The sequence below is a fragment of the Actinomadura rudentiformis genome (genome assembly GCF_008923185.1).
GTDB lineage: Bacteria > Actinomycetota > Actinomycetes > Streptosporangiales > Streptosporangiaceae > Spirillospora > Spirillospora rudentiformis.
Genome location: NZ_WBMT01000009.1, coordinates 159,443 through 216,552, shown reverse-complemented (window position 1 = coordinate 216,552; position 57,110 = coordinate 159,443). Strand labels below are relative to the sequence as shown.

Annotated in this window: 53 protein-coding genes and 2 riboswitches (2 of these 55 running past the window's edge); of the genes, 22 read left to right on the top strand and 31 right to left on the bottom strand. The window is 70.9% G+C overall.

What is annotated here, in order from left to right; translation table 11 throughout:
• The 3 genes in view from F8566_RS20705 to F8566_RS20700 are tightly spaced (at most 1 nt apart) and all read right to left on the bottom strand, a layout consistent with a single transcriptional unit that may run on beyond the window.
• Positions 1-255, bottom strand: partial view of a cobyrinate a,c-diamide synthase gene (locus F8566_RS20705; RefSeq protein WP_225993356.1) — the 5' portion only. It extends 1,116 nt beyond the left edge of the window; the window shows 255 of its 1,371 coding nt (coding positions 1-255); its start codon is at positions 253-255; its stop codon lies beyond the left edge, outside the window.
• A complete protein-coding gene (cobO, locus tag F8566_RS51390) occupies positions 252-854 on the bottom strand; it encodes a cob(I)yrinic acid a,c-diamide adenosyltransferase (RefSeq protein ID WP_225993355.1) in 603 nt (200 codons plus the stop codon). The genes F8566_RS20705 and cobO overlap by 4 nt, the downstream gene beginning before the upstream one ends.
• Before the next feature lies 1 nt (position 855).
• A complete protein-coding gene (locus F8566_RS20700; protein ID WP_151562256.1) occupies positions 856-2,904 on the bottom strand; it encodes a putative cobaltochelatase in 2,049 nt (682 codons plus the stop codon).
• A gap of 79 nt (positions 2,905-2,983) precedes the next feature.
• Positions 2,984-3,144: riboswitch (cobalamin riboswitch) on the bottom strand.
• 104 nt (positions 3,145-3,248) lie between these two features.
• On the opposite strand from F8566_RS20700, the gene F8566_RS20695 reads away from it, so the two are divergent.
• On the top strand, positions 3,249-4,085 hold the full coding sequence (locus F8566_RS20695; RefSeq protein ID WP_151562254.1) for an oxygenase MpaB family protein: 837 nt from the start codon (positions 3,249-3,251) through the stop codon (positions 4,083-4,085).
• Between the two features lie 9 nt (positions 4,086-4,094).
• The gene (locus tag F8566_RS20690) at positions 4,095-4,724 is read left to right on the top strand and encodes a TetR/AcrR family transcriptional regulator (RefSeq protein WP_151562252.1); all 630 of its coding nucleotides are present in this window, start codon (positions 4,095-4,097) and stop codon (positions 4,722-4,724) included.
• 25 nt (positions 4,725-4,749) lie between these two features.
• Here the strand turns inward: F8566_RS20690 and F8566_RS20685 are convergent, their stop codons facing one another.
• The gene (locus F8566_RS20685) at positions 4,750-5,220 is read right to left on the bottom strand and encodes an ATP-binding protein (RefSeq protein ID WP_151562250.1); all 471 of its coding nucleotides are present in this window, start codon (positions 5,218-5,220) and stop codon (positions 4,750-4,752) included.
• A gap of 287 nt (positions 5,221-5,507) precedes the next feature.
• Between F8566_RS20685 and F8566_RS20680 the strand changes: the two genes are divergently transcribed.
• The 3 genes from F8566_RS20680 to F8566_RS20670 all read left to right on the top strand — a co-directional run bounded on the left by F8566_RS20680 (position 5,508) and on the right by F8566_RS20670 (position 7,669).
• Positions 5,508-6,353 carry a helix-turn-helix domain-containing protein gene (locus F8566_RS20680; protein WP_151562248.1) on the top strand — a complete coding sequence of 282 codons (846 nt, stop codon included), beginning with the start codon at positions 5,508-5,510 and terminating at the stop codon, positions 6,351-6,353.
• On the top strand, positions 6,350-6,544 hold the full coding sequence (locus tag F8566_RS20675; protein ID WP_151562246.1) for a DUF397 domain-containing protein: 195 nt from the start codon (positions 6,350-6,352) through the stop codon (positions 6,542-6,544). Before F8566_RS20680 ends, F8566_RS20675 begins: the two co-directional genes overlap by 4 nt.
• A 105-nt stretch (positions 6,545-6,649) precedes the next feature.
• Entirely contained in the window at positions 6,650-7,669 is a 1,020-nt protein-coding gene (locus F8566_RS20670) for an LLM class F420-dependent oxidoreductase (RefSeq protein ID WP_151562244.1), read from the top strand.
• 32 nt (positions 7,670-7,701) lie between these two features.
• Here F8566_RS20670 and F8566_RS20665 read toward each other — a convergent pair whose 3' ends face one another.
• On the bottom strand, positions 7,702-9,159 hold the full coding sequence (locus F8566_RS20665; RefSeq protein WP_151562242.1) for a benzaldehyde dehydrogenase: 1,458 nt from the start codon (positions 9,157-9,159) through the stop codon (positions 7,702-7,704).
• Positions 9,160-9,374: 215 nt separating this feature from the next.
• Here F8566_RS20665 and F8566_RS20660 point away from each other — a divergent pair, with 215 nt between their 5' ends.
• Together F8566_RS20660 and F8566_RS50005 are read left to right on the top strand one after the other, a co-directional pair.
• Positions 9,375-11,033 (top strand): acetolactate synthase large subunit, encoded by a 1,659-nt coding sequence (locus F8566_RS20660; protein ID WP_151562240.1) that lies wholly within the window; start codon positions 9,375-9,377, stop codon positions 11,031-11,033.
• 80 nt (positions 11,034-11,113) lie between these two features.
• A complete protein-coding gene (locus F8566_RS50005) occupies positions 11,114-11,290 on the top strand; it encodes a hypothetical protein (protein ID WP_192809781.1) in 177 nt (58 codons plus the stop codon).
• Here F8566_RS50005 and F8566_RS20655 read toward each other — a convergent pair.
• Positions 11,285-11,914 (bottom strand): TetR/AcrR family transcriptional regulator, encoded by a 630-nt coding sequence (locus tag F8566_RS20655; protein ID WP_151562238.1) that lies wholly within the window; start codon positions 11,912-11,914, stop codon positions 11,285-11,287. The two genes, F8566_RS50005 and F8566_RS20655, sit on opposite strands and share 6 nt — an antisense overlap.
• A gap of 114 nt (positions 11,915-12,028) precedes the next feature.
• Here F8566_RS20655 and F8566_RS20650 point away from each other — a divergent pair, with 114 nt between their 5' ends.
• A complete protein-coding gene (locus tag F8566_RS20650) occupies positions 12,029-12,817 on the top strand; it encodes an SDR family NAD(P)-dependent oxidoreductase (RefSeq protein ID WP_151562236.1) in 789 nt (262 codons plus the stop codon).
• A 65-nt stretch (positions 12,818-12,882) separates the two neighbouring features.
• A complete protein-coding gene (locus F8566_RS20645; RefSeq protein WP_151562234.1) occupies positions 12,883-13,461 on the top strand; it encodes a TIGR03086 family metal-binding protein in 579 nt (192 codons plus the stop codon).
• Positions 13,462-13,470: 9 nt separating this feature from the next.
• On the opposite strand, the gene F8566_RS20640 is transcribed toward F8566_RS20645, so the two are convergent.
• Positions 13,471-14,277: a methyltransferase domain-containing protein gene (locus tag F8566_RS20640; RefSeq protein ID WP_151562232.1), complete on the bottom strand. Its 807-nt coding sequence runs from the start codon at positions 14,275-14,277 to the stop codon at positions 13,471-13,473.
• Between the two features lie 185 nt (positions 14,278-14,462).
• Here F8566_RS20640 and F8566_RS20635 point away from each other — a divergent pair, with 185 nt between their 5' ends.
• Positions 14,463-15,395: a serine hydrolase gene (locus F8566_RS20635; protein WP_151562230.1), complete on the top strand. Its 933-nt coding sequence runs from the start codon at positions 14,463-14,465 to the stop codon at positions 15,393-15,395.
• A gap of 3 nt (positions 15,396-15,398) precedes the next feature.
• Here the strand turns inward: F8566_RS20635 and F8566_RS20630 are convergent, their stop codons facing one another.
• From F8566_RS20630 to F8566_RS50000, 5 genes are all read right to left on the bottom strand, one after another.
• Complete coding sequence (locus F8566_RS20630; RefSeq protein ID WP_151562228.1) at positions 15,399-15,623, bottom strand: hypothetical protein; 225 nt, start codon at positions 15,621-15,623, stop codon at positions 15,399-15,401.
• 160 nt (positions 15,624-15,783) lie between these two features.
• Positions 15,784-16,272 (bottom strand): GNAT family N-acetyltransferase, encoded by a 489-nt coding sequence (locus F8566_RS20625; protein WP_151562226.1) that lies wholly within the window; start codon positions 16,270-16,272, stop codon positions 15,784-15,786.
• A 93-nt stretch (positions 16,273-16,365) separates the two neighbouring features.
• Entirely contained in the window at positions 16,366-18,357 is a 1,992-nt protein-coding gene (locus F8566_RS20620) for an ABC transporter permease family protein (RefSeq protein WP_151562223.1), read from the bottom strand.
• Positions 18,357-19,040, bottom strand: a complete 684-nt coding sequence (locus tag F8566_RS20615) for an ABC transporter ATP-binding protein (RefSeq protein ID WP_151562221.1) — start codon at positions 19,038-19,040, stop codon at positions 18,357-18,359. The genes F8566_RS20620 and F8566_RS20615 overlap by 1 nt, the downstream gene beginning before the upstream one ends.
• Positions 19,037-19,210 carry a hypothetical protein gene (locus tag F8566_RS50000; protein ID WP_192809780.1) on the bottom strand — a complete coding sequence of 58 codons (174 nt, stop codon included), beginning with the start codon at positions 19,208-19,210 and terminating at the stop codon, positions 19,037-19,039. Before F8566_RS50000 ends, F8566_RS20615 begins: the two co-directional genes overlap by 4 nt.
• A gap of 119 nt (positions 19,211-19,329) precedes the next feature.
• Here F8566_RS50000 and F8566_RS20610 point away from each other — a divergent pair, with 119 nt between their 5' ends.
• From F8566_RS20610 to F8566_RS20595, 4 genes are all read left to right on the top strand, one after another.
• Positions 19,330-20,550, top strand: a complete 1,221-nt coding sequence (locus F8566_RS20610; RefSeq protein ID WP_151562220.1) for a sensor histidine kinase — start codon at positions 19,330-19,332, stop codon at positions 20,548-20,550.
• Positions 20,547-21,200 carry a response regulator gene (locus F8566_RS20605; protein ID WP_151562218.1) on the top strand — a complete coding sequence of 218 codons (654 nt, stop codon included), beginning with the start codon at positions 20,547-20,549 and terminating at the stop codon, positions 21,198-21,200. Before F8566_RS20610 ends, F8566_RS20605 begins: the two co-directional genes overlap by 4 nt.
• A gap of 81 nt (positions 21,201-21,281) precedes the next feature.
• Positions 21,282-21,644, top strand: coding sequence for a hypothetical protein (locus F8566_RS20600; RefSeq protein WP_225993354.1), 363 nt, complete (start codon positions 21,282-21,284; stop codon positions 21,642-21,644).
• 104 nt (positions 21,645-21,748) lie between these two features.
• The gene (locus F8566_RS20595; protein WP_151562216.1) at positions 21,749-22,435 is read left to right on the top strand and encodes a DUF4328 domain-containing protein; all 687 of its coding nucleotides are present in this window, start codon (positions 21,749-21,751) and stop codon (positions 22,433-22,435) included.
• A gap of 19 nt (positions 22,436-22,454) precedes the next feature.
• Here F8566_RS20595 and F8566_RS20590 read toward each other — a convergent pair whose 3' ends face one another.
• From F8566_RS20590 to F8566_RS20580, 3 genes are all read right to left on the bottom strand, one after another.
• Positions 22,455-25,982: a DNA polymerase III subunit alpha gene (locus F8566_RS20590; protein ID WP_225993353.1), complete on the bottom strand. Its 3,528-nt coding sequence runs from the start codon at positions 25,980-25,982 to the stop codon at positions 22,455-22,457.
• Between the two features lie 7 nt (positions 25,983-25,989).
• Positions 25,990-26,265, bottom strand: coding sequence for a DUF6504 family protein (locus F8566_RS20585; RefSeq protein WP_151562212.1), 276 nt, complete (start codon positions 26,263-26,265; stop codon positions 25,990-25,992).
• Positions 26,266-26,464: 199 nt separating this feature from the next.
• Positions 26,465-26,737: a hypothetical protein gene (locus F8566_RS20580; RefSeq protein ID WP_225993352.1), complete on the bottom strand. Its 273-nt coding sequence runs from the start codon at positions 26,735-26,737 to the stop codon at positions 26,465-26,467.
• A gap of 384 nt (positions 26,738-27,121) precedes the next feature.
• On the opposite strand from F8566_RS20580, the gene F8566_RS20575 reads away from it, so the two are divergent.
• From F8566_RS20575 to F8566_RS20565, 3 genes are all read left to right on the top strand, one after another.
• Positions 27,122-27,775 (top strand): TetR family transcriptional regulator, encoded by a 654-nt coding sequence (locus tag F8566_RS20575; protein ID WP_151562210.1) that lies wholly within the window; start codon positions 27,122-27,124, stop codon positions 27,773-27,775.
• A 108-nt stretch (positions 27,776-27,883) separates the two neighbouring features.
• Positions 27,884-28,846, top strand: coding sequence for a quinone oxidoreductase family protein (locus F8566_RS20570; RefSeq protein WP_151562208.1), 963 nt, complete (start codon positions 27,884-27,886; stop codon positions 28,844-28,846).
• Between the two features lie 70 nt (positions 28,847-28,916).
• On the top strand, positions 28,917-30,671 hold the full coding sequence (locus F8566_RS20565; protein WP_151562206.1) for a serine/threonine protein kinase: 1,755 nt from the start codon (positions 28,917-28,919) through the stop codon (positions 30,669-30,671).
• Between the two features lie 40 nt (positions 30,672-30,711).
• Here the strand turns inward: F8566_RS20565 and F8566_RS20560 are convergent, their stop codons facing one another.
• On the bottom strand, positions 30,712-31,680 hold the full coding sequence (locus F8566_RS20560; protein WP_151562204.1) for an alpha/beta hydrolase: 969 nt from the start codon (positions 31,678-31,680) through the stop codon (positions 30,712-30,714).
• Between the two features lie 145 nt (positions 31,681-31,825).
• Here F8566_RS20560 and F8566_RS49995 point away from each other — a divergent pair, with 145 nt between their 5' ends.
• Positions 31,826-33,673 carry a serine/threonine-protein kinase gene (locus F8566_RS49995; protein WP_225993351.1) on the top strand — a complete coding sequence of 616 codons (1,848 nt, stop codon included), beginning with the start codon at positions 31,826-31,828 and terminating at the stop codon, positions 33,671-33,673.
• A gap of 107 nt (positions 33,674-33,780) precedes the next feature.
• Positions 33,781-35,544, top strand: a complete 1,764-nt coding sequence (locus F8566_RS20550; RefSeq protein ID WP_225993350.1) for a serine/threonine-protein kinase — start codon at positions 33,781-33,783, stop codon at positions 35,542-35,544.
• A 3-nt stretch (positions 35,545-35,547) separates the two neighbouring features.
• Here the strand turns inward: F8566_RS20550 and cobN are convergent, their stop codons facing one another.
• The 3 genes from cobN to F8566_RS51385 form a co-directional block, all read right to left on the bottom strand.
• Positions 35,548-39,189 (bottom strand): cobaltochelatase subunit CobN, encoded by a 3,642-nt coding sequence (gene cobN, locus F8566_RS20545; RefSeq protein WP_151562200.1) that lies wholly within the window; start codon positions 39,187-39,189, stop codon positions 35,548-35,550.
• A 38-nt stretch (positions 39,190-39,227) separates the two neighbouring features.
• A riboswitch (cobalamin riboswitch) is annotated at positions 39,228-39,410 on the bottom strand.
• A gap of 24 nt (positions 39,411-39,434) precedes the next feature.
• Complete coding sequence (locus tag F8566_RS49990) at positions 39,435-40,619, bottom strand: lanthionine synthetase C family protein (RefSeq protein ID WP_192809777.1); 1,185 nt, start codon at positions 40,617-40,619, stop codon at positions 39,435-39,437.
• Positions 40,616-41,893, bottom strand: a complete 1,278-nt coding sequence (locus F8566_RS51385; protein WP_225993375.1) for a class III lanthionine synthetase LanKC N-terminal domain-containing protein — start codon at positions 41,891-41,893, stop codon at positions 40,616-40,618. Before F8566_RS51385 ends, F8566_RS49990 begins: the two co-directional genes overlap by 4 nt.
• A 129-nt stretch (positions 41,894-42,022) precedes the next feature.
• Here F8566_RS51385 and F8566_RS51380 point away from each other — a divergent pair, with 129 nt between their 5' ends.
• Together F8566_RS51380 and F8566_RS20530 are read left to right on the top strand one after the other, a co-directional pair.
• Positions 42,023-42,754, top strand: a complete 732-nt coding sequence (locus F8566_RS51380) for an ABC transporter ATP-binding protein (protein WP_318836426.1) — start codon at positions 42,023-42,025, stop codon at positions 42,752-42,754.
• Positions 42,751-43,680, top strand: coding sequence for a MauE/DoxX family redox-associated membrane protein (locus F8566_RS20530; protein WP_151562198.1), 930 nt, complete (start codon positions 42,751-42,753; stop codon positions 43,678-43,680). The genes F8566_RS51380 and F8566_RS20530 overlap by 4 nt, the downstream gene beginning before the upstream one ends.
• Here the strand turns inward: F8566_RS20530 and F8566_RS20525 are convergent.
• The 4 genes from F8566_RS20525 to F8566_RS20510 all read right to left on the bottom strand — a co-directional run bounded on the left by F8566_RS20525 (position 43,637) and on the right by F8566_RS20510 (position 46,779).
• Complete coding sequence (locus tag F8566_RS20525; RefSeq protein ID WP_151562196.1) at positions 43,637-44,164, bottom strand: hypothetical protein; 528 nt, start codon at positions 44,162-44,164, stop codon at positions 43,637-43,639. The genes F8566_RS20530 and F8566_RS20525 overlap by 44 nt on opposite strands.
• 16 nt (positions 44,165-44,180) lie before the next feature.
• On the bottom strand, positions 44,181-44,753 hold the full coding sequence (locus F8566_RS20520; RefSeq protein ID WP_151562194.1) for a hypothetical protein: 573 nt from the start codon (positions 44,751-44,753) through the stop codon (positions 44,181-44,183).
• Positions 44,754-44,916: 163 nt separating this feature from the next.
• On the bottom strand, positions 44,917-45,561 hold the full coding sequence (locus tag F8566_RS20515) for a LysE family translocator (RefSeq protein WP_151562192.1): 645 nt from the start codon (positions 45,559-45,561) through the stop codon (positions 44,917-44,919).
• A 9-nt stretch (positions 45,562-45,570) separates the two neighbouring features.
• Positions 45,571-46,779, bottom strand: a complete 1,209-nt coding sequence (locus tag F8566_RS20510; protein ID WP_151562190.1) for an MFS transporter — start codon at positions 46,777-46,779, stop codon at positions 45,571-45,573.
• A gap of 158 nt (positions 46,780-46,937) precedes the next feature.
• Between F8566_RS20510 and F8566_RS20505 the strand changes: the two genes are divergently transcribed.
• Complete coding sequence (locus F8566_RS20505; RefSeq protein WP_151562188.1) at positions 46,938-47,399, top strand: MarR family winged helix-turn-helix transcriptional regulator; 462 nt, start codon at positions 46,938-46,940, stop codon at positions 47,397-47,399.
• A gap of 7 nt (positions 47,400-47,406) precedes the next feature.
• Here F8566_RS20505 and F8566_RS20500 read toward each other — a convergent pair whose 3' ends face one another.
• The 8 genes from F8566_RS20500 to F8566_RS20465 form a co-directional block, all read right to left on the bottom strand.
• A complete protein-coding gene (locus tag F8566_RS20500; protein ID WP_192809774.1) occupies positions 47,407-48,699 on the bottom strand; it encodes a polysaccharide deacetylase family protein in 1,293 nt (430 codons plus the stop codon).
• Positions 48,700-48,752: 53 nt separating this feature from the next.
• Entirely contained in the window at positions 48,753-50,351 is a 1,599-nt protein-coding gene (locus tag F8566_RS20495; protein WP_151562186.1) for an ABC transporter ATP-binding protein, read from the bottom strand.
• Positions 50,345-51,211 carry an ABC transporter permease gene (locus F8566_RS20490; RefSeq protein ID WP_225993349.1) on the bottom strand — a complete coding sequence of 289 codons (867 nt, stop codon included), beginning with the start codon at positions 51,209-51,211 and terminating at the stop codon, positions 50,345-50,347. Before F8566_RS20490 ends, F8566_RS20495 begins: the two co-directional genes overlap by 7 nt.
• A 55-nt stretch (positions 51,212-51,266) precedes the next feature.
• The gene (locus F8566_RS20485) at positions 51,267-52,262 is read right to left on the bottom strand and encodes an ABC transporter permease (RefSeq protein ID WP_192809773.1); all 996 of its coding nucleotides are present in this window, start codon (positions 52,260-52,262) and stop codon (positions 51,267-51,269) included.
• Between the two features lie 29 nt (positions 52,263-52,291).
• Positions 52,292-53,869, bottom strand: coding sequence for an ABC transporter substrate-binding protein (locus F8566_RS20480; protein ID WP_151562181.1), 1,578 nt, complete (start codon positions 53,867-53,869; stop codon positions 52,292-52,294).
• 74 nt (positions 53,870-53,943) lie between these two features.
• Positions 53,944-55,455: an AMP-binding protein gene (locus F8566_RS20475; RefSeq protein WP_151562179.1), complete on the bottom strand. Its 1,512-nt coding sequence runs from the start codon at positions 55,453-55,455 to the stop codon at positions 53,944-53,946.
• 174 nt (positions 55,456-55,629) lie between these two features.
• The gene (locus F8566_RS20470) at positions 55,630-56,301 is read right to left on the bottom strand and encodes a DUF1444 family protein (RefSeq protein ID WP_225993348.1); all 672 of its coding nucleotides are present in this window, start codon (positions 56,299-56,301) and stop codon (positions 55,630-55,632) included.
• Positions 56,302-56,464: 163 nt separating this feature from the next.
• Positions 56,465-57,110, bottom strand: partial view of a hypothetical protein gene (locus tag F8566_RS20465; protein ID WP_151562177.1) — the end only. 1,400 nt of this gene lie beyond the right edge of the window; only the last 646 of its 2,046 coding nucleotides appear in the window; the start codon falls outside the window, past its right edge — the gene reads right to left on this strand; the stop codon is at positions 56,465-56,467.

Below are 57,110 nucleotides of genomic sequence, written 5' to 3'. Positions count from 1 at the left end.
GTCCGCGCCGTGCCGGAAGAGCGGTGCGACGAGATCCTCGGACGTCAGCCAAGGATCGAGGTTGCGGCCGGGTCGGCCCGTGGCAAGCGCGTGGTAGCCGGGGTCGATGTAGTCCGGCCCGACCTTGTGCGGCGAGACCCGCAGGCCGCGCGCCGCGAAGGCCGCCATGAGCCCGGTCGCCACGGTCGTCTTGCCGCTCCCCGAGGCGGGCGCGGCGACGACGACACGGGGAACGGCGTCACGGGGAACGGTCACCACTCGATGCCCTTCTGGCCCTTCTGGCCGCGGTCCATGGGGTGCTTCACCTTGCCCATCTCCGTCACGAGGTCGGCGAACTCCACCAGCCGCGGATCCGCGTCCCGGCCGGTGATGACGACGTGCTGCGCGCCCGGACGGTCCCGCAGCGTGGCGATGACGTCCTCGACGTCCACCCAGCCCCATTTCATCGGGTACGTGAACTCGTCCAGCACGTAGAAGCGGTAGGTCCCGGCCGCGAGGTCACGCTTGATCTGTTCCCAGCCTTCGCGGGCGTCCGCCTCGTGATCCTCCTCCGAGCCCGGCCGCTGGATCCACGACCAGCCCTCGCCCATCTTGTTCCAGGTCACCGGGCCGCCCTCACCCGTCTCCCCCAGGACGCGCAGTGCCCGCTCTTCGCCGATACGCCACTTGGCCGACTTGACGAACTGGAACACCCCGATGGGCCAGCCCTGGTTCCAGGCACGCAGCGCCAGCCCGAACGCGGCGGTCGACTTGCCCTTGCCTGGACCCGTGTGCACGATCACCAGCGGCCGGTTACGGCGCTCGCGGGTCGTCAGCCCGTCGTCCGGCACGTACTCCGGCTTGCCCTGCGGCATCTCACGCAGTCCTTTCCTTGCCCGTCCGCCATCCCCCGTCAACCGACGCCACCCTCCCTGACGCCCTTGCCGACCGGACGACACCGGCGAGCGAGTCCGCCGCAAGCTCGTCCAGCCGGACGGACTCGGCACCGAGATGACCGGCCAGCCGCTGCGCCAGCCCCAGCCGTACCGGCCCGGACTCGCAATCCACGACCACCGATGCCACACTCGAGAGCAGCCCCGCGACCGTGGCCGGATCGGGTCCGTGGGTGGCACGGCCGTCGGTCACGACCACGAGCAGCGGGCGGCGCGCCGGATCACGCAGCCGCTCGACGCGCAGCACCTCCGCGGCGCGCAGGAGCCCGGCGGCCAGCGGGGTACGGCCGCCGGTCGCGAGCCGCTCCAGCCGCCGCGCGCCCGCCTCGACCGAGGAGGTCGGCGGCAGCGCCAGCTCGGCGTCCGGCCCCCTGAAGGTGATCAACCCGACCTTGTCGCGCCGCTGGTAGGCGTCCAGCAGCAGGCTCAGCACCGCGCCCTTGACCGCGCGCATCCGCTGCCGCGCCGCCATCGAGCCGCTCGCGTCCACGACGAAGAGCACCAGGTTGCCCTCGCGCCCGTCCCGTACCGCCTCACGCAGGTCGTCGGCGGCGACGACCAGCCCGGGGCCGCTGCGGCCACGCGCGTGCTGGTGCGGCGCGGCGGCACGCAGGGTGGCGGTGAGGTGCAGGCCGCGGGATCCGGGCTGCGCGCCCGAGACGCGGCCGTACGGGCTCCGTGCCTTGGAACGGCGACCGGGCGCACCCATGCCTGTCCCGGGAACGGTGAAGAGCCGGGGCTTGTACGCGGCGTCAGCAGGAGCGGGCTCGCCCGGCGCCGCTGAGGGCGCCGGGGCCTGTCCGTTCGGCTGCTGTTGCTCGTCCTCACTGCCGGACCCCTGCGGCGGGACGGGGCCGTCGCCGCCCTGAGGAGGAGGCCCGCCACCAGGTCCTCCTGGATCGTCTTCCGGGGGCTCCGGCTCGTGCTCTGGCTCGTGCTCCGGCTCACCGTGCTCTTCGAGGACGTCGTCGAGCTTCTGCCTGTCCAGGCCGGGGGCGTCGAACGGGTCGCGGCGGCGGCGATGCGGCAGGGCGAGACGCGCGGCCGTCCGCACGTCCTCGGAGGTGACCTCCATCCGGTCGTGCCAGGCGGCCAGCGCGATCGCGGCGCGGGCGGTCACCAGGTCGGCGCGCAGGCCGTCCACCTCGAAGGCGGCGCACACCGCGGTGATCTGGCGGAGGGCGGCGTCGGTCAGCACGACCCGTGCGAGCCTGCTCTGCGCGGCGGCGATCCGTCCGGCCAGCTCGGCCTCGGCCTCGGCCCAGCCCGCGGCGAAGCCCGCCGGGTCCTCCTCGAACCGCAACCGGCGCCGGACGACCTCGGCTCGCTCATCGGGATCGCGCGTGGCCGCCACCTCGACCGTCAGCCCGAACCGGTCGAGCAGCTGCGGCCGCAGCTCGCCCTCCTCCGGATTCATGGTGCCGACGAGGAGGAACCGCGCCGCGTGCCGCACGGAGACGCCCTCGCGTTCGACGTAGGACTCGCCCATTGCGGCGGCATCGAGGAGCAGGTCGACGAGATGGTCGTGCAGCAGATTGACCTCGTCGACGTAGAGCACGCCGCGGTGCGCCGCCGCCAGGAGGCCGGGCTCGAAGGCCTTCACGCCCTCGGTCAGCGCCCGTTCGATGTCGAGGGAGCCGGTGAGCCGGTCCTCCGACGCGCCGACCGGCAGCTCCACCAGCCGCGCGGGCCTGCGCTCTGCGAGGTCGTCGGCGTGCGGGCCGTCGGGACACTCCGGATCGGGATCGCCCGGGTCGCAGGAGAAGCGGCAGCCCGGCACGACGCCGACCGGCGGCAGCAGCCCGGCCAGGGCGCGCACGATCGTGGACTTGGCGGTGCCCTTCTCGCCGCGTACCAACACGCCGCCCACGCCAGGCGACACCGCGTTGACGAGCAGGGCGAGCTTGAGATCGTCCATGCCGACGACGGCGGAGAACGGGTACCGGGCGCCGGCGTTCGCGCGGCGGCTCATCGGTACATCAGACAGAGCGGCATGCCACATCGTCCTTCCCTCGGGTGTCCACGCCCGTGGCGGTCTCATCCGACGGCCGGAGTCTCCTGGCTCCCGGATCAACGCTCCCCCTCAGCCTTCCAGCGTTGCCGCCGTGGCGCACGGAGAGGGAACTCCCCTGGTCACAGTTGCGGGACAGCCCCGGAATTGGCGGCGCCGATCGAGTCGACCTCGAGTTGACACAGCCGCACCGGGTTCCTCCGCGTCCGTCGCAGGCAAGGATCGCACACCCTCGGGAACCGCCCAAGTCGCGGTGGGGCGACAGCTCTATTGGCGGACTGCCAATAACGTGTTCTACTGGTGCCATGCGACGAACCGGTGGACTCCCGTTCCGGCCAGGCGACGCCTCCTGGACGGTCATGCGTGAACCGGTGCTCGGCCTCGGCGCCGCGCCGACGCTCCTCCTGCAGGTGACGCACCCGCTCGTGGCCGCGGGGGTCGAGCAGTACTCCGACTTCGAGAGCGACCCGTTCGCCCGGTTGTGGCGGACGGCCGACATCATGCTCAAGCTCTCGTTCGCCGAACCCGAGGTCTCCGCCCGCCAGTCCGTCAAGCTGCGACGCGTGCACGAACGTGTCAGTGGAGTATCGGACGAGGGCGTCCACTACCGCGCATTGGATCCCGATCTTCTGCTCTGGGTCTGGGCGACGCTGGTGCACAACGGTCTCGACCTCTACCAGCGCACGTTCGGACGGCTGCCCTCGGGCGAACGCGAGCGCCTCTACCAGGAGCAGAAGCTGATCGCATACGCGTGCGGAGTACCGGAAGGCCACTGCCCTGTCACCTACGCGGACTTCCGCGCTTACTTCGACCGGGTCGTCAGGGACGAACTGCGACCGACCGCCGTCTCGGCCAAGCTGCTCGACACCAGCCGCAGGCTGCCCATGCCCTGGCCCCTCGGCCCCGCGTACATCCAGCTCAATCTGCTCGCGGCAGGAGCGCTCCTGCCGCGCTCGCTACGGCGTGAGCTGGGCATCCCGTGGAGCCGGTCACGGGCCCTGGCGTTCGCCTCCCTCGTCGAGGCCAACAAGACGGCCTCCAAGGTCGTGCCCGCGTCCGTACGGCACCGCCCCACCGACTATCTCGTGGCCCGGGAGCGGCCGCTGCGGCTCTTCGGGCAAGGCCGGCGCCGGGCGGCATAGGCTGCCTGTGTGCCCTCTCCGTCTCCACGCCGTTCCTCCAGGGCGAGTTATCAGCGGCTTCCCAGGGATGAACGGCGCGACCAGATCCTCGGTGTGGCACGCCGGATGTTCACGGAACTGCCGTACGCCGACGTCTCCACCGCGGCGATCGCGCGCGAGGCCGGTGTCCAGCGCGGGTTGATCCACTACTACTTCGGCACGAAGCGCGAGCTCTTCCTGGAGGTCGTGCGCGCGCTCACGGTCGACTACGCGGGGCAGGCCCCGCCCGCCGACTCCGCGCTGCCGCTGGAGGAGACGGTCGACCGGTGCGTCCACCTGTTCCTGGACGCCGCCGAGTCCAACGCCGACACCTGGCTCGCCGCCCTCGACGCGGAGGGCTTCGGCCAGGACCCCGAGCTCCGGCGCATCGTCAACAAGACGCGCGACGTCACGGTCGAGCGCATGCTCGCGGTGCTCCACGTCCCCGAGCCGACCGACACCTTGCGCGCCGTCCTCCGCACGTACTCCGGGCTGGCCGAGATGGCGACCCGGCAGTGGCTCCAGGAGAAGACACTCAGCCGCGCCCAGGTCCACACGCTGCTGGCCGGGTCGCTGCTCGTCCTCGTCAGGGACATCGCACCCGCTGTCGAACAGACCTGAGCAGGCCTGAGTCCGCCAGGCCCAGTCAGGCCACGCCCGGCTCGGGTGGGGCGTCATCGGACGTGGGCGCCGGGCTCGACGGGCTCAGGAACGTGGCGGCAGCGGCGGGTACGGGGACCGCGAACCAGACCGCCTTGCCAGGGACCTGCGGGCCCAGCCGGGAGAGGGTGTGGAGCACCCCCCAGCGGCCCTCGGAGAGCTCCCGGACGATGCTGAGGCCGCGGCCGCAGTCGCCGGACGTCCATGAATAGCCGGGCAGGCGCGCGTCGGCATGGCCGTCGAAGACGGCGCAGCGGACCTCGCGCACGGCCGGCGGGGACGCCATGGTGGTAGCGATCCGGGCACCCGATCGTTCACCCAGATAGAGCCAGAGCTCATGCGGCCCGAATTCGGCAGCGTGCTGGTGCGCGTTGGTCACCAGCTCGCTCACCATCAGCTGGGCGTCGCCGACCATGCCCCGGTCGACCCCGAAGGTGGTGAGCGCTTCGGCCAGCACCGACCGGGCGTATCCAGCACATCCAGGGCCACGTGGGAGCGCCCAGACCCATCCTGGGAGCTCCGTATCCTCGTCCGTGAACTCAGGCGAAGCCTTCACGGGTTCCTCCCGCGGTTACGTTCCGTCTTGCGCGGCCACGTACTGCTCCGTTACTTTCCGTCCCCGAACGGTCACGTTTTCAGAGTCGCGTGAGATTCTCATCCCCGCAACTCTCTTCACAAGATTGCTCTTACCGGCTTCCGCAATCACGTTGTACTGGACCGTCCGGATACGGGACTCTCACCTTTATGACCTACCGGCCCACGGTGCGCGGCCGCCGGCTGGCACGGGAGCTTCGCAGGATGCGGGACGAGCAGGGACTCACCCTGCAGGACGTGGCCGACCGGCTCGGCTGGTCGCGGGCCACGGTCTCGCGGCTGGAAACGGGGCAGACCAGGCCACGGCACGGCGACATCGCCGACATCCTCGATCTGTACGGCGTGCCCAGCCCCGACCGAGACGCCTACATCAACCTCGCCAAGGAGGCCGGCCAGCGCGGCTGGTGGACCGCCTACGCGGACGTCTTCGCCGGCAGCTACGTGGCGCTGGAGGACGAGGCGTCCCAGATCTGCTCGTGGGACGCCCAGCTCGTCCACGGCCTCCTGCAGACCGAGGACTACGCCCGCGCGGTCATCACCGCCGGCCGGATGCTCCCGAGCCGTACCGAGATCGAACGCCGCATCGCCGCCCGCAAGGCGCGGCAGGCCCTCCTCGACCGCGCCAGCGCGCCGCGCCTCGACGTCATCCTGGACGAGGCGATCCTCTACCGCGCGATCGGCGGGCGGACCGTCATGACGGCGCAGCTCGAATCGCTGGCCGAATCGGCCCGGCGCCCCCAGGTGACGATCCAGGTGCTCCCGCGCGCCGCGGGCGAGCACGCCGGGCTGGACGGCCGTTTCACGATCCTTTCGTTCCCGGACCCCGCCGACCCTGATATCGCCTACGTAGAGGGCACTATGGGTGACGTTTATCTCGAAAGCGCGGAGGCAATAGCCCAACATAGGGCCAGGTTCGACCGTGTCACCGCACTGGCCCTCTCCCCGGAGGAGTCCGCACGCCTCCTCCACGAGGCAGCAAGGAGCGGCAGCACGTGAACCAGGCGTCCACCGAACTCGCCAATGCCACCTGGCACAAGTCCTCTCACAGCGGAAGCGGCGACCAGTGTGTCGAGATCGCCGCGCTGTCCGGCGGCCGCCGGGCTGTCCGCGACTCCAAGGACCCGGAGGGTCCCGCGCTGGTCCTCTCGGCCACCGCATGGATCGCGTTCGTCCGCACGATCTCCTAGCCCGACCACCCTGCCCCATCCCCCGGCTCGTCCGGGTCACCCTTCCGGCGATACTAGAACGTGTTCTAGTATCGCCGGTGCGTTCCCGATTCCGGAGGGTGACCCGTGACCGCAGAACTCAAGCTCGGCATCAACGTCGGCTACTGGCAGCGCGACCCCGACGACCAGACCGAGACCGTGCTGGCGGCCGAACGGCTCGGGTACGACTCGGTCTTCACCGCGGAGGCGTACGGCTCGGATGCCTTCACGCCGCTGACCTGGTACGCCGCCCGGACGTCGAGGATCAAGCTGGGCACCGCCGTGGCGCAGATGTCGGCCCGCACCCCCGCCGCGACCGCGATGCACGCGCTGACCCTCGACGCCCTGTCCGGCGGCCGGGTGATCCTCGGGCTGGGCGCGTCCGGGCCGCAGGTGGTGGAGGGGTGGTACGGCGTGCCGTTCCCCAAGCCGCTCGCCCGCACCCGCGAATACCTCGACATCGTCCGGCAGGTGTGGCGCCGCGAGCGCCCCGTGACGAACGAGGGCCCGCACTATCCGCTGCCCTACCCGGGCGGCGCGGGGCTCGGCAAGCCGCTCAAGTCGATCGTGCATCCCCTCCGGCCGGAGATCCCCATCTACCTGGGCGCCGAGGGGCCGAAGAACATCGCGCTGGCCACCGCGCACACCCAGGGCTGGCTGCCGCTGTTCGTGGACCCCGAGCAGATCGACACGCTCTTCGGCGAGTCGCTCGCGGGCCGTCCGGACGGCTTCGAGATCGCCGCGACCGTCACCACCATCGTGACCGACGATCTCGACTCCGCCCTGGAGTTCGCCAAGATCCCGCTCGCGTTCTACATCGGCGGGATGGGCGCGCGCGACCGCAACTTCCACCTCGACCTGATCGGCCGCCTCGGCTACGCCGAGCAGGCCAAGCGCGTCCAGGAGCTCTTCCTGGACGGGCGGCGGGACGAGGCGATCAAGGCCGTGCCGACCGAGCTCGCCGACTCCATCTCGCTGCTCGGCCCGATCGGCCGCATCAAGGAACGCCTGCAGCTGTGGCGCGGCAGCCCGGTCACGACACTGCTCATCGCGGGCGTCCGGGACGAGCCCACGCTGCGCGAGATCCGCGACCTCGTGCACGCCTGATCCACAGACCGCCCCCGTATCCCTTCCGCGCGTCAGAAGGGGTACGGGGCGATCTCACCGCGCATCGTGACCCATTGGGTCTCGGTGAACGCCTCGAGGTTGGCGTCCGGACCGCCGAACCGGGCTCCGTTGCCCGAGGCGGCGAGCCCGCCGAACGGCACGACCGGCTCGTCGTTCACCGTCTGGTCGTTGATGTGCACGAGGCCGGTCGGCACGGCGTCCGCGATGCGCATCGCCTCGCCGACGTCGCCGAGGATCCCCAGCGACAGGCCGTACTCGCTGTCCGCCGCCAGCTGGATCGCGTCGTCGACCGTGCGGAACGGCATGACGGGTGCGACCGGGCCGAACACCTCCTGGGCGTACGCGGGCATGTCCGGCGTGACCTCCGCCAGGACGGTCGGCCGGTAGAACAGCCCGTCGTGCGTGCCGCCCGCCGCGAGCCGCGCGCCGGCCGCGACGGAGTCGCAGACGAGCCGGTCGATCTGCGCGAGCTGTGACTGATCGATGATGGGGCCGAGCGCGACCTGGTTGCAGGCCGGGTCGCCGACCGGCAGTTTGTCGGCCTTGTCGGCGAGCGCCGCCACGTACTCCTCGTGCAGGCTCTCGTGCACCAGCTGGCGGCCGGTCGTCATGCAGATCTGCCCCTGGTGGAGGAACGAGCCCCACGCGCCGGCCGACACCGCCTTGGCGACGTCGGCGCCGGGGAGCACGATGAGCGCGCTGTTGCCGCCGAGCTCCAGATGGACGCGTTTGAGCAGCCGCCCGCACGTCTCGCCGATCCGGCGGCCCACCCTGGTGGATCCGGTGAACGAGACGATCCGTACCTCCGGTGCAGAGATGACGGCCTCGCCCACCTCCACCCCGCCCGGCAGCACGTGCAACAGCCCGGCGGGCAGGCCCGCCTCCTCGAAGATCCGCGCGACCGCCACCCCGCCGCAGACGGCCGTCCGGGGATCGGGCTTGAGCAGGACCGCGTTGCCGAGCGCGAGGGCCGGTGCCACCGACCGCATCGAGAGGATCAGCGGAACGTTGAACGGCGCGATCACGGTGACCACCCCGGCCGGACGCCGCCGGGCCAGGCTCCAGCGGGGCTGCTCCGACGGCAGGATCGTGCCCTGCGGATGCGAGGCGAGGGCTGCCGCCTCGTAACAGAGGTTCTCCGCGAACCGCGTCTCCAGCTGCGCCTTGGGCGGGATCGATCCCGCCTCGCGGACGATCCAGTCCTGGATCTCCTCGGCGTGTTCCTCGAAGAGGCGCCCGGCACGGCGGAGGACGGCGGCTCGTTCCTGGTACGTCCGCGCGGCCCAGTCGCGCTGCGCCGCCGCGGCCCGGGTCGCCGCGGCCGCCACGTCCGAGGCCGTGGCGCGGCCGAGCCTGCCGAGTGTGGTGCCGGTCGCCGGCTCGACGACGTCGTACGCGCCGTCCGCCGCGCCGGTCCACTCCCCGTTGAAGATCTTCCCGGTCCAGGTGCCTGAGTCGAGCAGCGTCATGGTTCCTCCTCGGCGTGCGCCGCGAAGCCGGCGGGGTGGCTGCGGGTCCCCCGCGATCGTGCTCCCGAAGGCGCTGCCAGGCCACCGGTCCTTCCACTGGGCGGAAGACCCCGTGTGATCCACCTCGGCGTGCCGGAATGTCCGAGGCCGTCCGGGCGCTACATCGGGTGTCCACAAGACTTGATCTACAAGAGCTCCTTGGAGAGGGACACACGATGTCCAGCCAGCAGGTCGGCGCCGCCCGGTTGCTCGTTCGCGCACTCGAAGCCGAGGGGGTCGAGTACGTCTTCGGGATTCCCGGCGAGGAGAACATCCACTTCGTCGACGCCGTCAACGACTCCTCGATCCGCTACATCCTCGTCCGCCACGAGCAGGGCGCGGCGTTCATGGCCGAGATCTACGGCCGGCTCACCGGCAAGGCGGGCGTGGCCTCCGCGACGCTCGGCCCCGGCGCGATCAATCTGCAGCTCGGCGTCGCCGACGCGACCACCAACAGCACCCCGGTCGTCGCCATCTCCGCCCAGGTCGGGCTGGACCGCATCTACAAGGAGTCGCACCAGATCGTCGACCTGGTGTCCCTCTTCCGGCCGATCACCAAGTGGTCCGAGCTGGCGCCGACCGCCGAGGCGCTCCCGGAGATGGTCCGCAAGGCGTTCAAGACCGCCCAGACCGAGCGTCCCGGCGCGGTCTACCTGGCGATCCCGGAGGACGTCGAGGCCGCCAAGGTCGCCGGTGACCTCAAGCCGCTGCCGGTCAACGTCGTCCGCCCGCAGGAGCCCGCCCCCGCGCAGGTCGCCCGCGCCGCCGACGTCATCGCGCTGGCGAGGCAACCCATCGTGCTGGCCGGTCACGGCGCCACCCGAGCCCGGGCGAGCCAGGCGCTCATCCACTTCTCCGAGCAGCTCGGCCTCCCGGTCGCCACCACGTTCAACGGCAAGGGCGTCTTCCCCGACGACCACCGCAACGCGCTCGGCGCGGTCGGCTTCATGCGCCACGACTACGTCAACTTCGGCTTCGACGAGGCCGACGTCATCATCGCGGTCGGCTACGAGCTGCAGGAGTTCGATCCGGTCAAGGTCAACCCCAAGGTCGACAAGAAGATCATCCACATCCACCAGTTCCCGGCCGAGGTCGACGACCACTACCCGGTCGAGGTGGGCATCCAGGGCGACATCTCGCGCTCGCTCCGCGCTCTCGCCGAGTCCGTCCACCGCCGCTTCGACGTCAATGGAACGGGCCGCAAGATCCGTGACCTGATGGCCGGAGAGCTCCGCGAGGGCAGGTCCGAGGACGGCTACCCGCTCTCACCGCGCCGCATCGTCGCCGACATCCGCGAGGCCATGGGCCGCGAGGACATCGTTCTGGCCGACACAGGCGCGGTCAAAATGTGGATGGCCCGCATGTACCCGACGTACGAGCCCAACACCCTGCTGGTGTCCAACGGCCTTTCGTCGATGGGCTTCGCGGTGCCCGGCGCGCTCGCCGCCAAGCTCGCCCACCCCGACCGGCGCGTGCTGGCGGCCACCGGCGACGGCGCGTTCCTCATGAACTCCCAGGAGCTCGAGACCGCCGTCCGCGAGAACATCCCGATCACCGTCCTCATCTGGGAGGACGACGCGTACGGCCTGATCGAGTGGAAGATGGACCTGGAGATGGGCCGCAACTCCAACATCAAGTTCTCGAATCCCGACTTCGTCAAGTACGCGGAGAGCTTCGGCGCCAAGGGCTACCGCGTCACGGCCGCCGCCGACCTCCTCCCCACCCTCCAGAAGGCCCTGGCCGATGACGGCGTCTCGGTCATCACGGTCCCGGTCGACTACTCCCACAACCTCCAGCTGACCGACAAGCTGGGCGAACTGACGGACGCCCTCTGAAAGAACGCCATGAGTTAACGGCATAGATACACGCCGCCTCCGAGTCTGCGCGGGAGGCGAACCCGTGAACCGGAGGCGACGTGTACGAAGGCAATCCCCATTCGGCGATGGGCCGCGTCCTGCGCTGGCTGACGACCAGGCCCCAGCACGATGACTGGCTGGACCCCTGCTCGGACACGGACACGATCGCTGAGCTGGCCGCCAGGATCGAGGCCCTCGAAGCCGAGCTGGCCGCCCTCAACCGCCGATCGTCATGACCCGGCGGCGAACGCCCGCAGGAACGTGTCGACGCCCGCCGCCGCGATCTCCCGCGCCTCCATGTCCGGGATCTCCCGCGTGCCGGACCGGCTGCGCCGGTCGAGCGACCCCAGGAGCAGACCCGCCAAGTGCTCCGCCGCAAGGAGCGGATCTGCCGCCCGGAGTCGCCCGGCCAGGCAGAGTCGCGCCAGCCGGTCGGCCAGCGACTCCATGACCTTGTCCGCGACGCGGCCCTGGACGATGTCCAGCAGGTCGGGGAACTGGGCGAGCTCGGCTGCCAGCAGGCGCCGCAGCGCCCAGGACTGCTCGTCGCAGTAGCAACGGATCAGGGCGTACCCGACCTCTTCGAGCATCGTGCGCAGGTCGCCCTGCGTGGAGAGGCGTTCCACGGCGGCCATGTTGCGAGCCAGCGCCTCGTCGGCGACGGCGTCGAACGACGCGCGCAGCAACGTCTCCTTGTCGCCGAAGTGGTTGTAGACGGTCGCCTTGGCGACCCCCGCCTCTGCGGCGATGACGTCCACTCCGGCCTGCGCGTATCCCTCCCGGGCGAAGACGGTGTAGGCGGCATCGAGGATCGCCGCCCTCTTGTCGATTCGCCCGCGCGCGGCGCGCGTTCCGCTCATGCACCCGATCATACGGGCCCGACTGGACTCGCAAGTCCAGTCAATTGGTCTCGCTTGCCCAAGACTGTCGAGTCTCCTAAATTGGACTCACCAGTCTATTCAGGGAGCCCTCCGTTGAAGACGATCGTGATCACTGGCGGGACCGACGGCATCGGCCGGGGCCTCGCCCGCACCTACCTGGACCGGGGCGACACGGTCGTCATCGTCGGGCGGAACGCCGCCAAAGCCGATGAACGCGCGGTCTTCATCCGAGCCGACCTGAGCCTCGTCGGCGAGACCAGGAAGGCAGTCGAGGAACTCCAAGCAAGGTTTCCCGTCATCGACGCGCTCATCCTGTGCGCCCGCCACTTCCGTTCACGCCGGTACGAGACCGCCGAAGGCATCGAGGAGAACTTCGCGCTCTTCTACCTGAGCCGTTATCTCCTCTCCCACAGCCTCGCCGCGCAACTGGAGGCGTCTGAACGCCCTGTCATCATGAACGTGGCAGGCCCGGGTGCCGACCTCTCCCTCGTTCGCTGGAACGATCTGGAATTCTCCGAGGACTACAACGGAGTCTCGGCGATGTTCCAAGGCGGCAAGCTGAACGACCTGCTGGGAGAGTCCTACGCCGGAAGCCATCCCAGCATCAGCTACGTGCTGTTCCACCCTGGAATGACGGCCACGGGCCTCTCCGGCGACTACGACGCGGCGGACGCGGCTCACATGCTTTCGATGAAGAGGTTCGGCAAATCCGTCGGCCAGAGCATCGCCCCGATCGTCCCCCTGATCGACACGCCGCCCACCGAAGCGTTGACGGCCTTCGTCGAAGGCAGGCGCATCACTCTGCCCGACGACAAGGCCGCCGCCGCCCGGCTCGACGACCTCACCCGGAAATATCTGCCGCCCACCACGCGGAACCACTGAACCGATGACTTTCCAGGCGCCGGCTGGTCTACACGTCAACGCACCGATCGGATGAGGAGACGTCCATGACGCCGGATCTCGGACCCGCCACCGAGCGGCTCGCCGAACTTCTCGTGAACGTGACCGACGACCAGCTCACGCTGCCTACGCCGTGTCCCGCGTACACGCTGGGAGACCTGGTCGACCACATCAACGGGCTGTCGCTGGCGTTCACCGTCGCCGCCGCGAAGGACACGCTGCCCGGCGGGCCGCAGGGCCCGTCCGGCGACGCCTCACGCCTGCCGGGTGACTGGCGGGAGAGCCTCCCGCAGCGGCTCGCCGGGCTCGCCGGGGCGTGGCGCAAGCCGGACGCGTGGGAAGGGATGACCCAGGCCGGCGGGATCGATCTGCCGGGCCAGGTGGCCGGGCTCGTGGCGTTGAACGAGGTCGTCGTGCACGGCTGGGACGTCGCCCAGGCCACCGGGCAGCCGTACGAGAGCGCGCCGGAGGCGATCGAGGCCTGTCTGGCCTTCCTGTCCCAGTCCCCGCTGGGGGATTCGAGCGACGGCCCGTTCGGCCCTCCCGTCGATGTGCCCGCCGATGCCCCGGCCCTCGACCGCCTCGTCGGCCTGACCGGCCGGGACCCCGCCTGGCACGCGTCCTGACCTACGGGCTCAGGGGCGGCAGATGATCTCGCCGTGGGGGACGGCGAACCAGCCGTCTTCGGCGGCGGCCCAGGCCTTCCAGCCGGTGTAGACGCGCTGCAGGTCGTCGCGGGTGGCATGGCCTCCGGCGATGGCGTGGTGGGCGACGGAGGAGTGCAGCAGGCGGCCGCCCCAGGACTCGCTCCACCACTCGCGTTCTTCGGGCGTGGAGTAGCACCAGACGGAGGCGGTCGCGGTGACGTCGGCGAAGCCCGCTTCGCGCGCCCATGACATCAGGCGGCGGCCCGCATCGGGTTCACCGCCGTTGCCGCGTGCGGTCTTGTAGTAGATCGGCATCCACTCGTCCATGCCGGGCGGGCTCGGATGCCAGATGAAGCCGCCGAAGTCGGCGTCCCGCGCCGCGACGACGCCGCCCGGTTTGCAGACGCGCCGCATCTCGCGCAGCGCCTGGACCGGGTCGGCCACATGTTGCAGGACCTGGTGGGCGTGCACGATGTCGAACGTGTCGTCGGCGAAGCTCAGAGCGTGCACGTCTTCCACGAAGAAGTCGACGGTGTCCACGCCGCGTCCGGCGGCCTCGCGCGCCGCCTGCTCCAGTACCTCGCCCGACGCGTCGACGGCGGTGACGCGGCCGGGCGCCACCCGTTCAGCCAGGTCCGCGGTGATGGTCCCCGGGCCGCAACCGATGTCCAGGACCGAGGCTCCGGCGCTCAGGTGCTCGATCAGGTAGGCCGCGGAATTCTCCACGGTGCGCCAGGTGTGCGAGCTCAGCACGGACTTGTGGAAGCCATGCGTGTAGGTCCCCTGTGCCGACATCGAAGACACCTCTCTCCCTCATGGCGCCGTCGCCATGGTCCGACCCGTTCACCATAGACATGCTTCTCATAGTTTGAGAACTACGTCTTGCCATACGAGATGTCGACATCGGGTCCTGCGGAGGAAACACGACTTTCAGGATGGGGTCATGGGGCCTCCAGGTTGACTGATCAGCCTCGGGCGGCATGGGATTCCGGCATGCCACGCTGCGCACAGGTGTCGCCGCCGTCACCACGATCGCGATGGTGGGTCTGACCGTGGACGAACAGCCCGGCAGCGCGCCGATGGCCTCGACGCCGCGGGCACCGGCCACCGCCGGACCTGCGCCGACGGTCATGCCCGCACCTGCGCCGGCCGCCGCTCCGGCGCCGGTGCCGGGGCGGGAGCGGGCACGGACGTCACGAGCGATCAAGAAGTATCTGGACGATCGGCCAGGGCGGGTGTCGGTGGCGGTCCGGGATCTGGAGACGGGTGCCGCGTACTCCTACGGGAGCAAGGTCCGGACGGCGACGGCCAGCATCGTCAAGGTCGACATCCTGATGGCGCTCCTGCTCCAGGTGCAGCGCGCCGAACGTCGGCTCAGCCGGTACGAGAGGTCGCTCGCCGCCCAGATGATCCGGCACAGCGACAACGGCGCGGCGTCGGCGTTGTGGAACTCGATCGGCGGCGGGAGCGGGCTGGACAAGGCCAACCGCAAGCTCGGGCTCAAGCAGACCACCGCCGGGCCTGGCGGGGCGTGGGGCTCGACGACGACGAGCGCCGCCGACCAGGTCCGGCTGCTCGGCGCGCTGACCTCGAAGAAGAGCCCGCTCACTGCACAGCACCGTAGGTACGTGCTGAGCCTGATGGAGGGCGTCGTGGACGACCAGGCCTGGGGCGTCAGCGCGGCCGCGGAGCGGGCCGAGACGGTCGCGCTCAAGAACGGCTGGTTGCCTCGCCAGGTGGACGGCGGCGCCTGGACGGTCAACAGCATCGGCCGGATCAGCGGCGGCGACCACGACTGTCTGGTCGCCGTCATCTCAGCCGGCCATCCCTCGCTGTCGGCCGGGGTGGCGACGGTCGAACGCGTCGCCACCCTCGCGGCAAGGGCCGTGCGCCCCGGCAAGGGCGACGGGTAGGCGCTATGCGGCCAGCGCCGCCACGCGACGGGGCGTCACCGGGACGTACACCGGCAGAGGCTCGACCGGAGCGAGCGCGGCGACGGTCACCTCGGGCTCGGCGACATCCATATAGGTGTTAAGGGCCAGATTCGTGGGGGTGTGGGTAAGCCACGGCTCGACGAGGGTCCGCTCTGCGGGCCCGTCCAGCCTAGGGCGGGAAAGGTGATGGAACGCGGCTTCGCTCACTGCAGCTACCCCTTCCTGCTTCACCGGCTGAGCACCGGTCGGGATACCCGGAGGTACGCACCGAACAAGCTCACTGGTTCGATGGATATTCCCCGGAGTCCCCCATGTCACGCTGCGAACTTACGCCTCACCTCTGACATTTTTTCGAACGCGCGTTCGTTCAGAGGAGGCGATACATGATGTGGAGGCCGACATAACCCTTGGTCGGGTGACAGAACCCTTCCTTCAGGGTCGCCACGACCTCCATGCCGAGGGAACGCCATAGGCGCACGGCACGCTCGTTGGTCTCCACCACGGCGTTGAACTGCATCGCGCGATACCCCTCGGCCCGCGCCCAGTCCATGACGTGCTCCCCCAGCGCCCGGCCCACACCCCGGCCCGCGTGCTCGGGCGCGACCATGAAGCTGGCGCTCGCGATGTGCGAGGCGGGTCCCATGTGGTTGGGGTTCATGTTGGCCGTGCCGAGCACGGCGCCCTCGCTGTCGACCGCGACGACCGTACGGCCGGGCGGCTCCTTCATCCAGAACGAGCGGGCGCGCTCCTCGCCGATGTCGCGTGGCCAGGTGAACGTGTCACCGGCGGCGACGATCTCGCGCAGGAACGGCCAGATCGCCGGCCAGTCCACGGCCTTCGCCTCCCGGATCTCCATGCCGTCAGCATGCCGGTCCCAGTAGCGCGAACGCGACGCAATTTCGGTCGGGACCTCCCCTGAAGCCCCGCCCGGACGAACGCGTCGCCGTCCTCAGTCCGGGCGTGGTGCCGGGTCGGCGGTGACCGAGCGCAGCAGCGGGCGGCTCAGCGCGCCGGCGCCGATGATCCCGGCGAACCCGAGCACGACGAACGCGACCAGCGTCAGCGCGCCCGAGAACCCGAATCCCACCGCGAACGGAGAGGCGAAGAACAACCCGGTCAGCAGCGACCCGCCGCCCATGACGGCGAGCGGGATCAAGGTCTCCTGGCGCCGCGCCCGGTCGAGCACCTCCAGCGGCGTGCCGGCCAGGCGCAACATCGCGTACGTCTGCCTGCGGTCGAGCACGGCCGATGCGCCGGTGATGCCCGCGCTGGTGATGGCGATGAGGAACGACACCACCAGGACCGTGAGCGCGCCGGTACGCAGGTCCGCCAGCAGGTAGAGCTCCGCTCCCGAGCCCGCCGGGGGCGTGGGGGACGTGCCGGGGACGACGCCGTGCAGCGCCGTGCGGGCCCGGTCGACCGCGGCGTCGCCGCCGGGCACCGTGATCTCCACCGTCCGGGAGTAGTCATCGGATCCGGCCCCGCCCACCGTCACCTTGGCCGGGATGCCGGCCAGCCGTTCCCTGGCCTGGTCCGCCACGGCGGCGGCCCGCGCCTTCGCGACGGTGAGCTCCATCCGGTCCTTGGCATCGGCGCCCGGCATCGCGGCGGGATTCATCAAGGAGAGGAAGCCCGCGACGAACCCGGTCAGCGCCACCCCGGCGACCGTCCGCCACGCGGAGCGCGGGTCGTCGATCAGGCGGCGGCCCGCCAGCAGCCGGGCAGGCCCGCGGGCCGTGCCGGCCGTGACGCGGCCGATCAGCGCGACCACCCAGGGCCCCACCAGGTTGATCGAAAGGAAGCCGAGCGCGAGGAAGACCACGAGGAGGACGGCGCCCGTCTTGCCCATCGACAGGAGATTCCCACTGATCATCCCGAAGGCGACGACGATGGCGCCGAACACGGCCAGCCGGATCGCCTTCATGCCGGGCGGCGTCTCCCGCTTGGCCACCCCGAGCGGGCTGACGACCACGCGGCGCAGGCCCACGATGGCGCTGACGCCGACCAGCAAGGGCACCGCGACGAGCACGGCGGCGAGCGGCAGCAGCCCTGGCCACAGGTCGCCGGCGAACCAGGTGCCCCCGCCGATCGTGATCTGCGTGAGCGCGGGGATCGCCGCCGCGTACAGCAGCGCTCCGGCGACCGCGCCCGCAGCCGCGGTCAGCACCGCCTCCGCCGCGGTGATCGCGACGACCTGCCCGGGGGTGGCGCCGACCAGGCGCAGCGCGGCGAGCCGCTGGTCGCGCCGGGCGACCGTGAGGCGTGCGGCGGCGCCGCCGAAGACCAGCAGCGGTACGACCATCAGCACCGACGCGATGATCGCGAGTATCTGGTAGACCTGCGGGATCGTCGACACCGCGCCGGTGGCGTAGTGATCGATCGGCGCCGGGGACGCGGTGGTCTCCGAGCCCGTCGTGTCGTTCCGTTCGACGGTCATGGCCGGGTCGGCCGGTTTGTGACCGGCCACCGCGACCAGCTCGCCGGGATGGACGAGCGCCTCGTCCCCCAGGATCCCGGTGGGCGCCCCGGCGCGGAACCGCTTCGCCAGCTGGTCGGCGGGCAGCTTCTTGATCATGTCGGCGAGCGCGGGCGAGACCCAGAGATCGCCCGGCTTGGGGAACGCCTTCATCCCCGGCGGCACCGGGGCCTGCCGGCTCGCCGACCCGCCCGTGGCGGCGAGGTCGACGATCGTGATCGGCGTGCCGCGGACATAGTCGGTGTCCAGCGCCTGGACGGCGGTCGCGGCGCCACCCGCCATCGTGGCGGGATGCCGCCACGCGTCGGCGTCGGCCCGCTGCGAGAAGGCGTGGTTCGCGCCGACCGCGAAGAGCAGCAATCCGGTGGAGACGGCGACCGCGGCCAGTGTGAGCAGCGAGCCCAGCAGGCCCCGGCGGCCGCCGCCACGCAGCAGCCGCCAGGCGAGTTCGAGGGTCGTGCGCATCACACGACACCGCCGGCGGGTACGAGCAACTGCCCGTCACGGACCTCGACCGTGCGGTCGCACCAGCGCGCCACATTGGGGTCGTGCGTCACCACCACCAGCGAGGCGCCGTTGTGCTTGGTCGCCTCGACCAGCAGCCGCATCGTCTCGTGGCCGGTGTTCTGGTCGAGGGCCCCGGTGGGCTCGTCGGCGAAGACGACCGCGGGCTTGGACACCAGGGCACGGGCGATCGCGACCCGCTGGGCCTGGCCGCCGGACAGCTCGCCCGGCCGCCGGCCCTCCAGCCCGGCGAGCCCGAGCGGCCCGAACCAGCCGCGGGCCGCCCGGACGGCCTCGCCGCGCGCGACGCCGCCGAGCATGAGCGGCAGCGCCACGTTCTCCTCGGCGGGCAGCTCCGGCAGCAGCTGGCCGAACTGGAACACGAAGCCGAACCGGGTGCGGCGCAGCTCGCTGCGGCGGCGCTCCCCGAGCGAGTCGATGCGCTGCCCGAGCAGGAGCACCTCCCCCGCGTCCGGCTTCATGATCCCGGCCAGGCAGTGCAGCAGGGTGGACTTGCCGGAGCCGCTCGGGCCCATGATCGCCACGGCTTCGCCGGCGGCGACCGCGAGGTCCACCCCGCCGAGGGCGACGGTCGGCCCGAACCGCTTGACCAGGCCGTGTCCGGAGAGAACGAGCTCGCTCACGCTGCAGCCTTTCGAGGGTCGTCGCACGCCGGCCGATCCGGGCCGCGTGGCTCTTGGCGGTCGCGCCACGACGCCGAGATGTCCTTGGCGGGCATGATCAGGCCTGCGTAGACGACGAAGACGGCGAAGAGGACGGCGATCGGGACGTAGACCAGGTACATGGCGTTCATGTCTCAAGCGTGTGGGAACGGCCAGGTCAGCCACATCGGACACAGGGCCGGTCCTGACACGCCGAGATCGGCCGAATGGTCGATACGCAGGTCCGGCCAGGGTCGTAGCCTGCGGTGTCATGACTGATCCGGGCGCGCGGCTGGACCGCATCACATCGCTGGGCGGCTGCCTCGTACGCGGCACAGCCGGCGCGCTCGCGCTGCTCTTCCTGTTGCTGTGCCTGGTCGCCGCCGCCACCAGCGATGGCGCGCTTTCGGTGTACCTCGGACTGATCTTCCTCGCCGCGGTCTCCGCCTGGGCGGCCCTGACGACCAAGCGGTTCCTGGCATGGACCCTGGCCGCGGCGTCCATGTCGGTCCTGATGACGGTGTACGCGGCGCTGGCCAAGCCGGTGGTCGACAACCCGAGCATGCTGCTGGAGGGGTCTGGGCTGCTCGTGATGGTCGTCCGGGTGATCTGGCAGCAGCCGCGCGAACGCCTCCTCCCGATGACCGTCCTGGTCGGCGGCGCGGTCGTGGTCATGCCGCTGCGCGGCTCGGCGATCAGCCTGCTGTTCTTCTCCGCGCCGCTGACGGTCCTGGTGGCGATCGCGATCGGCGCCGGGCTGTGGCTGCGCGCGATCGACGCGCGCCGGGCCCGCGCGCTGGTGGCGGCGCGCCGCGACGAACGCCTCGAACTGGCCCGCGACCTGCACGACTTCGTCGCCCATCACATCACCGGCATCGTGGTCCAGGCGCAGGCGGCCCGGTTCACGGCGGGGTCGGGCGCGGCGCAGGATCCCGAGCAGCTCGACACGATGTTCGCGGGCATCGAGAAGGCGGGCACCGAGGCGCTCACCTCCATGCGCCGGATGGTCGGCCTGCTGCGCGAGGCCCAGCACACCGGCCCCGACACCGACGCGACGGGCCAGTCCAAGACCCGGCCGGTCGGCGGCCTGACCCAGGTGGAGGAGCTCGTCGTCGCGTTCAAGGACCCGCCCGCCACCCTGGAGATCTCCGATGAGCTGGGGGTGCTGGCGCCCGAGGTGGCCACGTCGGTGCACCGGATCGTCCAGGAGGCGCTGACGAACGCGCGCAAGTACGCCGCCGACGCCACGGCCGTCCGGGTCGGCGTCTGGCGCACCCACGAGGGCGTCCAGGTGACCGTCCGCGACAACGGCCGGGGAACGTCCCAGTCCGCCCGCCGGCGGCTGCCGTCGGGCGGCTTCGGCCTGGTCGGGCTGGGGGAACGCGTCGAGGCTCTTGGCGGACGCATCCACGCCGGTCCGCGCCCCGAGGGCGGCTGGGAGGTCGTGGCGGTGCTCCCCGATCCCGATCACCTGCCACAATCGGGACCGTGACCATCCGCGTACTCATCGCCGACGACCAGGAGATGGTCCGGACCGGGTTCCGGATGATCATCGATTCGCAGCCCGATCTGGAGGTGGTCGGCGAGGCCGCCGACGGCGCCGAGGCGGTCGAGCTGGCCCGGCGGCTGCGGCCCGACGTCTGCCTGTTCGACATCCGGATGCCCAAGATGGACGGGCTGGCGGCGACCCGCCTGCTGGCCGGGCCGGACGTGGCCGACCCGCTGCGGGTGGTCATCGTCACGACGTTCGACATGGACGAGTACGTGTACGGAGCGCTGCGCGGTGGCGCGGCGGGCTTTCTGCTCAAGGACAGCGGTCCCGCGCTCCTGGTCGAGGCGGTGCGAGCGGCGGCCAACGGCGAGGCCCTGGTCTCCCCCTCGATCACCGTCCGGCTCTTGGAGAACCTCGCCAAGCCCCCCGTGGCCGCCGCTTCCTCCCCGCCCCGCGAACCGCTCACCGAACGCGAGCTGGACGTCGTCCGGCTCGTCGCGCGCGGCCGGACGAACGAGGAGATCGCCGCGGAGCTCTTCGTGTCGCTCTCCACGGTCAAGACCCATCTCGGCAGCGTCCAGCGCAAGCTGTCGGCCCGCAACCGCGTGGAGGTCGCCGCCTGGGCCTGGGAATCCGGCCTTGCCCGCTGAGCCCGCTGAGTCCGCTGAGCCCGCTGAGGGGTCGCGCACACCGATCGCCGAAGGAACTCGCACGGCGCCGAAGGCCCCGGCTTGCTGAACGGCGTCGGATTGCTCAACGAATACCCCGCCACGGTGCTGGCGGTGTGGGTCCTCTCGGCCGCCGGCTGGGGCGCGGTGGCCGGCGGGCTGTGCCGCGGCCTGTCCGGCTACACCCGCCGCCTCGCCCTGCTCGCGCACGTCCTGACCCTGCCGGCGGTGGTGCTGTTCCCCTCGATTCTGGGCTTCGGTTTCCTGTACCTCTCGATCGCGGTCGCCGCCGAGTGGTGGGCGCTGATCCTGGTGACCCGGGGGCGGCCCGAACGCCTCGTTCTGCGGGGCGACCTGCGGCGCCTGGCGGCCTGGCTCGCGCTCACCGCCGCCGCCACGATGATCACCACCAGCATGATCCTTTGAACGGATCGCCGGACCGCCGTTGGTCAAGGCACGGCAAAGCTACGTAGTATCCCTGGCAACGGAGGGCAAGTCGTCCCGGAAACAGGGTCTCGGAGGTGCGGGCAATGCCGTGTGCTCTGTGCGGCGACATCATCCCGGCCGAGGTCGCACGCTGCCCGGCCTGCGGGGCGTGGGCGCGTCGCCGGGACTTCCGGGCCGTGGGCATCGCCGTGTTCATGTTGCTCGGCTTCAACGCGTTCATCGCGCTCGGCTCCGGCATCAGCCTGCTGCGCCTGATCAACCCGCTGCACGACGCCACCCACGACACCTATGATCCGGCCACGACCGGCAAGGCGCTCGGTCCCTACGCGGACGTCTTCCTGATCTGCGGGGCCATGGCTGTGATCACCGGCCTGCTGTATCTCGGCTGGTTGTGGCGGGCCTACCGGCAGTCGGCCGGGCCGCACCGGCACCGCCAGGCCTGGGTGGTCTTCGGCTGGGTCCTCCCCGTGGTCAACCTGTGGATACCGCCGCGGCTGGTCTACGACATCTGGGTCAGCAGCGGCCGCTACCGGACGGCCGAACGGCACGCGGTCGGCCTGATCGTGGCCGGCTGGTGGGCGTGCGTGCTCCTGGGCATCGGCCTCGCCAAGCTGTTCGCGGGCAGCAGCGTCAACACGCTGGCGGACGCCCGCTACTCGGTGCATCTGGGGGTGGCGGCGGCCGCCTTCCAGGCCCTGGCCGCCGCCCTGTGCATGATCAACGTGTTCCAGATCACCCGGCTCCAGGTGCGTTCCCCCGTTCTGCACTGAACCCCCGAGACCACTGGGATCAACCTGAGCTGCCGCCGCTCGCATGCCAGAGACGGCCGGGCGGCCGCTTGACGGCGCCGCCCGCATGCCCGATGTCGGCATACGGGGACATCGCGAAGCCGTTGGCGTAGATGATCCGGCTCCCCGCCCGGGGCCCGGTCCCCACCCGGTCCGCGGCCGCCATCAAGTGCCGCACGGCGGGCAATCCGCCCCGGCGCCACTCCTCGTACAGGCTCACCAGGTCCCAGCAGGCGGTGGCGTTGAGCGTGACCGCCCGCATGCCCGGGTGCCGCACCCGGCCGCGGATCACCAGCAGCCAGCAGCCGAAGACGGTCGCCGCGCACCGGTCCTGCACCGACTCGAAGAACGTGGCGTCCACCGGCCCGGTCGCGTCGTCCACCGTGGCGAAGATGACGCGCTGCCCGGACCGTACCGCCGGGGTCTGGGTGGCGACCTTGACCCCCGCCACCAGCACCTCGGCGCCCGCCGGCCGCCCAGGCAGGTCCCGGGCGCGGACGACGCCGAGCGCGTCGAGCAGCCCGTCGTAGAAGCTCAGCACATGCCGGCTCACGTCCATGCCGAGGATCGCGAGCTCGGCCTCGACCATCTCGGCCGGCGTCATCTCGGGCAGCTCCCCGGCGGGGATCTTTTCGACGAACTGGCCGAACTCGTCGCAGTCCAGCGGCAGCTGCCCCTCGATCACTCGCGCCGCCGCCACGGTGGCCCGGTCCAACGCGCCCAGCCGGCACAGCAGATCGCGCCGCGACACCCCTTCGCCGGCCAGGTCGTCGAAGGCGCCCGCCATGACCAGACGTTCGGCGATCGGCCGGGAGACGCGGGCACGCCGCCAGAAGTCGCGCAAGGAGGAGTAGGGCCGGACGTCGCGTTCCCCGACGATGCGTTCCACCTCGGCCCGGCTGATCCCCTTCACCTCGTTCAACGCCACCCTGATCCCGGCCGTGCAGTTCTTCTCGCAAGGGGACGACCCCCCACACCCCCCGCAGTGCGCAGGAGGCGGCTCCGCCGCCGTGCTGGCGCAGTGTTTCTCGAGGGGGGACAACCCCCCACAGCGCGAAGGGGGCGGCTCCGCCGCCGTGCTGGCGCCTTGCGAGACCGGCTCGACGTGCCACGTCTCGGCGGAACGGTTCACGTCCAGCGGCAGGATCGGGACGCCGAAGTGCCGGGCGTCGTCAAGGATGGCCCGCTTGGGATACATGCCGGGGTCGTGGGTGAGCACCCCGGCGTAGAACGCGGCCGTGTGGTGCCGCTTGAGCCACGCCGACTGGTAGGTGGGCAGGGCGAAGGAGGCGGCGTGCGCCTTGCAGAAGCCGAACGCGCCGAACGCCGTGAGCACCCGCCATACCCGTTCGACCGTGGGCTCGTCGTAGCCGCGCGCCAGGGCCAGTTCCCGGAACCACTCCGACACCTGCTCCTGCCCGGCCTCGGTGGCCAGGCTCCGCCGCGCCGCCTCGGCGTCGGAGAGCCCGCAGCCGGTCATGATGTCGAGCACGCGCAGCACCTGCTCGTGGAAGACCACCACGCCGAGGCTCTCCTGGAGCACCGGGACCAGGTCGGGGTGCGGGTAGTCGGGCTGCCGCAGCCCATGCCTGCTCTCCAGGAACGGGGTGACCATGTCGGCGTTCACCGGCCCCGGCCGGAACAGCGAGATGTCGATCACCAGATCGGCCAGGGTGCGCGGCTGCAGCTTGCCGACCAGCTCGCGCTGCCCCGGCGACTCGATCTGGAAGCAGCCGAGGGTCCGGGAGGTCCGGATCATCTCGTACGTGGGGCCATCGTCATGCGGAACGGCCTCCAGATCCACGTGTTCCCCCGTCACGCGGGCGATCTCCGCCACCGCGTGCGCCATCGCCGACTGCATGCGGACCCCGATGACGTCGAGCTTGAGCAGGCCCATGGCCTCGACGTCCTCCTTGTCGAACTGGCTCATGGGGAATCCGGCCATGCTCTGCTCCACGGCCGTTCGGTCCCGCAGCGTCGCGTTCGACAGCAGGACGCCGCAGGGGTGCATCGCGATGTGGCGGGGCAGCCCGTCCAGCCGTTCGGCGATCCTGAAGATCACGTCCAGATGCCCCTGGGCCAGGTTGCTCTGCCGCAGCTCCGGCAGCTCGTGCAGGGCGGCGCGGATCTGCCGGGCCTGGATCTGCGGGAACGCCTTGGCGATCGCGTCGATCTCGTGCGGCGGGAGCCCGACCGCGTTGCCGACGTCGCGGAGGGCGCTGCGGGCGCGGTAGGTCTCCATCATCGAGACGCACGCGACGTTGTTCTGGCCGAAGCGTTCGAAGAGCGCCCGGTAGGCCTCCAGCCGCCGCGCCGACTCCACGTCCAGGTCGATGTCCGGCAGGCCGGGGCGGCTGTCGGCCAGGAACCGCTCCATCACCAGGTCGTGCCGCAGTGGATCCAGGTCGCCGATGCCGAGCAGGTAGTTGACCAGGCTGCCCGCCCCCGACCCGCGGATCGCGCACCGGATGCCGCGCTCCCGGATCAGCGCGGCGGCGTCGGCGACCGTCAGGAAGTAGGCGGCCAGTCCCTTGCGCCTGATGATGCCCAGCTCGTGGTCGAGGTGCGCCCTGACCTCCGCCGCCGTGTGGCGCGAACTCCGCCCGGGACCGCCCCGCCCGGGACCGCCCCGCGTCAGGTCGCGCCGCACCAGGCCGTCCTCGCAGCGGGCGACGAGCCGTTCGTACGGGTCGCCCGTCACGTCCGGCAGGTGGACCCGGTCCATGCCGAGGTCACGGGCGGGGTCGAGAACGCAGCGTTCGGCCAGCTCGCGGGTGTCCGCCAGCAGCCGCTCCACCTCGCCCGGCGCCGCGCCGGGACCGCAGCTCAGCTCCGCGACCCGGCGCATCTCGGCCTCGGACTTCAGGTAGGCCTGGCCTGTCTGGTCGTCGAGGTGGCGCCGGTGCAGCGGTACGAGGCGCCGGGTCACGTCCAGCACCTGCGCGACCGGATGGTCCCCGGGGCTCAGGTAGCGCACCGCGTTGCCCAGGACCGCCGGCACCCCGGCCTCTCGGGCGAGAGCGAGCATCCGGGCGGCGCGGTGGCCGTCGCCCGCGCCGTGGTGGTCAACGATCTCGATCACCACCTCGGCGCTCTCCCGCCAGGCCGCGAGCCGCCGCGCTGCCAGGTCCGGAAGGCGATCGGCGATGGCCTGCCCCACATCCGAGGCCGGGCCGAGCAGGACCACCAGGCCCGCGGCGTGCGCGCCGATCAGCTCGCGGCTCGTGACCGGACTGCCCCGGACAGCGCTGTGGGCGGCGGTCACCAGGCGGCACAACGACCGCCACCCGGTGCCGCCCACCGCCAGCACGACGGCGCGCCGTTCGCCGGGCATCGTCAGATCGGCGCCGAGGATGGGGCCGATCCCGGCGGCACGGCAGGCCTGGACATGCTTGACCGCCCCGTAGAGACCATCGCGGTCGGTCAGTGCGAGGCTCCCCATGCCCAGTTCGGCCGCTCGTTCGGCCAGCGCCCGCGGCGTCGCGACGCCGTACCGCAGCGAATAGGCCGAGGCAACATGCAGATGCACGGCCACATCAGTCCCATACCCGCGAAAGCATCCAGTCACCGGTCGCGGTGTCGTGGCGCAGCTCGTAGACGCCGATCTCGGTGTCGGGAGTCGCCTCGACCCGCCAGAACTCCCGTTCTCCGGCCGGTTCCTCGTCGGGCTGCTGCTCCCGCCACCAGTCGCGGGTGGTGACCCAGTGCTCCAGCACCCTCCGGACGGTGTAGAGCCGCCCCCTCCAGACGAACCTGACCGGGCGCCCATCGGTCACCCAGACGTCCACGGGATCCCCGAATACGCGAGTCATCTGCCTCCCCCGGCCTTAGATCATGTGATCGCCGCACGGGGGAAGGCATGCAGCCCGTTTCGAACATACGTTCGTCACGAGTCTAGGGAAGGCGCTCGGGCAGAGGCAAGGCGGGGTCACCCGGCGGGCGTCCGGAAGCGGGATTACCGGCGTGTCGGCGGGGGTTGTGACGGATGTACCGGATACGCCGCGGGGACCCTCAGGTCAGGATGCGGACGAGCCTGTCGGCGACCTTGGCGACGTTGCCGACGTCGGCGATGCCGCCGCCGGTCCACAGATACGACCAGCCGTCGCCGGAGGGGGTCGCCACGACCATCACCTGCCGCCGGGTCACCGGATGGGCGACGCCGAGCACCGACTCCTCGGGGCCGGCCAGCCGCCATCTGAGACCGCGCGCCTCGACCTCGTACGCGAGCGCGGCGAGATGATGCCGCCGCACCTCGGCGATTTCCTGCGCACCGACAACAGACACCGCGATCAGCCGCCTCGTCAGGGGTGTGGAACACCGGCAACCCGACGACCTTTGGTGATCGAGCGTGAACAACCAGTGACCCTCGTCAAGCATGGCCCCAAGAAATGATCACCGCAAGGAATCCCAAAGAGTCGAGCAACCTGTTCCTGCCCGGCCAGCTCGTCCGGCGTACGTAACGGAGGGGCACTCCATGCTTACATACCGATTCGAAGGTGGAACCCGGCGGGCTCTGGCGTGGCGTCCTCCCGTTGGGCCGTCCGCGAACCCGCGTGCCGTGATAAGACCCTTTAGTCGCCGATCCGCCCGAGCTCCGCCCCCGCTCTGTTCGTCCCCCGCTCTGTTCGTCCCCGCTCTGTTCGTCCCTTTCACGACAGGAGACCGACGATGACCGTAGCCGCCGATGACGGCCGCGCTCTCTCGGGAACGCTGGACGGCCTCCGTGAACGCAAGAAGCAGCGGACCCGGCTGGCCCTCATCGACGCCGCCCTCGACCTGTTCCTCGCCAAGGGGTACGAGGCGACCACCATCGACGAGATCGTCGCGGCCGTGGACGTGTCCCAGCGGACGTTCTTCCGCTACTTCGCCACCAAGGAGGACGTCGTGCTGGACACCATGGTCCAGTACGACCAGATCATGATGGAGGCGCTGGCCGCCCGCCCGTCCGCCGAGAAGCCCCTCACCGCGCTCTTCGGCGCCCTGCGCGTCGTCCTGCGGCACATCGCGGAGAGCGGTCCCGACGAGAGCGCCCGTTTCCGCAAGATCCACCAGGTCGTGGAGACGACGCCCGCCCTCGTGCACGCGCACATGGCCCGCCACAAGGAGGCCGAGAAGGTGCTCGCGGACCTGGTCGCCCGCCGTCTCGGCGTGGACCCCGAGACCGACCTGCGCCCGCAGCTGGCCGTCGCGTTCTACACGGCCTCGGCGCGGGTGGCCTTCGAGGACTGCGCCCGGCACGAGATCTGGGACGCCCCCACGGTCGCGGCCCGGGTCGGCGAGAACATCACGCTGGCCCAGGAGACCCTCCGCGACCTGATCTGACGACGAGGCCGGACGAGGGCAGGTACAGAGCCGGAAAAGGGCCGGAATAGGATCTGCCGTGGCCGGGTTTGGCCGGTGTCACAGGTGACGGACCGGAGGAGCTTCATCATGCGCGCGATCGTCGTCGAGAGCCCGGGCGGCCCGGAGGTGCTCACCCCCACCGAGCGCGAGGACCCGGTGCCCGGTCCTGGCGAGGTCCTCATCGACATCGCGGCGAGCGGCGTCAACTTCATCGACATCTACTACCGCACCGGTGCCTACCCGCAGCCGACGCCGTACGTCCCGGGCGTCGAGGGCGCGGGCACCGTCGCGGCCGTCGGCGACGGCGTGACCGGGTTCGCGGTCGGTGACCGCGTGGCGTGGGCGAACGTGCCGGGCTCCTACGCCGAGCGTGCCGCAGTCCCCGCCGACAAGGTCGTCCCAGTGCCGGACGGCCTGAGCCTGAAGGACGCGGCCGCCGCCCTGCTCCAGGGCATGACCGCGCACTACCTGACCCGTTCGACGTACGAGGTCAAGGCGGGCGACACCATCCTCGTGCACGCCGCGGCCGGCGGCATGGGGCTCCTGCTCACCCAGCTCGGCAAGCTCTTCGGCGCCAGGGTCATCGGCACCGTCTCCACCCCGGACAAGGAGAAGCTCGCGCGCGACGCCGGGGCCGACGAGGTGATCGGCTACGACGGCTTCGCCGACGAGGTGCGGCGGCTGACCGGCGGCGAGGGCGTGCCCGTGGTCTACGACGGCGTCGGCGCGCCCACGTTCGACGGCAGCCTGGCCAGCGTCCGTCGGCGCGGCCTCCTCGCCCTGTACGGGGCGGCCGGGGGCAAGGTGGAGCCGTTCGACCCGCAACGCCTCAACGCCGCGGGCGGCGCCTACCTCACCCGGCCTTCCCTCGGGCACTACACGGCCACTCGTGAGGAACTCCTCCAGCGGGCCTCCGAGGTGTACGGATGGATCGCGGCGGGTGATCTGCGCCTGCACATCGGGCGCCGCTACGACCTCGCGGACGCCCGTACGGCGCACGAGGACCTGGCCGGCCGGCGCACTGCCGGCAAGCTGATCCTGACGCCTTAAGGGGAACGCTAGGGTGTGCTTTCAGCACAAACCCCCACACCCTCACAAACCCCACACTTCCAGGATCACGATGACCACGCACGCAGGAGAGAACTTCGACTCCCTCCAGCCGGACGATCCCGGGGAGCTCGGCCCTTACCGGCTGCTCGCCCGGCTCGGCCGGGGCGGCATGGGGACGGTCTTCCTGGGCGAGGATCCGTCCGGCCGCCGCGTCGCGGTCAAGGTGATCAACCGTGAGCTGGCCGGCGAGGCGGCGTTCCGCGAGCGGTTCCGCCGCGAAGTGACGGCGGCGCGCCAGGTCCGGCGGTTCTGCACCGCGCCGGTGATCGGCGCCGAGCTCGACCGTGACCCGCTGTACGTGGTCACCGAGTTCATCGAGGGGCCGAGCCTGGACCGGGCGGTCGCCGACCGCGGCGCGCTGCCCGGCTCCGATCTGGAAGGCCTCGCCGTCGGCGTCGCCACCGCGCTGGCCGCCATCCACGGTGCCGGGATCGTGCACCGCGACCTCAAGCCCGCCAACGTGCTGCTGTCCTCGACCGGCCCACGCGTGATCGACTTCGGCATCGCGCGGGCCCTGGACGCCGCCGAGGGCCCGACCCGCACCGGCCAGCTCGTCGGGACCCCCAGCTACCTGCCGCCCGAGTTGCTGCGCGGCGAGCCGATCACGCCCGCCTCCGACGTGTTCTCCTGGGGCTGCGTGGTCGCGTTCGCGGGCACCGGCAAGGCCCCGTTCGCCGGCAACACCGTCCCGCAGATCTTCTACCGGGTGGCCCACGACGCCCCCGTGCTCGACGGCCTCGACCCCGGCCTGCGCGACATCGTCACCGCCGCGCTCGACAAGGACCCGCGCAACCGCCCGACCGTGCAGGAGCTGCTGGCCCGGCTGGTCGGCCACGCCGACGTCAGCCCCGCCCGGCTCGCCGAGACCGTCCAGGCGTCATGGCACGGCCCGCAGCCCGCCGGGCCCGGCACCACCCGGGTCGCGCCGCCGCCGACCCTGGCCGCTCCGGGCACCGAGACCACCCGCCGCGACGCGCCGCACGGCTTTCCGCCGCCACCGCCCGCCACGGTCACACCGCCCGCCACGGTCACGCCGCCGGCGCGGGGCCCGGGCGGCGGTGTCCCGCGCAAGCCGCTGGTCATCGGCGCCGCCGCCCTCGCGGGCGTGCTGGTCGTCGGCTTGGGCGTGTGGGCGCTGCTCGGCCCGGACGGCCCGCCGGACAAGCTCGCCTCGACGTTCAGCGACACCTTCGCCAGCTCCGACTCCGGGTGGGGCGGCGGCACGTTCGCCAGCCAGTACGGCTACAAGAACGGCAGGTACCGGCTGGAAGCCGACTCGTCCACGCCGTTCCGCGGCCGCTGGTCGCCCCGCGAGGGCAAGGACATGCCCTCGCGGGTGCTCGTCACGGCCACGGTCACGCTGGTCGAGGGACCCCCCGACGCCCAGGCGGGGCTCTCCTGCCGGGCGAACGACCAGGGCGAGACCCAGTACGTCTTCAAGGTCCGCAAGGACGGCAAGGGCGCGCTGCTGCTCAAGGGCGGCGGCGATCTTGGCACGAAGAACCTGGCCACGCCCGACTCGGTGCCCGGCTTCAAGGGCAACGGCGCCCCCAACAAGCTGCAGATCGCCTGCGAGGAGCAGGACAAGGGCAAGAAGGTGCGCCTGAGGCTCTGGGTCAACGGCGAGCAGGTCATCGACACGACCGACAGCGATCAGCCGCTGGACAACGGCGGGGCCGGGCTGGACGTCACGGCCGGCGGCAACACCACGGTCAAGGCCGTCGCCGACTTCGACGACTTCGACATCTCCAAGATCATCGGCTGACCGTCCGGGACACCCCTCCCACGCCCCGTCCCGTTCCTCGTCACGGAGTGGGCAGGTGGCCTGCCATCCAGCGGGTGAGCTCGGCGAACACCTGGTCACGGGCGGGCTTGGGCGACAGGACGAGATCGTGCAGGCCGCCGTCGATCCGGACGAGCGTGACGTGGCGGCCGAGCCGCGGCGCCCAGCGTGCCATGTGCGCCACGTCCAGCACCGCGTCGGCACTCGACAGATCGGCCACGGCGAGCTTGGGCTTGGGCCGGACGCTGCGTTCGGACGACATCACCAGCACGGGCACGTCGATGTCCAGCCCGGCGTGCAGGCGCAGTTGCCCGCGGCGGACGGCCGCCAGCCACGCCGCACGGACGGGAAAGCCCGGCAGGGGTTTCCACGCCAGGTCGAACTCCCACTCACCCTCATGATCGCGGTGCAGGCTGCGCGCGTAGCGGTCCGAGACCGCCGCGGGCAGCTTGGCCAACGGGAACCGGCGGCGCAGCGCCCGCGCGATCCCGGCGCCCACCTTGCGCATGACCAGCGGTTCGGCGATGTCGAGGAACGGGCTGTTGAGGAAGAGCCCGTCGATCAGCCCCTGGCCCTTGACGCGATCCGCCCAGAGAGCGGCGACGAGGCCGCCGGTGGAGTGCCCGTTGAGCAGGAGCACGCCGTGCCCGTCCTCCTCGCGGATGATCCGGACCGCCTCGTCGATCTCCGGATAGTAGTCGGACAGGCTCTGCACGAAGTTGGGCGTCTGGTGGGGCCGCAGCGACCGGCCGTACTTGCGCAGGTCGAGGGCGTAGAAATCGAACCCCTGATCGACATAGAAGTCGGCCAGATGGGCCTGGAAGAAGTAGTCGACGAACCCGTGCACGTAGAGCACGGCGCGCCGCGACGGCTCCACCCCCGGGCGCCGGCGCCGCACGAGGGTGGCCACGACCTCGCCCTCGGTATCGTTCTCGAGGGGCAGTTCGATGGCCTCGTAACCGGGGCCGAGGACGTCCTCCGTCGCTTTCATGGCGGTCAGCGTACGGTGTTCGGAACGCGCTTGATCGGGCGGGCGTCCTACTGGAAGCGTGTATCTTCTCAAAGCCCCAGGAAATGCGAGATCCCAGGCCAGCACCCCAGGAAATGCGCCCCAGGAAATGAGACGAGGAGCCTCGATGTCCCCCGAGCCGTTGCGATCGGCCGATCCCGCCCGGCTCGGGTCGTACCGCCTCACCGCCCGGCTCGGACGCGGTGGCATGGGAACCGTCTACCTGGGCGAGACCACGGACGGCCGGACGGTCGCCGTCAAGGTGATCAACGCCGAGCTGGCCGACGATCCCGCGTTCCACGAGCGGTTCCGGCGCGAGGTCACCGCGGCCCGGCAGGTCCGCCGGTTCTCCACGGCCGCCGTGCTGGACGCCCAGCTCGACGGCGAACCGCTGTACGTGGTGACCGAGTACGTGGACGGGCCGTCGCTCGATCAGGCCGTCGAGCAGAACGGGCCGATGCACGGCGGCGCGCTCGAGGGCCTGGCCGTCGGCATCGCGACCGCGCTCAGCTCCATCCACGCCGCCGGGATCGTACACCGCGACCTCAAGCCGTCCAACGTGCTGCTGTCCTCGACCGGCCCGCGCGTCATCGACTTCGGCATCGCCCGCGCCCTGGACGCCGCGGACGGCCCCACGCGGACAGGCCAGTTCGTGGGCACGCCCGCCTACATCGCTCCCGAGCTCATGCGCGGCGAGGAGATCACTCCGGCCGCCGACGTCTTCGCCTGGGGCTGCGTGGTCGCGTACGCCGGTACGGGACGTGCGCCGTTCTCGGGCGTCACCGTCCCGGAGACCCTCTACCGCGTGGCGCACGACCCGCCCAGGCTTGACGGCCTCGACCCCGACCTGCACGATCTGGTGGCCTCCGCGCTCGACAAGGACCCGGCGCGCCGCCCGTCCACGCAGGACGTCCTGGCCCGGCTCGTCGGCCACGCCGATCCCAGCCCGAGACTGGTCGCGGACACGCTCCAGGCCTCCTGGCAGCAGGGTCCTCCCCAGAACGCGCCCCAGGACGGCAGGACCTGGGCCGATCAGCACGGGCCGCCGCCTCCTCCCGGCCCGCCATCGGCACCGGCCGAGCCAACGCCCACCACATGGGCGCAGCACCAGAGCCCACCCACGATGCCTCCCACGCCGCCGCCTGCGCCGCCGCGGAGCGCCGAGCCGCCCGCCCGGCGCCCGCGGTCGAAGCGCCGAGCGTACTTCGCGATGGCCTGCGGCACTCCCGCGGTCATCGCCGCCGTGGTCCTGGCGATGGTCTTCGGTCCGGACTCCTCCAAGGGCTCGTCTTCCGGCGACTCGGGAGCCAGCGGCTCACCCAGCGCTTCGCCGACAGGCAGCTCGTCGGCGGGCTCAACGTCCGAGGCGCCCAATGACGGCGCCGACATCGTCGCCCGCCAGCGGTTCAACGGCGACGCACCGGGCTGGGGGATGAATCCCCTCGGCTGCGGGGCGGTGGCCGACAACGCGTTCCGCATCAGCGCCGTGCTCACCGACGACTCCAAGTACTGCACCGTGCCGGGGCAGCAGCCCAGGCCCTCCAACCGCTACCTGCACGATGTCAAGATCAAGCTGCAGTCCGGGCCCGAGAACGGCCGATGGGAGGCGGGGCTGATCCTGGTCGGCAACGGCACCGACGGCTACGCGGTCGTGATCGGGCCCGACCACAAGGTGAGCATCCGCAAGCAGTCCGGCGGCAACCCCGGTAACAGCCTCCGGGTGGCCGACATCGAGGACTTCGAGACCGACGGGTTCAACCGGCTCCAGGTCCTGCTCGACCTCAGCGGGGCCAACACCGTGATCAAGGTCTGGGTCAACGAGGAACCGGCGTTCGCCTACACCGACACCGTGAATCCCCTGAAACTGGGTACCACCGCCCTCTTGGTGAACCGCCCTCGAACGGCCGCGCAGAACACCGACGCCGTGGCGTTCTTCGATGATTTCTCGCTCACCGAGCCCAAGGACAAGGGCTAGGACCAGGGCTGGGTCAGCTGCCCGGACCTCCGGTCACCGGCAAGATCTCTCCGGCCCCTCGTGAACGTGGATCTTTCCTTTCGCATCTCATGATTGTGGGAGGGAAGATGCCAACGACCCCGGTCCGGCCGAACGACCCTGAACGGCTCGGGCACTATCGGATCACCGCCCGGCTCGGGCGCGGCGGGATGGGCACGGTCTATCTCGGCCTCGACGAGGCGGGCCGGCGGGTGGCCATCAAGGTCATCAACCAGGAGCTGTCCGACGACGACGCGTTCAACGAACGGTTCCGGCGAGAGGTGACGGCCGCACGCCAGGTGCGGCGGTTCTGCACCGCGGCCGTGCTGGACGCGCGGCTGGACGGCGAGCCGCTGTACGTGGTGACCGAGTACGTCGACGGCCCCACCCTGGAACAGGTCATCCGCGCCGAAGGGCCGCTGAGCGAAGGCGCCCTGGAGGGGCTGGCAGTCAACATCGCGACCGCGCTGGGCGCCATCCACGGCGCCGGGATCGTGCACCGTGACCTCAAGCCGTCCAACGTGCTGCTGTCTTCGACCGGCCCGCGCGTCATCGACTTCGGCATCGCCCGTGCCCTGGACGCGCTCAGCGGCGGGCTGACCCGGACCGGGCAGTTCGTCGGCACGCCGTCGTACATCGCGCCGGAGCTCATGCGGGGCGGCGCGCTCACCCCGGCCGCCGACGTGTTCTCGTGGGGCTGTGTCCTGACGTACGCGGGCACCGGGCACGCCCCGTTCAGCGGCGGCACCATCCCAGAGATCATCCACCGTGTCGTCAACGAGCCACCGGCGGTCGGCGCCCTGGACCCGGACCTGCGGGCCCTGGTGATCCGTGCCCTGGACAAGGACCCGGCCCGCCGCCCGGACACGGCCGATCTCGTCCGCGAGCTGACCGGTCTCCGTGCCCCGGCCACCACCGAACCGTCGACCGAGCCCGATCACAAGCCACAGCCCGTCCACGCACGAGCGGCAGCGCAACCGCCCGTATCCGCACAGCCCATACCTGCGCCACCCATACCCGCGCCGTCGGTCACGCCGACACCACATCACGAGTCTCCTGCCCTGCATGAGGGGGTTTCCGGGGCACCGCTGATGCCCCAGACGGCTCCGGCCCCCACGGAGACTGCGCGTCCCGGTGGCCGCAAACCGCCGCCGTGGCGACCGCGCAATCTGGCGGTCGGAGCGCTGGTGCTGGCCGTGGCCGCCGTCGCCATCGTCCAGCCGTGGCGGTCGAACGGGGCACGTCCGCCGGCGTCCGGCGACGGGCCTCCTGCCGCCGGGGCCGCGGTGCTGAAGGACGATTTCGCCGACACGTCCACTGGCTGGCCCAACGGTTCGGGCGACTGCGCGGGTTATCGCGACAGCGCGTTCCTCCTGGACATCCTGGCCCAGGCGGGCAACACGGAGACGTGTACGGCGACCAAGCAGGCCTCGGTGCCGCGGCACTCCATCGTGGACGTCAAGGTCCGGCTCAACCCGTCCCAGACGAACGTCAGCTGGGCCGCGGGCGTGCACCTGCTCAACACCAACGACGACCGGTACGACGTCGTGCTCCGGCCGGACGGCACAGCGCGGCTGGAGAAACTCGTCGGCGGCAAGGGGACCGAACTCGCCACCGCGAAGGTCCCCGGATTCAAGGCGACCGGATACAACCGGCTCCAGGCCGAACTGGACCTGCGCGGCACCGCGACCAGCATCCGGCTCTGGGTGAACGGGAGCAAGGTCTTCGAACGCTCCGACACCGCTCAGCCGCTGCGCCAGGGGTCGACCGGGCTGGTCCTCTTCGACGCCGGAGCCAGGGAACGGGTCAGCGCGACGTTCGACGACTTCACGCTCAGCCAGGTCACGGCGTGACGATCACTCGCCGCCCTCCAGGTCGCCTTCGAGCTGCAGGTACGTCTCGCGGAGGCGATCGAGGACGTCGGGGTCGGGCTCGGCCCAGAGCTCACGGTCGGCGGCCTCGAGGAGCCGTTCGGTGATGCCGCGGAGCGCCCACGGATTGGACTGCTCCATGAACGCGCGGGTCTCCTCGTCGAAGACGTACTCCTTGGCGAGCGACTCGTACATCCAGTCGTCCACCACCCCCGCGGTCGCGTCGTACCCGAACAGGTAGTCCACGGTCGCGGCGAGCTCGAAGGCGCCCTTGTAGCCGTGCCGCCGCATCGCCGCGATCCAGCGCGGGTTGACCACCCGGGCGCGGAAGACACGATGCGTCTCCTCGGCGAGGCTACGGGTCTTGATCTGCTCGGGAAGAGCCGAATCCCCCACATAGGCGGCCGGGCTGCGCCCCGTCAGCGAGCGGACCATGGCGACCATGCCGCCGTGGTACTGGAAGTAGTCGTCGGAGTCGACGATGTCGTGCTCGCGGGTGTCCTGGTTCTTGGCGGCGACCGAGATGCGCCGGAACGAGGCCTCCATGTCCGGACGCGCCTCGCGCCCGTCGAGCCCACGCCCGTACGCGTAGCCGCCCCACACCGCGTACACCTCGGCCAGGTCACGGTCATCGCGCCAGTTGCGCGCATCGATCAATGGCAGCAGGCCCGCGCCGTACGCGCCCGGCTTGGAGCCGAAGATCCGCGTGGTGGCACGCCGCCAGTCGCCGTGCGCCGCGCGGTCTTCAAGCGCGTGCCGCCGCAGATGGTTGCGGTCGCCCGGCTCGTCCAGCTCGGCGACCGCGCGGATGGCGTCGTCGATCAGCGCGATGACATGGGGGAACGCGTCGCGGAAGAATCCTGAGATCCGCAGCGTCACGTCGATGCGCGGCCGTCCCAGCTCGCTCACCGGCACGATCTCGAAGCCCGTCACCCGCCGCGACGCGTCGTCCCAGGTCGGCCGGCAGCCGATGAGCGCGAGGATCTCCGCGATGTCATCGCCCTGCGTGCGCATCGCCGACGTGCCCCACACCGTCAGTCCGACGCTCGACGGGTACTCTCCCGTATCCGCCAGATGCCGCTCGATGAGCGAGTCGGCGAGCGCGACCCCGACGTCCCAGGAGTTGCGCGACGGGATCGCCTTCGGGTCGACCGAGTAGAAGTTGCGCCCGGTCGGCAGCACGTTGACCAGGCCACGCGTCGGTGAGCCAGACGGCCCGGCAGGCACGTACCCGCCGTCCAGCGCGTGCAGCACGGCCCCGATCTCGTCGCCCGTCGCGTTCAGCCGCGGCACCACCTCCGCCGCCCCGAACTCCAGCAGCCGCAGGACATCGGGCACCTCACGGCCGAGCACCTCCACGCAGACCGTCTTGGCCTCCGCCGCGTTCCAGCCGTTCCGTTCCATGCCCTCGACCAGCCGGCGTGCGACCGCCTCCAGCAGATCGACCACATCAGAGGCGGTCCGGGCCGGACCGTCGGCGAGCTCGGTCAGCCCACCCGGGTCCGCCGCCGCACCGGGATCCGCGAGGAGCGCCTTCTCATCCAGCCCGTGCAACGCAGCGAGCGCCGCGCGCAGGCCCGGCATCGCCCCGACCACACCGCCCCACACCTGCGAGGCCCGCAGAACGGCCAGGACGAGATTGACACGCGCCTCGTCCTCCGGCGCCTGGCCGAGGATGTGCAGCCCGTCGCGGATCTGCACGTCCTTGATCTCACACAGATAGCCGTCGATGTGCATGACGAAGTCATCGAACTCGTCCTCGCCCGGCATCTCCTCCTGATGGAGGTCATGATGGAGCTGAGCGGCCTGGATCAACGTCCAGATCTGCGCCCGCACGGTCGGCAGCTTGGCGGGATCAAGGTCGTTGACCGTCGCGTACTCATCGAGCAGCTGCTCCAGCTTGGCCAGGTCGCCATAGGTGTCGGCACGCGCCATCGGCGGCACCAGATGGTCGACGACGGTGGCGTGTGCCCTGCGCTTGGCCTGCGTGCCCTCGCCCGGGTCGTTCACGATGAACGGGTAGACCAGCGGCAGATCACCCAGAACCCCATCGGGTGCACACGCACCCGACAGCCCGAGGCCTTTACCCGGCAGCCACTCCAGCGTGCCGTGCTTGCCCAGATGTACGACCGCGTCCGCGCCGAACTCCCGATCCAGCCACCTGTAGGCCGCCAGGTAATGGTGCGAAGGCGGCAGATCCGGGTCGTGGTAGATCGCGATCGGGTTCTCACCGAAGCCACGCGGCGGCTGGATCATCAAGACGACGTTCCCGAACCGCAGCGAAGCGAGCACGATGTCGTCACCATCGACATAAAGCTCGCCCGGCGGCTCCCCCCAATGTGACCGCACACCCTCCCGGAAGCTCTCCGGCAAGTCAGCGAACCAAGCCTCATATCCGGCCAGCGAAACCCGGGCCGGGGCCTGCCGCAGCTGGTCCTCGGTCAGCCACTCCACATCGTGCCCACCCGCTGCGATCAGGGCGTGGATCAGCGGGTCCCCGTTGTCGGGATCGGCCCACAAACTGGAGTCCTCCCCCAGCCGGTACCCCGCCTCTTCCATCTCCCGCAACATCCGTACGGCAGAAGCAGGCGTGTCGAGCCCCACCGCGTTACCGACCCGCGCGTGCTTGGTCGGATACGACGACAAGACCAGCGCGACCTTCTTCTCCGCGTTGGGCACGTGCCGCAGCCGCGCGTGGCGGACCGCGATCCCCGCCACCCGCGCGGCCCGTTCGGGATCCGCCACGTACACCGGTATCCCGTCGGGCCCCTCCTCCTTGAACGAGAACGGCACCGAAATGAGCCGCCCGTCGAATTCAGGAATCGCGACCTGCATGGCCGCGTCCATAGGCGACAGCGCCGCGTCCGACTCCTCCCAGACCGCCCGGGACGACGTCAGGCACAACCCCTGGATCACCGGAACATCCAAACGTGCAAGCGCCCCCGCGTCCCAGGCGTCCTCATCCCCGCCCGCACTGGCGTCGCTAGCCACCGCCCCACCGGCTGCAAGAACAGTCGCAATCAACGTGTCAGCGGCACCGAGGAGCTCCAGCAACCCCTCATCGGCCCCCCGCAACGATCCACAGAAGACCGGTAGTGCATTCGCCCCCTGCGCCTCGATCTGCTCGCACAAGGCGTCAACAAAGCCCACGTTCCCCGACAGCTCATGCGCCCGGTAGAAAACAACCCCGACCGTCGGCCTGTCACCCCGGATCTCATAATCCCCGTGCACCCCGAACGAGGGCATCGCCACCGGAGGCGCGAACCCCTCCCCCGTCAGCAACACCGTGTCGGAGAGGAAACGAGCGAGCTCCCGCAGGTTGGCGACCCCGCCCTCCCGCAGGTAGTCCAGGGCCTCAGCCGCCACCCCCGCCGGAACGGTCGACAACGCCATCAACTCGGCGTCCGGATCGGCCTCCCCGCCCAGAAAGACCACCGGCAGCCCGCTGCTCCGCAGCCGTTCCACACCCTCCGGCCAGGTCTTGCGCCCACCCAGCAGCCGCACGACCACCAGGTCGACACCCTCCAGATCAGGCTCATCGACCCGTACCGGATTGGCGGTCGCAAACCCCGCGTCGGCCGCAGCGAGCAACTCGGTGTCGGCGGTGGACAGCAGCAGAGCACGCATCAGCAGGCCTCCTCCGGGGTCCGCGCCCCGGCTAGGGGAAGAGGTACGCGTCGGCCGGGAGTCTCCTGGCTCCCGGATCACCGCCGCGCCCCCGGCCTTCCAGCGTCACCGCCGTGGCCGTACCTGGGGGCGGACTCCCCGGTCACAGTTGCGGGACAGCCCCGGAATCACACCGGGTTCCTCCCCCACCGTCGCGAAGCTCAGTCTACGTCGGCGAGATTTCCCGCGGCCGGTCGGCTCGTTCCTTAGCGGAGCGGCGGAAGAAGGCGCGGAGGTCGCCGGTGAGGAGGTCGGGGGTCTCCATGAGATGCGACGGTCCAGAGGCGGGGGCCGATGCGGCGGTCGAGGCGGCGCAGGAACGACAGGACCCCGGCCGTGCCCGTCCCCCAGGTGAAGCCCTGGGTGTCGAGGTCGTTACCGGGGAAGATCGGCTGTCCGGGCGGTCCTCCGCTGCGGGCGAGCATCAGCTCAGCGATCTCTTCCGCGCCTCGCCAGTACGAGTCGTCGCCCGTGGCCATGGCGTTGTCGATGAGCGCTTCGCCCATCCCGGCCAGCCCGCAACACTGCGAGGTCACCCATGCTCCGGGAGCAACCGTCAGGCAGGCGCGGGCGCCGCGCTCAGCCAGTGACAGGTAGGTCTCGTCGTCGTACGCGCGGGCGGCGTGGAGCAGGGCGCTGACGATCCCCGACATGCCCTGGCACCAGGAGGCGCCCATCGGGCGGGCCTCTGGTCCGCCCAGGTCATCGATCAGCGAGTCGGCCACCTTGGCCAGTGCGGCAAAGCGTTCTTCGGCCGCCGCACCGGCGGCCGCGTCACCTGTCGCCTCGTGGTGGGAGAGGAGGAAGTCGGCGATGCCGGCCGCACCGTGGGCGAACGCGGTGTCCACGGCGACACCGGACCCGGGCTGCTCGATCGCCACGGACTCGTCGGGGTCGGCCACGTCTCCGGCGATCAGCCGCCGCGCGCACGTGGCGGCCATGTCCAGATGGGCGGGGTCGTCGGGGGTCTGGGACGCGAGGATCAGATGGCCGGTGCCGATGCCCGCGAGCCCGTGCGCCTGGTCGGCACGTTCGTTCCCGGTCAGCCGGACGGGCGCCGCGGCGGCCACCTGGCTCGCGGCGAGGAAGATCGCGGTGCCGGTACGGCCGAAGTAGAGAGCCGGTGGCAGGTCGGCGGGCGGTGTGTTCTCCACTGTCCAGCGGGCGAGGTCGGCGCCGATCGCCGCGCCTTCCGCGTGCTGGAGCAGCTCCATCCCGACGCCTGCCGTGCCCGCGTAGACGTTGGTGATGGGCGGGCTCGACCTGCGTTCGGCCGGAGTGTCCATCATCTTTTCCGCGAAGAGCACGCACTCGCGGGTGGTGTGGTCGAGGACAGCGGCCAGCAGGGCCCCGGTCAGCTTCGGCGAGGATGGCCGCGGCGTCGGTGTCATCGAGTCGGATGGGACTGGCGGTTTTGACGGAACATGCTGACCGGCGCGGATCTCGGCGGCGGCTCGCGTGCGTTACCCGGATCCAGGCTCATCAGGCGGGGAAGCAGCCCGATCGTGCCGGTCTCGACGCCGGGGAACATCCGGTCCAGGCATTGCAGGGTCCGCTCGACGCCGCGCTCCGGATCGGGATCGATGATGACCGGGTTCATGCCGGTGGCCGCGAAGAAGAGGGTCGCGCCCAACGAGAAGTGGTCGTCGGCAGGCACCGAGGGGTGGTCCGTGCGCTGGTCCGGAACCGAGTAACCACGGCTCCACCCGTACAGCTGGAGGTCCTCGTACCGGCTGGTGCCGAAGTCGATCAGCGTGCAGCGGCCGGCCTCGTCGAAGATGATGTTCTTGGGCGACAGGTCCCGGACGACCACGCCCCGCGCGTGCACCTCGTCCAGCACCGTCAGCAGCCGGGACGCCAGCACACCCAGATCGCGATGCCGCGGAGTGCCCGGTGCCTGGGAGAACGTGCCGTGCTCGCCCACATGGCGGTTGAGGTCGGTGGTGCCCGCGTCGGTCATGACCAGGAACTCGTCCTCGCCATGCCGGAAGTGGTCGATCGCCTCCGGAACCCCGGTCACCCCGGCCAGCGCCTTGAGGATCCGCAGTTCGTTGCGCAGGTACATCCGCAGGTCGGTGCCGTCGGGCCCCTCCCCCACGTACGCCCGGGCCTCCTTGACCACGACCGGGCGCCCGTCCGGCGCTGCGGCCCGGTAGACGTTCCCGCGCGGCCCCCGCATGACTCCGGTCGTCACGCGGTAGCGACCGATCAGCCGCACCCGGCCCGTCGCCGCCGGCTCGCCTCCCCGCGCGCTGCTCGGCGTTGGCGCGTCCGTTCTCGGCGGGTCGGGGCGGAACGGGTCGGTGGCCCAGGGCGGGCAGCTGTACTCGTTTCCGGCGGCGCCAGGGAGGCGTTCACCGTCCGGGCCGACGATGACCAGCTCGAAGTCGCCGTTGTCATCCACCTTGTACTGCGGGGCGAACGGCGCGTAGCGGTAGTAGACCGGGGCGTCGGGACGGACTCGCCGGTCGCTGACGATGCGCGGGGCGGCCAGACCGGTGAGCGCGGCGGCGAGGGCGTTGCCGAGGTCGGTGACCGAGTCCTGGGGCGGATAGACGGTGATGGCCTTGCCGACCGCGCCCGCGTCGAGGTCGCCGGAGTTGAGCTCGCGGAGCATCTCGGCGGATCGGGCCACCTTGAAGTCGCAGGGCACGGCGAGCAGCACGGGAAGTACCCGTTCGAGGGTCTCCCGCAGGGTCCCGGGACCGGCGCGCCACCCGAGGGCTTCCAGCGGCTGACCGCCGACCGCGTCACGTTCACCTACCCGGGGGCGGACCGGCCCGCCCTGTCCGAGGTGAGCGCGACCGTCGGACGGGGCGAGGTCGTCGCGCTCGTCGGCGAGAACGGCTCGGGCAAGACGACGCTGGCCAAGCTGCTCGCCGGGCTCTACCACCCCGATTCCGGCACGATCCGCTGGGACGGCACCGACCTCACCGCGATCCACGGCGACGCGCTGCGCCGGCGGATCTCCGTGATCGCCCAGGACCACACGCGCTGGCCGCTCACCGTTCGCGAGAACATCGTCATGGGCCGCCCGCTCGACGAGGAGCGGCTCGCGCACGCGGCCGCGGCGGCGGGCGCCGACCGCGTGATCGGCGAACTCGACCAGGGGTACGACGCGCTGCTCGACCGCCGGTTCCGCGGCGGCCACGACCTGTCCGGCGGGCAGTGGCAGCGCATCGCCGCGGCTCGGGGCTTCTACCGGGACGCTACGCTGGTCATCTTCGACGAGCCGACCTCGGCGCTGGACGCACGCGCCGAGCACGCGCTTTTCGAACGGATCCGGCGCCACGCCGACGGCCGCACGGTCATACTCATCACGCACCGGCTGGCCAGCGTGCGGTTCGCCGACCGGATCTACGTGCTCGACCACGGCCGGGTCGCCGAACACGGCACCCACGCGGAGCTGCTACGGAACGGCGGTCTGTACGCCGACCTCTACGAACTCCAAGCCTCGGCCTACCAGAACCCGCCCCGCTCCAGCCAGAACCCCGCCGACCAGAACATCCCGCAGGAGGCCTTGTGACCGGAGTCGCGGCGGCGGCCTATCCCGCGCTGATCTGCGTCCTGCTGGTGGCCATGGCGGGCAAGGCACGGGACGTACGCGGGTTCGCCGCCATCATCGACGGCTACCGCGTTCTGCCCAGCAGCCGCCGCCTGGCCGCACCAGCCGCCGTCGCCGTCCTGGCCGCTGAGGCGACCGCCGCCGTCCTTCTCATCCCGCCCGGCACCCGGCTTTGGGGGGCGATCCTGGCGGCGGCCCTCTTCACCGCGTTCCTGGTCGCGATGGTCTCGGTGCTCCGGCGCGGTCTGCGGGTCGATTGTGGTTGCTTCGGCTCGGCCAAGCGCTCGAACCCGGTGAGCATCCGCACCGTGGTCCGGGCGGGCTTGCTGCTGGTCCTCGCCGTGATGACCGTGGCCGTTCCGCCCGCCGGGTTCTCGGTCACCCATCTCGGCCTGTCGGGGCTCTACCTCTGCCTGCTCGCAGGGATCTCCCGCTTCCGCCGCCGTCCCGTTCCGCCGGAATCGCCGCCGCCCGCCGGGCTCCGGCCGGGTGCGCGGTTCAGGGTCGCCTCCGCTCCCGCGCCCCTCAGTGGTGACACCAGGCCCACGTTGTACGCGTTGATCTCACCGAGCTGCGGCACCTGCACGGCCATGCTGCGCGCGTTCGCCGCCGCCAGGGCGAGAACGCGCGTCATCATGGTCAGCGCCGCCGAGGAACGGCCAGTGCGCGAGCATCTGGCCGCCCACGGCGTCGCGGACCTTCCCTTGGTGATCGACCCGGACGTCTACGAGGCCAACGACATCGCGTGGCCGCCGTTCGCCGTCATCACCGACGCGGAGGGCACGGTACTGGCGGCGGGCGGCACCGACACCCCGCAGCGCCTCGACACGCTCCTCAGCCGTGTCACTTCTTATAGGGGACGAGTTTCTCCCGGAGCTCCTGCATAGTCCCGATGAGGAGCTGCTTGAGGAGTTCGCGGCTCTCCGCGTTCGCGCCCGTGTACTTGTCGATGTCGATGATCTGCTTCTTGGTGGCGGTCACCGAGTTGAGCTGGTGGTCCAGCTTGATGTCGCCCATCCAGGGGTTGCGGAAGAGGTTCGCCATGTCCGTCTTGAACATATGGACCAGGTCGTCGGGGTCGGCGATGTAGTTCTTGACCTCGGCGACGAACGTGAGGGTCGCCTTGCTGCCGATCACGGCCTGCTGGAGCGCGCTGTCACCGGTCTTGCGGTCGAGGACGATCGTCAGGCTGTGCAGCAGCCGGTCCTGGACGGGCTTGAACTTCACGTACTGGAGGTCGGTGCCGGCCTGGAACCCGATGGTGGGGCACCCTTGGTAGGCCATGGTGAACACCATCTCGCCGATGAGGACCTCGTCCTTGCTTTCCCGGGCTTCGGCGTTGTTCTTGAACTTCGAGATGAGCTGCAACATCGAGGGACTCCAGGGCCTAGGAGGAGACGGTGGTGGTGATGCGTCCGCGCAGGTACTTGGCCAGGGCCTGCCGGACCGCCGCCAGATGTTGCTGGAGCACCGGGTACTTGATCGTGTACTGGTCCGCGAAGTAGGGCGCCAGGTCCAGCAGCAGCTCGACCTGCACGTAGACATAGCTCGTGGTCAGGTCGGCGTCCACCGTCATCACGCCGGGCTCGCCGACGTCCAGGAAGCCGCTCTTGATCTCGGACTTGAGCGCCTGCCAGACCGTGCGCGCGTCCTGGACCTGCTCGCCGTAGCCCATCTGCACCGCGGCGTAGTGGCCGAGCGTCTTGGCCGCCAGCACGTCACCGGTGACGTGGGTCAGCCGGAACAGCACGCGGCTCTTGGTCGGCGGGTGCTCGAACCGCAGGTGGTGGTGGTTGCCGTCGGAGTTGAGATCGATGAGCACGTTGCCCTCGGCCACCATCGCGGTCACCACGGCGCCGACAAGGAGATCGTCCACCTCCCGCGCCATCCGCTGCTCGTCGAACCGCTGCCAGCTTCGTTTCACCAGCTGGCCGTATACCTGGTCGAGGTCTTCGCTCACGTACGCCCCCTTTGGATGCGATCTGTCCGACCCAGCACCCTATCGAGGCGTGATCAGAAAGCGGTGCGAGTTCCCAAGGAGTTGGCCGCCTTACGCCAGATCGTGGCAGCAAAGCGGTGGAAAACGCGCCGGGAGCGCGTCAGTCCTTCCGGCCGGTCGTGGCTCAGTCCTTGCGGCCGGTCGTCGCGACCGTGACGCCGAGGCCGATCATGAGGAGGCCGCCCGTTCCGCCGATCGCGGCGAGCCGCTGGGGCGAACGCGCGAACCATGCCCGCGCCGCGCCCGCGACCGTGCCCCAGACGCTGTCGCAGACGAGCGCGATCAGGCAGAAGGCCAGCCCGAACACCATCATCTGCAGCGGCACGTGCCCGTTGCCGGGCTCGACGAACTGCGGCAGGACGGCGGCGAAGAAGACGATGGTCTTGGGGTTGGTGACGCCCACCACGAAACCCTGCCCGAGGGCCCGGCGCCCGCCGCCGCGGCCGCCGGGATCGGCCTCGGCCAGCGCCTCGGTGAGCGAGCCGCGCTCCCGGATGGCCTGGACGCCGAGGTAGATGATGTACGCCGCCCCGATGAGCTTCAGCGCGGTGAACACCACCACGGACCGTTCGACGATCGAGCCGATGCCGAGCGCGACGGCGGCGGTGAGGACCAGGACGGCCAGTGCGTTGCCGGCCACGCTGGCCAGCGCCGTCCTGCGGCCGTAGGCCAGCGCACAGCCGACGACGAAGAGCACTGACGGCCCGGGAATCAGGATGATGACCGTCGCCATGGCGGCGAACGCCACCAGCTGTTCCATCGAGACCATGCCTTGAGGCTACAAAGCCCGCTGGCCGACCTCATAGCGGTTTTCATGGTGGTCTGGCGCACCTGCCCGGGCCAGGCCCGCCGCGCGGTCGGCGGCGCCGGAGATCACGGCGACGCCGAGGCCCGCCGCGCCGATCAGCGCTCCCACCCAGAGCGGCGAGGTGAGGCCGAGCCCGGCGTCGATGGCGAGACCGGCCAGGAACGGCCCGACGGCGTTTCCGAGGTTGAACGCCGCGACGTTGGCCGCCGAACCCATCGCCTCCGCGCCTACCGCCTTGTCCAGCACCCGGGTCTGCAGCGGCGGGATCATGGCCGAGGCCACCACGCCGAAGAGGGTGAGGGTGACGGCTGCGGCGATCCTGTTGTGCGCGGTCACGAGCAGCAGCGCGGACAGCCCGATCAACATTCCGAGCAGGACGTAGATGCTCGGCATCAGGGCCCGGTCGGCGAACCGCCCTCCGATCGGGCCGCCCACGAGCATGCCCAGGCCGAGCAGCGTGATCACGATGGGCACCGCCCCCTTGGAGAAGCCGGTGACGTCGGTCAGCAGCGGCGCGACGTACGTGACGATGGCCAGGAACGGCGCCCAGCCGAGCGCGGTCATCGCCAGCACGAGCCACAGCTGCCCGCTGCGGAACGCCTTCAGCTCGCGGCGCACACCGGCCTGCGGGCGCGGGCCGCGCGGCACCAGCAGCGCGATCCCCGCGAAGGCGATCACGCCGATCCCGGCGACGGCCCAGAAGGTGGAGCGCCAGCCGAGGTTCTGGCCGAGGAACGTGCCGAACGGGACGCCCACCACGTTGGCGAGGCTGAGCCCGGTGAACATCAGGGCGATGGCGCTGGCCCGCTTCTCGGGGCGTACCAGCTCGGCGGCCACGACCGAGCCGATGCCGATGTACGCGCCGTGGGCGAAGGAGGCCACGATCCGGCCCACCATGAGCGCGCCGTACGAGGGTGCCAGCGCGGACAGCAGATGCGCGGCGACGAAGAGGCCCATCAGTCCGAGCAGCATCGTCTTCCGCGGCGATCTGGCGCCGAGCGCGGTCATCACCGGCGCGCCCACGACCACGCCGAAGGCGTAGCCGGAGACGAGCAGGCCTGCCGTCGGGATCGACGTGTCGAAGTCGGCCGCGAGCTCGGGCAGCAGTCCGGCGATGATGAACTCGGTCGTGCCGATGCCGAAGGCGCCGAGCGCCAACGCCAGCAGGGCGAGGGGCATGGGGTCTCCTGAGATAGGGGTCTCGTGGGGACAGCCTGAGGTAAAATGGCCAGCGCGAAAAGGTAACCAGCGCATGCATTAGTTGCACACGCTAGCTACTTGCACACGCCGACTATATGACTGTGCAACTATCTCGGCAACCGAGGGGAGCGTGAGCCATGTCACCTTCTGATGCAGCGCCTTCCAACGCCGTGGAGGCTCGGGCTCAGGGCTGGCGTACGCTCGCCGCCCTCCAGAACCGCATCGAGACCCAGATCGAGAAGGCGCTCCAGGCCAAGCACGGCCTGAGCGTCAACGAGTTCTGCGCCCTCCATCACCTGACCGGCGCGGAGGGCCCACACACACGCATGCAGCAGCTCGCCGACATGCTCGTGCTCAGCCAGAGCGCCACGACCCGGCTCGTGACCCGCCTGGAGGAACGCGGTCTCATCACCCGTGTCCTCTCTGCGGAAGACCGGCGCGGCATCTACGCCCAGGCCACCGAGCTCGGCCGGAAGCTGCACGACGAGGCGGCCCCCACGCACAACTCGGCGCTGGACGCCGCCCTCAGCGAGGCGGCCGACCTGCCGGAGCTCACCCCCCTGGTGCACGCCCTGGAGTCCCTCAGCATCAAGGTCTGACGGGCCGTCAAGAATCGCCGTCGGCGTACGGACGGCGGCCCGGCTTCTTCAGGAACTCCGCCTGCGAGACGCCCCAGCCGTCCGGCGGCGACTCTCCGACGCCCAGCCTCCTGAACGCCTGCAGCACCTGCGGGTCCTGCGCGTCCAGCCAGTCCACGAGCTGCCGGAACGAGACGCATCGCACCTCTTCTTTCTGGCAGACGTCCCGCATCACGTCCTCGACGACGTCCATGTAGATGCCGCCGTTCCAGCGCTCGAAGTGATTACCGATGACCATCGGTGCGCGATTGCCTGAGTAGGCGCGGGCGAAGCCGCGCATCAGCCCGGCCCGCATCTGGTGTTTCCAGAGCGGACGGCGCGCCGGCGAGCCGTTGTAGTTCTTCGACTGGTTGGCCAGGAAGTTGTAGTCCATCGACAGGACCTCAAAGCTCCTGCCCGGCATCGGGACCCGCTGGAGAGGAAGGTCCCAGAGCCCGAACTTCTTGCGCGGCCAAACCTGCTCGCCGTTGCCACTGGAGTCGTACCGGAAGCCCATCGACCGGCCCGCCCTGAGGAGGTTCTGCCGTCCCTCCAGGCACGGCGTGCGACCGCCGATGAGTTCCTCGTCGTAGTCGAACGGCAGCGGCCGCATCGTGGTCCAGCCGGTGGTGGTCCGCCAGTGCTTCACGAACCACTTGGCCTGCGCGGTCTCCGCCCGCCACTGCGCCGGTGACCATGACGCGACCCCCGTAGGGCCGCAGAAGTGCCCGTTGAAATGCGTGGCGATCTCGTTGCCCTCAGCCCACGCCTGCCGTATCTGGGTGAGCGTTCGCCTGATGCTCTCGCTGCCCAGGTAGCCGATGTCCGACGCGCCGCGGGGCCTGCCGGGCGGCCGGTAGCGCATCCGTTCGGACTCCGGTAGGAGGTAGATGCCGCTGAGGAAGAACGTCTGGGTGGCGCCAAGCTCATGTCCGAGCCGCCGGAAGCGGGAGAACAGGCGGTTGTCGTCCTCGCCCGCACCGTCCCAGGAGAAGACGACGAACTGCGGCGGGCGTTCACCTGACGCGAGGCGCCGTGGCTGTGGCAGGCCGGGTTGCGGACCGGTGTACGCCGTGGAGCCGTCGCCGATGAGCCTGGGCTGTCGCTGCGCGGCCGAACCGGCCTGCCGTCTTTCGCCCTCGTGTCCGGACAGTGGAGCGGCCTTGCGCGCGGCGTCGTCCGGCACGCCCTTGCTGTCGTCCGTGTAGACCCAGACAACTCCGCCTGCCAGGACCGCCGCCCCCGCCGCCAAGCCGACCGTGGTCTTCGCAGTACCCGCCACCTGGACAACATGGCGGGTCCGCCCGGCCGGAGCTGCGAGAACTGCGGGAGGAATCACGAACCATGAGGCGCCCGTTGCCCGCCGTTTGCCACGTCCAGTTCATTCGCTGCGGCGAGCAACGGCGTCGTCGCGAGCAGCGCGCGGGTCTCCGGGTGAATCGCGAAGTCGAGGCCCGTGACAGGCACGTCTTCGACGACGGCTCCCTCCGCCAGCACGACCACGCGGTCGGCGATGCGGCGGGCGACCCGCAGATCATGAGTCACGAAGACGATCGCGAGGCCCTCGTCGCGGCGGAGGCCGGCGAGCAGGGCGAGGATCCGTTCCTGGGCGAGCACGTCGAGCCCGGTCGTGGGCTCATCCGCGAGCAGGACCGCCGGTCCGGCGGCGAGGGCGCGGGCGATCGCCACCCGCTGGCGTTCGCCGCCGGAGAGGGTCGCCGGGCGCCGCTCGCCCATCGCGGGGTCGAGCCCGACGCGTTCCAGCAGCGCATCGACGCTCTCGCGCGAACGGAGCGCCTCGGCGACGACCTGCGCCACCGTGTAGCGGGGATCGAACGAGGCGAGCGCGTCCTGGAAGACGAGCCCTCCCCGCCGTCGCAGCGCCCGGCGTTCGCGTTCCCGGAGGCCCCACACGTCGCGGCCGTCGGCGAACACTCGCCCGGCTACAGGCCGATCGAGCGCGGCGAGCGTGCCGACGAGGGTCGATTTGCCCGATCCGCTGCGGCCCACGACAGCGACCGCCTCGCCGGGCCGAACGTCCAGGTCCACGCCGTTCAACGCCACGGTCGTACGGCCACGGCCCTTCAGCACCCGCCGCGCGCCCCGCAGTGACAGCAGCGGATCACCGGGCACAGGAGACACGCTGTCATTCCGGTCAGGGTCATTCCGGTCGGCGAGCCGTGCCGCGGCGACGAGAGTGCGGGTGAACTCGGCGCGGGGGGCGTCGAGCACCGCGGTCGACGGGCCGTGTTCGACCACGCGACCGCCGGACAGCACGGCGATCTCGTCGGCCCAGCGGCCTGCCACGGCGAGGTCGTGCGTGATCAGCAGGACGGCCCGGCCCTGCTCGGCGGCCTGCGCCCGGACGGCGTCGAGCACTTCGGCCTGCGTGACGGGATCGAGTGCGGTGGTGACCTCGTCGGCGATGAGCAGGTCCGGCTCCAGCACGGTCGCGACGGCGAGCGCGGCGCGCTGCGCCTGGCCGCCCGACAGCTCGTACGGGCGAACGTCCCACACGTCCTCGGTCGGCAGCCCGCAGCGTTTGAGCGCTGCGGCGCCGAGCGTCCGCGGGTCGCCCGCGTCGTGCGCGGCGACGGTCTCCACAAGGTGGCGGCCGATCGTGACCGTCGGGTTGAGGCTGGCGGCGGCGTCCTGGAAGGCGTAACCGACCCCCCGGCCGCGGATGCCGCGCAGCTCGCGGCGGGCCAGCGCGAGCACATCCGTCCCGTTCAGCAGGATGGTCCCGCCGAGGCGAACGCCCGCGCCGGGGTCGTGGAGGCGGACGACCGACCGGGCGGTGAGGCTCTTGCCGCAGCCGCTCGGCCCCACCAGGGCCACCACCCGGCCCGCCGGGACCGCCAGCGAGAGCCCGTCCACGACCCGGCGGCCCGGCACGTCGACGGTCAGGCCGTTGATCTCCAGCACGTTCACCATGCGCGGCCCTCCCGGCGGTCCACGGCTGAGGCGAGCACGTTCACCGCGAGGATCGTCACGACGACGCAGGCGGCGGGGAAGGCGACGGTGTACCACTCGCCGGTGAGCAGGTGCGCCTGGGCCTCGGTGAGGAGGTTGCCCCAGCTCGGGCGGTTGGGCGGGACGCCGAGGCCGAGGAAGCTGAGCGTCGACTCGGTGAGGATCGCGTGGGCGACCTCGAACGCGGCGATGGAGGCGATCGGCGGCACCGCCCCCGGCAGCAGATGGCGGCGCAGCACCTCGCCGCGCGACAGCCCGAGCGCGTGGGCTGCCCTCACGTACAGCCGTTCGCGCTGGCTGATCAGCTCGGCGCGGGCGACCAGCGCGACCGGCATCCAGCTCGTCGCGGCCACGGCCAGGATGACGGTGGTCAGCGATGGGCCCATCACGGCGGCCAGCGCCAGCACCACGATCAGCATCGGCAACGACAGCAGCACGTCGGCGATGCGCGAGATCAGCTCGTCCAGCCAGCGCGGGCCGGCGGCCGCCAGACCGCCCAGCAGCAACCCGCCGACCACCGTGATCACCGCCGCGGCCAGCCCGACGAGGAGCGACGTCCGCGCCCCGTACAGCAGCCGGGCCAGCAGGTCGCGGCCCAGCAGGTCCGTGCCCAGCGGATGCCCTGGCGAGCCCGGCGCCACGCCGGTGGCCGTGGTGTCGGTCGCGATCGGGTCGTACGAGGTGAGCAGCGGCGCGAAGACCGCGGCCAGGACGAGCGTGGCGAGCACCACGCCGGCGGCCCAGACGCCCGGCCGCCTTACCCGTAGCCGCACCGCCAGGAACCCCGGCCGCGCCGGACGCTCGGCGGTCGGATGTTCCACAGCTGCACGGGCGACAGCCGGACGCTCGGCGTCCGGGCCTTTCACCACTGAACGGTCAGTCGCCGACATCGTGCGTGCCCCCTCCCGACAGCCGCACGCGCGGGTCGAGCCACGCGACGGCGAGGTCGCCGAGCAGGTTCGCCACGATCACGATCACGCCCGTGACCAGGACGACCGCGGTGAGGACGGCGTAGTCCTGCTCGCGGGCCGCGTAGATCGCCTGCCGTCCCACCCCCGGCCACGAAAAGATCATCTCGGTGGCGTACGCACCCGCGATCAGGCCGCCGACGCCCACGCCCAGGCGCGCGGTGAACGGGACCATGCCGGGTCGCAGCAGGTGCCGGACGGTGACGGTCCAGCGGGACAGACCGCGCGCACGGGCGTTCTCCACATGAGGAGCGGATCGGAGCCGTCCGACTCCGGTTTCCACCAGCCGTACGTACGTGCCGAAATGGTGCCCGAATGCCAGCGCCAGCGCGGGCAGCACAAGATGCGGAAGCAGCACCGCAAGCGTCACCGGCTCACCTGGGCGAGAAAGCCCGCCGGATGGCAGCACCTGTAGCCACGCCGCGAAGACGTACAGCAGGAGCAGCGACGTCACGAAACCCGGCATGCCGCCGAGGACGAACATCCCCGCTTCGATCGTCCTGCGCAGCCAGGCACGCCGGGTGAGCGCGGCGGCCAGCCCGATCAGCACCGCCCCCGCCACGCTGAACACGATCGCCACGAGGGTGAGCAGCAGGGTCCACGGAACGGTGTCGCCAAGGACCTCGCTCACGGGACGGCCGCTGCCGTACGAGACGCCGAAGTCGCCGCGCACGGCCCCCGCCGCCCAGCGCCCGTACCGCACCGGCAGCGGGTCGTCCATGCCCATCTCGTGTTCCAGCCGGGTCACCGCCGCCGCGCTGGGCGGGCGGCCGCCCGACCGGGCCTCCAAGATGTCGGCGGCCGGACTGCCCGGCGCAAGGTCCAGCAGCGCGAAGCACAGCGCCGACAGGGCGACGACGACCGCCATGGCCGTCGCCGCCCGCCAGATCAGGTAGCGGCCCATTCGTTCGGCGCCCGTTTTTCCCTTGCGCCTCAGGACCAGGACCACTTCTCGGCGTTCCAGAAGAAGCCGTAACCGTGGTGGCCAAGGGTTCGCTGCTGCGGGCCCTTCAGTGCCACCGGGACCGCGTTGGAAGTCTTCAGATAGGAGATCCACACGAACGGCGGGTCCTCCGCGAGCGCCTTCTGGAAATCGGCGTAGGCGGTCTTGCGGACGGCTGGGTCGGATGTGCCGCGGCCACGTTCCAGGGCCTTGTCGACCTGCGAGTTGGCGTACGAGCCGTAGTTGGAGCCGCCGTTGGCGAGCGCCTCGCTGGAGTGGAACGGCCCGAACACCGACGAGTCCGGGTCGTACGGCGTGCCCCAGCCGACGACGAAGGCCTCCAGGTCGCCCCAGTGCTTGCGGACCCAGTCGCGGGGCCGCGGGTTGGGCACGACATCGAAGCCCTGCGCCTTGAGCTGCGTGGCCGCGACGTTGAGGATGCCGACGCGGGCCGAGTCCTCGGCGAACGTGCTGAGCTCGAAGCGGACGGTCTTGCCGCCCTTGACCCAGAATCGCTGGGCGTTCTTGGCGTAGCCGGCGGCCTTCATCAGCTCGTCGACCTTGGCAGGGTCGAACGTGAACGGCGCCGCGGTCTTGTAGGGGCTCTCGTCGAGCGGGCCTGTGGCCGGGGAGCCCTGGCCGAGCAGGACGCTGTTGACGAACGCCTGGCGGTCGACGGCGTAGTTCATCGCCTGCCGGACGTGCTTGTCGGCGAAGACGGGCTTTGTGAAGTTGAGCATCAGGGCGCGGTAGTCCGCGGTGGGGTAGGTCTCCACCCGGAAGCGGTCGTCTTCCCTGACCTTGGCGGTCTGCTGCGGCTGCAGATGCGCGCCGTCGACCTCGCCGGTCTTGAGCTGGATGAACCGCGCGGTGTCGTCCGGCACGTACTTGATGACGATCTTGGGCAGCTTCGGCTTGCCCTCGTAGTAGCCGCCGAACGACTCCAGTTGCGCGTACTGGCCGGGCTTGAACGTGGTCAGCTTGAACGGGCCGGAGCCGACGGGGTGCTGCCCGAAGTCCGCATCGGTGATCTTCTTGCCGCGCAGCACGTGCTCGGGCAGCAGTCCCATGCCCATGGCGTCCAGCAGCGGCGCGAACGGCCTGCTCAGCCGGATGCGTGCGGTCGCCGGGTCGGGAGTCTCGACCGTCGACACGGCCTGGAAGTTGCGCGACAGCGGTGCTTCGGCGGTGCCGGACCGCCGGATCAGATCGACGGTGAACTTCACGTCCTTGGACGTGAGCGGCTTGCCGTCGTGCCAGGTCAGGCCGGACCGGAGCTTGAACGTGTAGTCCTTGCCGTCCTCGGACACCGTCCACGACTCGGCCAGCCCCGGGACCACGTTGTTGGTGGCGTCGCGCCGGGTCAGCCCGCGGAAGACCAGCTCGGTCACCGGGTCGGTGTGCTCATCCTGGAGGGCCGGGTTCAGGGTGTCGGGCTCGTCGCCGATCGCGTACGTGAACGTGCCGCCCGACGTGGCGGCCGAACCGCCGCCTCCGGCCCCACATCCGGTGGCGAGGAGGCCGGACAGGGCGGTGACCACGCCGGCGACGAGGACGGGCTTATGCATAAGACTCCTTGTTGCAAGTTATTCGCAACAAGAGACCCTAACCCCGTCGGTCCCGTTTATCCCAATCGCCCCCGTCAGCGGAGGGTGGCGCGGTGGATCTTGCCCATGGGAGTGCGCGGCAGCTCTGCCAGGAAGGTCACCGACCTGGGCACCTTGTGCGCCGGGAGACGGTCCCTGACCTGCGCCAGGAGCTCGGCCTCCAGCTCTGGCGCGGGCATGGTCCCGGTGGCGAGCACCACGAAGGCCCGCAGTGCGGCGTCGTCGTCCGCAGAATCCACCACGACGACCTCCACCACCCCCGGATGCTGGCCGAGGGCCCGTTCGACCTCGAGCGGCGAGACCCGTTCACCCGACACCGTCAGCTGATCGCGGATCCGGCCGTGGTGATGGACGAAGCCGTCCTCGTCGACGTGCACCAGATCGCCCGTCCGCAGCCACCCGTCCGGCGCGAGCACCTCGGCGGTCTGTTCGGGCCGCCCGAGGTACTCGGCCATGACCGACGGGCCGCGTACATAGAGAACGCCGGGCTCCGCCGACTCGCTCGCGCCGCGCACTGTGATCTCGTACGGATCCAGCACCAGGCCCACCGCGCCCCTGCGGCGCCGGGTGACGGTGTTGGAGATGAACGTGTGACCCACCTCCGTGCTGCCGAGGCCGTCCAGTACGGGACAACCGAAGACGTCCTCGATCCTGTCGGCCAGCGATGGCAGGAGCGGCTCCCCAGCCGAGGCCACCGCCCGCAGCGATCCGAAGACACCCTCACGTCCGCCAGCCCCATGCTCGACTGCCCCATGCTCGACTGCCCCATGCTCGACTGCCTCATGCTCGGCGGCGGCGCCCACGAGTCGCGCGTACCAGGTGGGAACGGTGAAGAGCAGCGTCGGGTGGTGGCGGCGGAGCTGCTCCAGGACCCCCTCGACGGTCGGCACGTCAGGCCACAGCACGGCCGAGCCGCCGCAGAACATCGGGAAGAACACCGTCGCCCCGAGCCCGTACGGATAGCAGGCCTTGGACAGCGAAAAGATCACGTCGTCCGGCGTCACGCCGAGCGCGCCGATGGCCAGCGCCTCGAAATAGGCCTCAGGGTCCGTATGCCTATGGACGGCCCCTTTCGGCGGACCCGTCGTGCCGGACGTGTACTGGACGTAGGCCGGTGCGTCCGGCGGGAGCCGAGCCGGATCCGGCACTGCGGCGGGCTCGTCGGTGAGATCCTCGGCGGTCAGGACCTGGACGGACGGGAACCGGGCGGCGAGCTCGGGTGCGCAGACCGCCGCCTGCGGCCTGGAGTCGGCGAGCACGTGGGCGTGCCCGGCCTCCGCCTGCTCGGGACCGGTGAGGACGGCCACGGCACCGAGCCGGAACGTTCCCAGCAAGGCCGTCACGAAGCCGATCGAATCCGGCAGGGCGATGAGCACCCGGTGTCCGGGCCGTACTCCGGCGGCGTGCATGACCCCGGCGGCGCGTATCGCCGCATCGTGCACCTCGCCGTGGCTGTAGGTCACGTCACCCGCGTAGAACAGCGGGTGGTCACGCCACCCGTAGGTTTCCGCACGTAGAGCCAGGGCGGCCGCGAGATTGCCTTCCATAGCGAAGCTCCTCTGCCGGGGGGCGACATGCGGAGGCTACGACGGGTAGGCACACTGACACGGTGCGTTCATGCAATTTCGGTTCGAATCAAGGCCGCAATTAGGTCATACGTACGCACCGGACCTGGATCGGGAGCGGGTCGGGCGCGGGTCAGGATGGGCCATCGCCCGGATTCAGGCGGTCAGAATCTCCCAAGTACCGGCGCGCCGGACCAAGAGATCACGGGTGAGCAGGACTCCGGCCGGCACGTCCCAAGCCGGATCGGCGTCCTCAGAGGCCTCGCCCTCGGACCACACCTGGCTCACCGCCCACCGCAGCTTCTCGACGCCGTCGGGGTGCCCGGAGCCGGTCGCGACGAACACGTCCCGCGCGGGTGCCGCCACCACGAGGTCGCCCTCGACGTCCTGCGCGAGCTTGTCCAGGAAGCCGTCGTCCAGGAGCAGGCCGGACTCCAGCCCGCCGCCGAGCGACACCGTGACCGCCCGGACGTCCGGGTACCAGCTGAGCGTGAGGTCGGGTCGCCGGTTGCGCAGATTGACCGCCGCGAGCCGGCGCAGCTCGGCCGGCGTGACGCCCAGCTCGGCGCAGTGGCGCCGCGCGATGTGCTCGTAGCGGCGCCCGGCACCGGGCCCACCGGGCCGCGCGGTCACGCCGGGCCCCGGGAGCAGCCCGGCGCCGACGGTCTCGGGCACAAGCTCCAGCGCGTACGTGACGTACAGGTCGCCGGCGAACGGGTCGCGGACCGGCTCCTCGTCCGGCGGCAACGGGAACTCCAGCTGCACCTCGGCGGGCACCCGGGCCTTCATCAAGGGGACGATGAGACTGGCACGCGGATCCGCGGACACGGCACGTTCCTCCTGTTACTCCTGAGGTCCGGAATGGATCACACTATCGGGGCCGCGCGCCTCACCGGCCCCTCCCCCACCGTTCGGCATGTGTATTCACACGGACACTTTCGACATGGCCACCTCAAACGGCCACCTCAAACGGCCACCCCAGGAAGGCCTGTCAGCCGTTCGGGATCACGCACGGGCCGCCGCCGCAGACGTCGATGACCTGTCCCGCCGACTTGAGGAAGTGCGCCGCCTGGGCACGGGCCAGCTCGCTGCGAACCGTGCTGTCGTGCGGGCTGTTCGGGGGCGCCGGCGGGATGTTGCCGGGCGGCGGGGCGGGCGTGCCGCTGTCCCACATCACCAGCGCCGAGCCGTTGTACGGGAATCCCGGGATCGACCGGATGCCCCAGAACGGCGTCACGTCGTTGCTGCGTCCGGGCCGCAGCGCGGGCTGCTTGACCGGGACGCCGAGCGTCCGCGCCATCACCTCGGTCGTCACGTTCGACACCGAGTCGTCGCCGAACGCCTCGTGCAGGAGCACCTTGTGCGCGGGCGTGCCGGGCAACGGATTCCTCACAAGGTGCGCGACGTAGCCGTTGGCCTCGCCCCGGTCCCACAACATCTGCATGAGGCCGAAGCCGATCTGCTGGTCGGCCTTGTCCGGATACGGGATGTCGATGACTTGCTGCACGCTCGCGAACGAGGCGCTGCGGTTGAGCAATGTGGAGAAGCCCATGCCCGGGACGCTCAGCACCGACGTGGTGAAGTCCTGCGCGAGTGCGGTCAGCGCGGCGCCCTGGATGCCCCCGTGGCTGGCCCCC

Bases quoted from the DNA above. Each gene is read 5' to 3' on its own strand.
- cobO (WP_225993355.1), bottom strand. From the start codon at position 854: ATGCCGCAGGGCAAGCCGGAGTACGTGCCGGACGACGGGCTGACGACC.
- F8566_RS20700 (WP_151562256.1), bottom strand. From the start codon at position 2,904: ATGAGCCGCCGCGCGAACGCCGGCGCCCGGTACCCGTTCTCCGCCGTC.
- F8566_RS20695 (WP_151562254.1), top strand. From the start codon at position 3,249: ATGCGACGAACCGGTGGACTCCCGTTCCGGCCAGGCGACGCCTCCTGG.
- F8566_RS20680 (WP_151562248.1), top strand. From the start codon at position 5,508: ATGACCTACCGGCCCACGGTGCGCGGCCGCCGGCTGGCACGGGAGCTT.
- F8566_RS20665 (WP_151562242.1), bottom strand. From the start codon at position 9,159: ATGACGCTGCTCGACTCAGGCACCTGGACCGGGAAGATCTTCAACGGG.
- F8566_RS20660 (WP_151562240.1), top strand. From the start codon at position 9,375: ATGTCCAGCCAGCAGGTCGGCGCCGCCCGGTTGCTCGTTCGCGCACTC.
- F8566_RS20655 (WP_151562238.1), bottom strand. From the start codon at position 11,914: ATGAGCGGAACGCGCGCCGCGCGCGGGCGAATCGACAAGAGGGCGGCG.
- F8566_RS20645 (WP_151562234.1), top strand. From the start codon at position 12,883: ATGACGCCGGATCTCGGACCCGCCACCGAGCGGCTCGCCGAACTTCTC.
- F8566_RS20640 (WP_151562232.1), bottom strand. From the start codon at position 14,277: ATGTCGGCACAGGGGACCTACACGCATGGCTTCCACAAGTCCGTGCTG.
- F8566_RS20635 (WP_151562230.1), top strand. From the start codon at position 14,463: ATGGGATTCCGGCATGCCACGCTGCGCACAGGTGTCGCCGCCGTCACC.
- F8566_RS20625 (WP_151562226.1), bottom strand. From the start codon at position 16,272: ATGGAGATCCGGGAGGCGAAGGCCGTGGACTGGCCGGCGATCTGGCCG.
- F8566_RS20620 (WP_151562223.1), bottom strand. From the start codon at position 18,357: ATGCGCACGACCCTCGAACTCGCCTGGCGGCTGCTGCGTGGCGGCGGC.
- F8566_RS50000 (WP_192809780.1), bottom strand. From the start codon at position 19,210: ATGAACGCCATGTACCTGGTCTACGTCCCGATCGCCGTCCTCTTCGCC.
- F8566_RS20610 (WP_151562220.1), top strand. From the start codon at position 19,330: ATGACTGATCCGGGCGCGCGGCTGGACCGCATCACATCGCTGGGCGGC.
- F8566_RS20595 (WP_151562216.1), top strand. From the start codon at position 21,749: ATGCCGTGTGCTCTGTGCGGCGACATCATCCCGGCCGAGGTCGCACGC.
- F8566_RS20585 (WP_151562212.1), bottom strand. From the start codon at position 26,265: ATGACTCGCGTATTCGGGGATCCCGTGGACGTCTGGGTGACCGATGGG.
- F8566_RS20575 (WP_151562210.1), top strand. From the start codon at position 27,122: ATGACCGTAGCCGCCGATGACGGCCGCGCTCTCTCGGGAACGCTGGAC.
- F8566_RS20570 (WP_151562208.1), top strand. From the start codon at position 27,884: ATGCGCGCGATCGTCGTCGAGAGCCCGGGCGGCCCGGAGGTGCTCACC.
- F8566_RS20565 (WP_151562206.1), top strand. From the start codon at position 28,917: ATGACCACGCACGCAGGAGAGAACTTCGACTCCCTCCAGCCGGACGAT.
- F8566_RS20560 (WP_151562204.1), bottom strand. From the start codon at position 31,680: ATGAAAGCGACGGAGGACGTCCTCGGCCCCGGTTACGAGGCCATCGAA.
- F8566_RS49995 (WP_225993351.1), top strand. From the start codon at position 31,826: ATGTCCCCCGAGCCGTTGCGATCGGCCGATCCCGCCCGGCTCGGGTCG.
- F8566_RS20550 (WP_225993350.1), top strand. From the start codon at position 33,781: ATGCCAACGACCCCGGTCCGGCCGAACGACCCTGAACGGCTCGGGCAC.
- cobN (WP_151562200.1), bottom strand. From the start codon at position 39,189: ATGCGTGCTCTGCTGCTGTCCACCGCCGACACCGAGTTGCTCGCTGCG.
- F8566_RS49990 (WP_192809777.1), bottom strand. From the start codon at position 40,619: ATGACACCGACGCCGCGGCCATCCTCGCCGAAGCTGACCGGGGCCCTG.
- F8566_RS20525 (WP_151562196.1), bottom strand. From the start codon at position 44,164: ATGTTGCAGCTCATCTCGAAGTTCAAGAACAACGCCGAAGCCCGGGAA.
- F8566_RS20515 (WP_151562192.1), bottom strand. From the start codon at position 45,561: ATGGTCTCGATGGAACAGCTGGTGGCGTTCGCCGCCATGGCGACGGTC.
- F8566_RS20510 (WP_151562190.1), bottom strand. From the start codon at position 46,779: ATGCCCCTCGCCCTGCTGGCGTTGGCGCTCGGCGCCTTCGGCATCGGC.
- F8566_RS20505 (WP_151562188.1), top strand. From the start codon at position 46,938: ATGTCACCTTCTGATGCAGCGCCTTCCAACGCCGTGGAGGCTCGGGCT.
- F8566_RS20495 (WP_151562186.1), bottom strand. From the start codon at position 50,351: ATGGTGAACGTGCTGGAGATCAACGGCCTGACCGTCGACGTGCCGGGC.
- F8566_RS20485 (WP_192809773.1), bottom strand. From the start codon at position 52,262: ATGGGCCGCTACCTGATCTGGCGGGCGGCGACGGCCATGGCGGTCGTC.
- F8566_RS20480 (WP_151562181.1), bottom strand. From the start codon at position 53,869: ATGCATAAGCCCGTCCTCGTCGCCGGCGTGGTCACCGCCCTGTCCGGC.
- F8566_RS20475 (WP_151562179.1), bottom strand. From the start codon at position 55,455: ATGGAAGGCAATCTCGCGGCCGCCCTGGCTCTACGTGCGGAAACCTAC.